Source organism: Peribacillus cavernae (genome assembly GCF_003989135.1).
GTDB lineage: Bacteria > Bacillota > Bacilli > Bacillales > DSM-1321 > Peribacillus > Peribacillus cavernae.
The window spans coordinates 57672-115342 of record NZ_RYZZ01000017.1; the positions used below are offsets into that span (position 1 = coordinate 57672).

The 57671-nt window shown below is 41.2% G+C and carries 49 protein-coding genes, 1 tRNA gene and 4 pseudogenes (2 of these 54 cut by a window edge); 15 read left to right on the forward strand and 39 right to left on the reverse strand.

Annotation, left to right across the window (positions count from 1 at the left end; genetic code table 11):
• From ELQ35_RS13095 to ELQ35_RS13105, 3 genes are all read right to left on the reverse strand, one after another.
• Positions 1-211: the 5' end (the start) of an MBL fold metallo-hydrolase gene (locus ELQ35_RS13095; protein WP_126865277.1), read on the reverse strand. 782 nt of this gene lie to the left of the window's left edge; 211 of the gene's 993 nt are visible here — the first part of the coding sequence; it begins with the start codon at positions 209-211; the stop codon falls past the left edge of the window.
• Between the two features lie 270 nt (positions 212-481).
• Positions 482-1642 carry an acyl-CoA dehydrogenase family protein gene (locus ELQ35_RS13100; RefSeq protein WP_126865278.1) on the reverse strand — a complete coding sequence of 387 codons (1161 nt, stop codon included), beginning with the start codon at positions 1640-1642 and terminating at the stop codon, positions 482-484.
• A gap of 12 nt (positions 1643-1654) precedes the next feature.
• Positions 1655-2839: an acyl-CoA dehydrogenase family protein gene (locus tag ELQ35_RS13105; protein WP_126865279.1), complete on the reverse strand. Its 1185-nt coding sequence runs from the start codon at positions 2837-2839 to the stop codon at positions 1655-1657.
• A 286-nt stretch (positions 2840-3125) separates the two neighbouring features.
• On the opposite strand from ELQ35_RS13105, the gene ELQ35_RS13110 reads away from it, so the two are divergent.
• On the forward strand, positions 3126-4685 hold the full coding sequence (locus tag ELQ35_RS13110) for a class I adenylate-forming enzyme family protein (RefSeq protein WP_126865280.1): 1560 nt from the start codon (positions 3126-3128) through the stop codon (positions 4683-4685).
• A gap of 139 nt (positions 4686-4824) precedes the next feature.
• On the opposite strand, the gene ELQ35_RS13115 is transcribed toward ELQ35_RS13110, so the two are convergent.
• Positions 4825-5682 (reverse strand): pirin family protein, encoded by an 858-nt coding sequence (locus ELQ35_RS13115; protein ID WP_126865281.1) that lies wholly within the window; start codon positions 5680-5682, stop codon positions 4825-4827.
• Between the two features lie 51 nt (positions 5683-5733).
• A pseudogene (locus tag ELQ35_RS13120) lies at positions 5734-5946 on the reverse strand (bile acid:sodium symporter family protein); the annotation flags it as partial.
• A gap of 341 nt (positions 5947-6287) precedes the next feature.
• Between ELQ35_RS13120 and ELQ35_RS13125 the strand changes: the two are divergent.
• Complete coding sequence (locus ELQ35_RS13125; RefSeq protein ID WP_370873405.1) at positions 6288-6983, forward strand: uracil-DNA glycosylase family protein; 696 nt, start codon at positions 6288-6290, stop codon at positions 6981-6983.
• 199 nt (positions 6984-7182) lie between these two features.
• Here ELQ35_RS13125 and ELQ35_RS13130 read toward each other — a convergent pair whose 3' ends face one another.
• From ELQ35_RS13130 to desA, 3 genes and pseudogenes are all read right to left on the reverse strand, one after another.
• Positions 7183-7782, reverse strand: a complete 600-nt coding sequence (locus ELQ35_RS13130; RefSeq protein WP_126865283.1) for a response regulator transcription factor — start codon at positions 7780-7782, stop codon at positions 7183-7185.
• Positions 7779-8915 carry a sensor histidine kinase gene (locus ELQ35_RS13135; RefSeq protein ID WP_126865284.1) on the reverse strand — a complete coding sequence of 379 codons (1137 nt, stop codon included), beginning with the start codon at positions 8913-8915 and terminating at the stop codon, positions 7779-7781. Before ELQ35_RS13135 ends, ELQ35_RS13130 begins: the two co-directional genes overlap by 4 nt.
• A 168-nt stretch (positions 8916-9083) precedes the next feature.
• Positions 9084-9923 (reverse strand): annotated as a pseudogene (gene desA, locus ELQ35_RS13140) (Delta(5) desaturase DesA); the annotation flags it as partial.
• Positions 9924-10153: 230 nt separating this feature from the next.
• Here desA and ELQ35_RS22840 point away from each other — a divergent pair.
• Both ELQ35_RS22840 and ELQ35_RS13145 read left to right on the forward strand, forming a co-directional pair.
• The gene (locus ELQ35_RS22840) at positions 10154-10246 is read left to right on the forward strand and encodes a putative holin-like toxin (RefSeq protein ID WP_221884969.1); all 93 of its coding nucleotides are present in this window, start codon (positions 10154-10156) and stop codon (positions 10244-10246) included.
• A 166-nt stretch (positions 10247-10412) separates the two neighbouring features.
• On the forward strand, positions 10413-11525 hold the full coding sequence (locus ELQ35_RS13145) for a metallophosphoesterase (RefSeq protein WP_126865286.1): 1113 nt from the start codon (positions 10413-10415) through the stop codon (positions 11523-11525).
• Between the two features lie 56 nt (positions 11526-11581).
• Here the strand turns inward: ELQ35_RS13145 and ELQ35_RS13150 are convergent, their stop codons facing one another.
• The 23 genes from ELQ35_RS13150 to ELQ35_RS13255 form a co-directional block, all read right to left on the reverse strand.
• Positions 11582-12424: a nitrilase-related carbon-nitrogen hydrolase gene (locus ELQ35_RS13150; protein ID WP_126865287.1), complete on the reverse strand. Its 843-nt coding sequence runs from the start codon at positions 12422-12424 to the stop codon at positions 11582-11584.
• 594 nt (positions 12425-13018) lie between these two features.
• Positions 13019-13771, reverse strand: coding sequence for an SDR family NAD(P)-dependent oxidoreductase (locus tag ELQ35_RS13155; protein ID WP_126865288.1), 753 nt, complete (start codon positions 13769-13771; stop codon positions 13019-13021).
• Positions 13768-13950 carry a hypothetical protein gene (locus ELQ35_RS13160; RefSeq protein ID WP_126865289.1) on the reverse strand — a complete coding sequence of 61 codons (183 nt, stop codon included), beginning with the start codon at positions 13948-13950 and terminating at the stop codon, positions 13768-13770. The genes ELQ35_RS13155 and ELQ35_RS13160 overlap by 4 nt, the downstream gene beginning before the upstream one ends.
• Positions 13951-13972: 22 nt before the next feature.
• A complete protein-coding gene (locus ELQ35_RS13165) occupies positions 13973-15433 on the reverse strand; it encodes a sodium:solute symporter family protein (RefSeq protein WP_126865290.1) in 1461 nt (486 codons plus the stop codon).
• A 175-nt stretch (positions 15434-15608) separates the two neighbouring features.
• Entirely contained in the window at positions 15609-16997 is a 1389-nt protein-coding gene (locus ELQ35_RS13170; protein WP_126865291.1) for an amidase, read from the reverse strand.
• Positions 16998-17112: 115 nt separating this feature from the next.
• Positions 17113-17721, reverse strand: coding sequence for a zinc-binding dehydrogenase (locus ELQ35_RS13175; protein WP_185861764.1), 609 nt, complete (start codon positions 17719-17721; stop codon positions 17113-17115).
• A gap of 378 nt (positions 17722-18099) precedes the next feature.
• Positions 18100-19092 (reverse strand): ABC transporter permease, encoded by a 993-nt coding sequence (locus ELQ35_RS13180; protein WP_246026075.1) that lies wholly within the window; start codon positions 19090-19092, stop codon positions 18100-18102.
• 2 nt (positions 19093-19094) lie between these two features.
• Complete coding sequence (locus ELQ35_RS13185; RefSeq protein ID WP_126865294.1) at positions 19095-20090, reverse strand: ABC transporter permease; 996 nt, start codon at positions 20088-20090, stop codon at positions 19095-19097.
• Complete coding sequence (locus tag ELQ35_RS13190) at positions 20087-21583, reverse strand: sugar ABC transporter ATP-binding protein (RefSeq protein WP_126865295.1); 1497 nt, start codon at positions 21581-21583, stop codon at positions 20087-20089. Before ELQ35_RS13190 ends, ELQ35_RS13185 begins: the two co-directional genes overlap by 4 nt.
• Before the next feature lie 82 nt (positions 21584-21665).
• Positions 21666-22850, reverse strand: coding sequence for a substrate-binding domain-containing protein (locus ELQ35_RS13195; protein WP_126865296.1), 1185 nt, complete (start codon positions 22848-22850; stop codon positions 21666-21668).
• A 226-nt stretch (positions 22851-23076) separates the two neighbouring features.
• On the reverse strand, positions 23077-24063 hold the full coding sequence (locus ELQ35_RS13200) for an NAD-dependent epimerase/dehydratase family protein (protein WP_126865297.1): 987 nt from the start codon (positions 24061-24063) through the stop codon (positions 23077-23079).
• A 79-nt stretch (positions 24064-24142) separates the two neighbouring features.
• A complete protein-coding gene (locus ELQ35_RS13205) occupies positions 24143-25216 on the reverse strand; it encodes an FCD domain-containing protein (RefSeq protein WP_126865298.1) in 1074 nt (357 codons plus the stop codon).
• 366 nt (positions 25217-25582) lie between these two features.
• On the reverse strand, positions 25583-26296 hold the full coding sequence (locus tag ELQ35_RS13210; protein ID WP_126865299.1) for an ABC transporter ATP-binding protein: 714 nt from the start codon (positions 26294-26296) through the stop codon (positions 25583-25585).
• Positions 26289-28112, reverse strand: a complete 1824-nt coding sequence (locus ELQ35_RS23550; RefSeq protein ID WP_185861765.1) for a branched-chain amino acid ABC transporter ATP-binding protein/permease — start codon at positions 28110-28112, stop codon at positions 26289-26291. Before ELQ35_RS23550 ends, ELQ35_RS13210 begins: the two co-directional genes overlap by 8 nt.
• 17 nt (positions 28113-28129) lie before the next feature.
• Entirely contained in the window at positions 28130-29020 is an 891-nt protein-coding gene (locus ELQ35_RS13220) for a branched-chain amino acid ABC transporter permease (RefSeq protein WP_126865301.1), read from the reverse strand.
• Positions 29021-29097: 77 nt separating this feature from the next.
• Complete coding sequence (locus tag ELQ35_RS13225) at positions 29098-30288, reverse strand: ABC transporter substrate-binding protein (protein ID WP_126865302.1); 1191 nt, start codon at positions 30286-30288, stop codon at positions 29098-29100.
• A gap of 284 nt (positions 30289-30572) precedes the next feature.
• Positions 30573-31310 (reverse strand): amidase family protein, encoded by a 738-nt coding sequence (locus ELQ35_RS22845; RefSeq protein ID WP_221884970.1) that lies wholly within the window; start codon positions 31308-31310, stop codon positions 30573-30575.
• Positions 31237-31965, reverse strand: a complete 729-nt coding sequence (locus tag ELQ35_RS22850; protein WP_221884971.1) for an amidase — start codon at positions 31963-31965, stop codon at positions 31237-31239. Before ELQ35_RS22850 ends, ELQ35_RS22845 begins: the two co-directional genes overlap by 74 nt.
• Before the next feature lie 60 nt (positions 31966-32025).
• The gene (locus ELQ35_RS13235) at positions 32026-32727 is read right to left on the reverse strand and encodes a cyclase family protein (RefSeq protein WP_126865303.1); all 702 of its coding nucleotides are present in this window, start codon (positions 32725-32727) and stop codon (positions 32026-32028) included.
• A gap of 356 nt (positions 32728-33083) precedes the next feature.
• The gene (locus tag ELQ35_RS13240; RefSeq protein ID WP_221884972.1) at positions 33084-34205 is read right to left on the reverse strand and encodes a zinc-binding dehydrogenase; all 1122 of its coding nucleotides are present in this window, start codon (positions 34203-34205) and stop codon (positions 33084-33086) included.
• A 110-nt stretch (positions 34206-34315) separates the two neighbouring features.
• A complete protein-coding gene (locus ELQ35_RS13245; RefSeq protein ID WP_126865304.1) occupies positions 34316-35065 on the reverse strand; it encodes a cyclase family protein in 750 nt (249 codons plus the stop codon).
• Positions 35066-35193: 128 nt separating this feature from the next.
• Positions 35194-35964 (reverse strand): FadR/GntR family transcriptional regulator, encoded by a 771-nt coding sequence (locus ELQ35_RS13250; protein ID WP_126865305.1) that lies wholly within the window; start codon positions 35962-35964, stop codon positions 35194-35196.
• A 769-nt stretch (positions 35965-36733) separates the two neighbouring features.
• A complete protein-coding gene (locus tag ELQ35_RS13255) occupies positions 36734-38014 on the reverse strand; it encodes an ArsB/NhaD family transporter (RefSeq protein ID WP_126865306.1) in 1281 nt (426 codons plus the stop codon).
• 387 nt (positions 38015-38401) lie between these two features.
• Here ELQ35_RS13255 and ELQ35_RS13260 point away from each other — a divergent pair, with 387 nt between their 5' ends.
• Positions 38402-39829: an amino acid permease gene (locus ELQ35_RS13260; RefSeq protein ID WP_126865307.1), complete on the forward strand. Its 1428-nt coding sequence runs from the start codon at positions 38402-38404 to the stop codon at positions 39827-39829.
• 49 nt (positions 39830-39878) lie between these two features.
• Here ELQ35_RS13260 and ELQ35_RS13265 read toward each other — a convergent pair whose 3' ends face one another.
• Positions 39879-40136, reverse strand: a complete 258-nt coding sequence (locus ELQ35_RS13265) for a hypothetical protein (protein WP_126865308.1) — start codon at positions 40134-40136, stop codon at positions 39879-39881.
• Positions 40137-40525: 389 nt separating this feature from the next.
• On the opposite strand from ELQ35_RS13265, the gene ELQ35_RS13270 reads away from it, so the two are divergent.
• A complete protein-coding gene (locus ELQ35_RS13270) occupies positions 40526-41092 on the forward strand; it encodes a DUF2238 domain-containing protein (RefSeq protein ID WP_126865309.1) in 567 nt (188 codons plus the stop codon).
• Positions 41093-41114: 22 nt separating this feature from the next.
• A complete protein-coding gene (locus ELQ35_RS13275) occupies positions 41115-41696 on the forward strand; it encodes a DUF2238 domain-containing protein (RefSeq protein ID WP_126865310.1) in 582 nt (193 codons plus the stop codon).
• A 37-nt stretch (positions 41697-41733) separates the two neighbouring features.
• On the opposite strand, the gene ELQ35_RS13280 is transcribed toward ELQ35_RS13275, so the two are convergent.
• Complete coding sequence (locus tag ELQ35_RS13280; protein ID WP_126865311.1) at positions 41734-43035, reverse strand: acetamidase/formamidase family protein; 1302 nt, start codon at positions 43033-43035, stop codon at positions 41734-41736.
• Positions 43036-43160: 125 nt separating this feature from the next.
• Here ELQ35_RS13280 and ELQ35_RS13285 point away from each other — a divergent pair, with 125 nt between their 5' ends.
• Both ELQ35_RS13285 and ELQ35_RS13290 read left to right on the forward strand, forming a co-directional pair.
• On the forward strand, positions 43161-43355 hold the full coding sequence (locus tag ELQ35_RS13285; protein WP_126865312.1) for a YwbE family protein: 195 nt from the start codon (positions 43161-43163) through the stop codon (positions 43353-43355).
• Between the two features lie 134 nt (positions 43356-43489).
• Positions 43490-44941, forward strand: a complete 1452-nt coding sequence (locus ELQ35_RS13290; protein ID WP_185861766.1) for an aldehyde dehydrogenase family protein — start codon at positions 43490-43492, stop codon at positions 44939-44941.
• 379 nt (positions 44942-45320) lie between these two features.
• On the opposite strand, the gene ELQ35_RS13295 is transcribed toward ELQ35_RS13290, so the two are convergent.
• The 3 genes and pseudogenes from ELQ35_RS13295 to ELQ35_RS13305 all read right to left on the reverse strand — a co-directional run bounded on the left by ELQ35_RS13295 (position 45321) and on the right by ELQ35_RS13305 (position 50435).
• Complete coding sequence (locus ELQ35_RS13295; RefSeq protein ID WP_126865314.1) at positions 45321-46661, reverse strand: aspartate aminotransferase family protein; 1341 nt, start codon at positions 46659-46661, stop codon at positions 45321-45323.
• Positions 46662-46716: 55 nt separating this feature from the next.
• Positions 46717-46833, reverse strand: a pseudogene (locus tag ELQ35_RS13300) (RNA-guided endonuclease TnpB family protein); the annotation flags it as partial.
• A 350-nt stretch (positions 46834-47183) separates the two neighbouring features.
• Entirely contained in the window at positions 47184-50435 is a 3252-nt protein-coding gene (locus tag ELQ35_RS13305) for a DEAD/DEAH box helicase (protein ID WP_126865315.1), read from the reverse strand.
• A 351-nt stretch (positions 50436-50786) separates the two neighbouring features.
• Between ELQ35_RS13305 and ELQ35_RS13310 the strand changes: the two genes are divergently transcribed.
• Positions 50787-51953, forward strand: a complete 1167-nt coding sequence (locus ELQ35_RS13310) for an iron-containing alcohol dehydrogenase (RefSeq protein WP_126865316.1) — start codon at positions 50787-50789, stop codon at positions 51951-51953.
• Between the two features lie 148 nt (positions 51954-52101).
• A tRNA-Leu gene (locus ELQ35_RS13315) sits at positions 52102-52185 on the forward strand.
• 244 nt (positions 52186-52429) lie between these two features.
• Here ELQ35_RS13315 and ELQ35_RS13320 read toward each other — a convergent pair.
• Together ELQ35_RS13320 and ELQ35_RS13325 are read right to left on the reverse strand one after the other, a co-directional pair.
• On the reverse strand, positions 52430-53242 hold the full coding sequence (locus ELQ35_RS13320) for an endonuclease I family protein (protein ID WP_126865317.1): 813 nt from the start codon (positions 53240-53242) through the stop codon (positions 52430-52432).
• Complete coding sequence (locus tag ELQ35_RS13325) at positions 53239-54204, reverse strand: S8 family peptidase (RefSeq protein WP_126865318.1); 966 nt, start codon at positions 54202-54204, stop codon at positions 53239-53241. Before ELQ35_RS13325 ends, ELQ35_RS13320 begins: the two co-directional genes overlap by 4 nt.
• Before the next feature lie 291 nt (positions 54205-54495).
• Between ELQ35_RS13325 and ELQ35_RS13330 the strand changes: the two genes are divergently transcribed.
• The 4 genes and pseudogenes from ELQ35_RS13330 (at position 54496) to ELQ35_RS13340 (ending at position 57081) form a co-directional block, all read left to right on the forward strand.
• Positions 54496-55434, forward strand: coding sequence for a MerR family transcriptional regulator (locus ELQ35_RS13330; protein WP_126865319.1), 939 nt, complete (start codon positions 54496-54498; stop codon positions 55432-55434).
• 270 nt (positions 55435-55704) lie between these two features.
• Positions 55705-55893 (forward strand): annotated as a pseudogene (locus ELQ35_RS22630) (hypothetical protein); the annotation flags it as partial.
• Positions 55856-56806: a hypothetical protein gene (locus ELQ35_RS13335; protein ID WP_126865320.1), complete on the forward strand. Its 951-nt coding sequence runs from the start codon at positions 55856-55858 to the stop codon at positions 56804-56806. The pseudogene ELQ35_RS22630 and the gene ELQ35_RS13335, both read left to right, overlap by 38 nt.
• 32 nt (positions 56807-56838) lie before the next feature.
• Positions 56839-57081, forward strand: a complete 243-nt coding sequence (locus tag ELQ35_RS13340) for a hypothetical protein (protein ID WP_126865321.1) — start codon at positions 56839-56841, stop codon at positions 57079-57081.
• Positions 57082-57444: 363 nt separating this feature from the next.
• On the opposite strand, the gene ELQ35_RS13345 is transcribed toward ELQ35_RS13340, so the two are convergent.
• Positions 57445-57671, reverse strand: partial view of an IclR family transcriptional regulator gene (locus tag ELQ35_RS13345; RefSeq protein WP_126865322.1) — the 3' portion only. The gene runs 541 nt beyond the window's last position; the window shows 227 of its 768 coding nt (coding positions 542-768); the start codon falls outside the window, past its right edge — the gene reads right to left on this strand; its stop codon occupies positions 57445-57447.

Sequence of the window (57671 nt, forward strand, 5' to 3'; positions counted from 1 at the left end):
CGATATCCATAATCGTTAATCCTCGCTGTTTTAAGCTTGCGTTAAATTGACCCCACGCTTTCTCCAATTTCCTGCCGCAATCAACTAATGTCAGTTTCTCTCCATAAATTAAGAATACATTCACAGGACCCACAGGCCATTCTGTCGGCAGCTCGATCATTTCTACCCCTGCTGTTTGATTGAACGTTCTCACTTTAGAACACACACCCATCGTATTTACCTTCTTTATTACATTTTATTTTTATTATACAATAATAATCTATTCAATTTAAAAAAACATTTGCGGTTCAAGCTGTGAATCAGTATAGCCATTCATTCTACTTATCCGATTGATTCCTCCCGACGTATTTTTCAAGAAGGAAATTAGCAAAGGTAGGCAGGTAAGTTCGATCCTTCACAACCAATCAGTGAAATTTGTTCTATAATCAGAGAAAGAGCATTCCCTGTAAGGAATGCCCTGACTGTCGCTTACCTATTTCCATCACACCGGGGCATGTACTACCCTCCTGGCTTCAACTTCAGACTTACACGCTAATTCATCAATGGCCACTTTTGCAATTTTTTCCCGATGCGAGTAGACATCCCCTAGGACGGCTGCGCTTCGCCGTGCCCGTTTAAAATACAAATGCATGTCGTTTTCCCAGGTAAAACCAATTCCTCCGTGCATTTGAATGGCATCACCGCATACCTGGATCCCAGCATCCGATGCATACGATTTTGCAATCGAGACCGCTAGATCTGCTTCTTCATTATTTGTCTCTAAAGCCCAGGCTGCATATTCCACGGCAGCTTTACCGCTTTCTACTTGCAAATACATGTCTGCCGCCATATGTTTAACAGCCTGGAAGCTGCCGATCAATACACCAAACTGTTTGCGCTGTTTCGTATATTCTACCGTTACATATAAAGCCCGCTCTGAGCAGCCGACCAGTTCGGCGGACACAAGCAATGCGCCGATCTGCCGCATTTTCGTCATCAATTCATGGCCTGTTCCCATTCCAAATCCTTTAACGACAGCTTCTTTTCTAAGCGGATAGTTGAAGAGATTTATCTCGTACAATGGATAAGTCTCGTCCAACGAATTAGCGTTATGAATGCTGATGTTGGGACTTTTTGCGTCCAGGACAATAAGCGTTTCTTCTTCTTCCGGAGTGAAGCCCATTCCGGCTGCACGCACATTTGCCAGAATGATATCCGCGCCGCGGGCAAACGGAACTTCGCGCAGAGTCCCGTTTAAGACATATCCGTCCTTTGTTTTCCGAGCTTTTGCATCAACATTAACCCAGGCGATTGTCAGCACCTTTTTGCCATCCTCAACCTCTGAGACCAGCTGAGTTTGTTGGGTACAGGTTTTAAGTGCAGCTAAGCCTGCCATTGCTTCAAGTAGAGGATAAGTCAATAAATGGCGGCCTGCTTCCTGTGCTATCAAAATAGCATTCATCATTCCTTTTCCATCTTCTCCAGAACCGTCTAAATCTATGATTCCTAACAGACCCTGCCCTGCAAGCAGCTTCTTCATATCATTGGAAATAGTAACATTCTCCATGAACGCCCGTACATGCTCTGACGTATTGCGGGCTTTAAACATCTCTCTTACGCTTCGGCGCAGCATTTTTTCTTCATCAGTAAATCCGAAAAACATCTTCTGAGCACCTCACTTTGGCATGCCGAGAATTCTCTCAGCAATAATATTTTTTTGTATTTGTGTTGTCCCTGCATATATAATTGCCCCGCGCGAGCCCAAATCAATATCCTGCAAAGCGCCTCGGGCTATGCTTTCCTCTCCTATATATGGTGCATGCTCACCTAATACTTCGAGGCCTAATTTACCCATATTCACATGCATCGTTGACCAGAATAACTTTTGTAAGGAAGCTTCCGGTCCTAATTTCCCTTCATTTAATAACTGGCTGATTGTTTTCAATCCGTGATAGCGAAGGATCCGGATTTCTGCGAACAATTCTGCCATCTTTTGACGATAATAGCTGCTTTCACTTACTGTTTCACCCGACTTTGAAAGTGATGAGCTGATCCTTGCCAGGTTATTAAACTCGTTTTGGAACCTCACCTGGCGTCCAAGCGCCAAAGTTCCACGTTCAAACCCGAGCGTGCCCATCGCTACCTTCCAGCCGTTATTGACTCCTCCAACCACGTTTTCCGCCTGTATGTAAACATTATCAAAAAAGACTTCGTTAAAATCTTTATTCCCATTGATTTGAACGAGAGGACGGACGGTAATCCCTTCAGTATCCATCGGAACTAAGAAAAAGGTAATTCCTTTATGTTTTGGCCCTTCATGATCGGTCCTTGCTAATACAAAACACCAATCCGCATGGTGTGCAAAACTGGTCCAGACCTTTTGCCCATTTATCATCCATCTATCACCTTGTAATTCTGCGCGCGTTTGGATGGCAGCCAGGTCAGAGCCTGCATTTGGTTCAGAAAAACCCTGGCACCACACTTCATCCCCGCGAAGCAACGGCGGAAGGAAACGTTGTTTTTGTTCTTCTGTGCCAAATAGCAGCAAGGTCGGTCCCAATAATAACTTACCCAATACATTAACGCCGCTCGGTGCATTAAGCTTCCCGGCTTCTTCGTCAAAAATGATCTCTTCAACATGTGTTAATCCCTGGCCTCCGTATTGCTTGGGCCACGAAATCCCGGCAAAACCGCCTTGATAAAGCTTGCGGTCCCATTCTCTTAAAATCTTGCCTCGTTCCGCTTCATCATCGGGCCAATTGAATTCAGGTGTTCCCCATCCTTCTGGAATATTGTCGAGCAGCCATTCCCGGACATGCTGCCGGTATTCTTCTTGCTGCGGACTAAATGATAAATCCATATTCCTCATCTCTCCTAACCTATTCATTTTTGAAGTATACTTCAGGCGGGTCTGCAAGATTTGAATCCCTCCATACTTAACAAGGGCAATCATCGGTATTCACAATATTTCTATTATTTCGGATAATCATATCATAGTTGTTTTTTCCAGTAAAAACATTTTTCAATCATTTATCTTTATGACAGTTTATAAAAAGAAAACGCTTTCATAATTCATATTAATCTGGTACAATCCAGTTATAAATTCAAATGTTTTCCATTAATTTTTCTAAAAAGGGAGGGCTTTTATGCTTTTAACCAATTTAATCGACCATACGAAAGAACATTATGGGGAATATCCTTTTCTCTATTATAAGGATAAAACATATACCAACCTTGAAGTCGAAAAAATGGCGAAAAAATTCTCGATTTTATTACGAAATCACGATATTGCCGATGGTGAAAGAGTGGTTGTCAGTATCCCCAATTGCCCTGAAGTCATTTTCGCGTATCAAGGGATCCTTCGTTCACGAAGTATAGTGATTCCTGTTATGCACCTGCTCCACCCAAGAGAAATCCACTTTATCCTGAATGATTCTAAAGCAAAAGCGATCATCACATCTTCTCAAGTCCTTCCCAATATGATTGAAGCCTCCAAAGACCTTGCATATAAGCCAATATTCATTGTTGTCGATCAGCTAGAAAACAAAGATGTCTTTGATGGTTATGAAATTATTGAACTATATAAAGAAATCGAAACGATAGAAAACTCCCACGAGCTGTTAACAGATGCACAGGAAAGTGATACCGCTGTCATCCTTTATACATCAGGTACGACTGGAAGGCCTAAGGGGGTCATGCTTACTCATAAGAACCTTTACAGCAGTGCGATGTCTGCGTACGAATTATTAAACGACCGGGAAGACGCAGGCCGGGGCACAACTTTAGGGGTTTTGCCATTAGCGCATGTATACGGCTTTACAATGATGAACTCATGCTTTCTTTTAGGCAGTTCTGTGGTTATTTTTCCTAAATTTGACGTCGATCGGGTATTTGCATGCATTGAAAAATATAACGTCAGGGCCTTCTCTGCGGTCCCAGCTATGCTGTATGCCATGGTTTCCTCCCCTAATGTTGACCAATATGATCTCTCAAGTTTAGAATCGGTAGGCAGTGGATCCGCAGCCTTACCGGTTGCTGTGATCCATGCTTTCAAGCAGAAATTCAATGCTGAAATCCGGGAAGGCTACGGGCTTTCTGAAGCAGCCCCTACAGTAGCAGCCCATAGGGAAGGCATGCCTATTAAACCTGGATCCGTAGGTGTCGCCATCCCGGGGGTTCAAGTACGAGTTGTTGATGAAAATGTAACTGACGTGCCAAAGGGTGAAATTGGCGAACTGATTGTCAAAGGCGATAATATTACGACTGGATATTACGGCTTGGAAGAAGCAACGAAGAAAGCAATCAAAGATGGTTGGTTGTTCACCGGAGATCTGGCAACCATGGACAACGATGAATATCTATATATCGTGGATCGGAAAAATGATTTAATTATCCGCGGCGGTTTTAATATCTACCCGAGAGACCTTGAAGAAGTAATTATGTCCCATGAAGCTGTTGCAGAAGTGGCCGTCATTGGCATTCCCGATGAAAGAATTGGTGAGGAAATCGTCGCCTGTGTCGTCAAAAACCCAGGGTCGATTGTTTCCGAAGTAGAAATCATCGCCTATAGCCAACAAAAACTGGCAAAATACAAAACTCCTAAACGTGTTGTCTTTCTCCAACAGCTGCCAAGAAACGGAGTAGGCAAAATACTCAAAAGGAAATTAAGGGAAATGTATGAAACCACCGATTTTAGCTTCTCATAATTTTTATACTTCAAAACCGTTGATCGGTAAATGTTGCTAGACCATAATATAGTGTTTTGATCTCTCCATGCCCATCAGTGTTCAAGAAGTCCTGATGGGCATTTGAAAAGACATTTTCGCAATCCCGGGACCTCTAACCTTAATCAAACAGCCCATCCTGATAATCCTTGTAAGCCTGGATGAGTTCTTCCTCTGTGTTCATGACGAACGGTCCGCGATGGGCTATCGGTTCATTAAGAGGTTCACCGTTAAGAACCAAAATAATCGCATTTTCACTGGTGGCTTTCAATAAAATATCTTCGCCTTCATTTTTAAAAAGGACAAATTGCTGGGCTGATACATTTCTTTCCTCATTGATTTCTACTGAGCCCTTCAAGATAAAAATGCCTGTATTGTAGTCGCTCCGAAGAGACATGGTCGCTTTTCCATTACGATTAAGGCGAACGTCATACATGTTCATAGGAGTAAAAGTAGATGCAGGTCCGATTATCCCGTTGTATTCTCCTGCGATCACCCTTACTGTTCCCTCTTGATCTTGAAGGGAGACATTTGGAATTTTATCAATAGAAAGGGATTGATATTTCGGGCCAGTCAGTTTGTGTACTTTCGGGAGATTAATCCAGAGTTGAACGAAATCGACCGCTCCGCCTTCAGGAAGTTCCGGAAACTCCATATGTTGAATCCCGGACCCGGCTGTCATCCATTGCACCTCATCCTTATTTATAGTGCCGCCATTCCCTTTAGTATCAAAATGGGTAATACTCCCTTCAAATACAATCGAAACCGTTTCAATCCCCCTATGCGGGTGCAAGCCATCTGTTCTGCCCTTGCCGGAAATAGCCGCAAATGTCATGGACGGGCCATGATCCATTAAAAAGAACGGACTCATCCTTTGGGGATCGCTGTATTTGGGAAGGTAATTTTTCACTTGAAAATCGCCGACTTGAAAAGGCTCTGAACCGCCAAAAATTTGCTCAATTTGTTTATAATTTTCCATTATATATTTCCTCTCTTTTTTCGTCTAATCAGCATTTTTCGTGACCTCAGGCTATTCGGTCTTTTCGATTTTTTCATCTTTCATCCGGCTGAAAATAAAAGCAAGAATCGAGCCTGAAATGTTATGCCAGACGCTGAAAATGGCGCTTGGTACAGCGGCCAAAGGTGAAAAATGTGCCGTCGCTATCGCCACACCAACACCGGAATTCTGCATCCCGACCGCCATTGCGACTGCTTTGTGTTTAGCTAAGTCCATCCCACCCAAAAAGTAAATGTTTTGCCAGCAAATGTGCTGACTCTCTCTATAAATCCCATGACAACCTCCTTAATGATGTTAAAATAAATGATTAAATATTTTAAATACCGATATTTTACTATAAATTATGAAGTCATGAAAGCATATTTTAAACTTTTTAACTATTTTAAAAAGCAAGAAGGAAACACCTTTTTAAAACGCCTCCATTCTATCGTTTTATTACAATAATATTTCCATATAGAGCTATACTAATGAAAGGAATTATTTTATGGAGGATACTTACTTTGTCTTATCGGAATAGACGTCTAGAAGAATTTCTGGAGGCAATCACTCAATTACCCCAGAAGAGTATGCTTAGCAAAGACGATTTGCTGACAAAACAGTTTTTGATAGAAGAACACGAAGATTTAGAGATCTACTATTCGCCCCATAACGATTACATCAATCAAGATGCAAGCATCGTCATTGTTGGCATCACTCCGGGGTGGACACAGATGAGAACAGCTTTTCGACAAGCTATTGAAAGCATCAAAAAAGGTGATTCTCCGGAACAGCTTGTAAAAAAAGCGAAAATAGCCGCAAGCTTTTCCGGCACGATGAGGGCTAACTTAATTGAAATGTTGGATGAATGCGGTATTGCAAAAGCGGTACATACAGCCAGTTCAGCGTCGCTGTTTACCGAAAAAAGACATCTATTGCACACTACATCGGTTATTCGATATCCTGTCTTTTACCAAAAGAAAAATTACACAGGGTATCGTCCAAAAATAGATCGCTCAGCTATGCTATCCAGGTATGCCTATGAGGAATTTCCAGAAGAAATTGCAGAGCTTAATAACCCCTCGCTGATTATTCCTCTTGGTAAATCCGTTGAACAAGTTGTTCGCACGCTTATTACTGATAAAAAGTTTCCTGGAGATACTTGCCTATTTGGCTTTCCGCACCCATCCGGCGCAAATGTGCATCGAAAAAAGCAATTTCAAGAGCACGTTGATTCATTCAAGGGGATCGTTGAAAGATGGGCGGAAAAAAGCTCGAAAATTTAATCTGTAATGTATCCTTAAAGAGGTGTGAACATTGATTCAAGCAGAAAAACGCTTTTTATAAGCGAAAAAACGGATAATTAAGCGATAACACCTGTGATTTAAGCGAAAACTGTTCTCTTTTAAGCCAAAAGGTAACTTAACTTAAAAAAATATCCCATATCATGAGGTCTCGATAGGGATATTTCGATATCATTCAACTTTATTTAAACCAGCCTTTTTCTTTGGATTGGGTAATTGCTTCGATCCGATTCTTCACTTCAAGTTTATCCAATATCGTCGAAATATAGTTTCGGACCGTTCCCGTTTTTAATTTAAGCTCATCAGCGATTTCTTTTGTGTTTTTTCCATCGGCAACGAGTTCCAATACCTCCTTTTCGCGTTCGGTAAGAGGATTCTCTTCACTGTAAACATCATCCATTAGTTCCGGGGCATAAATCCGCCTGCCTGCCATGATGCTGCGGATGGAACTGGCCAGCTCTTCGCTCGGGCTGTCTTTCAATAGGTAGCCGCTTACCCCTGCTTTTAAAGCTCTTTGAAAGTAACCGGAACGGGCGAAAGTTGTTAAAATAATCACTTTGCAGCCCAGCCCTTTGAGCACTTCTGCTGCCTCGAGTCCGTTCTTTCCCGGCATTTCGATATCCATGATACAAACATCCGGTTGAAATTGCTTCACGAGAGCAATCGCTTCTTCTCCGTTCCATGCTTTGCCGACGACTTCCATATCCTCTTCCAAATTGAGCAGAGAACCCAAGGCTCCCAACAGCATTCGCTGGTCTTCAGCAATTACTACTCGAATCATTTAAGTTCCTCCATATCTGTCAGTTTTACGTCATTCGGTACCTTAATGAATAAGGTTGTTCCTTCCTGCGTGTTAATCTCCAGGCTTCCGTTGACGAATTCCAGACGTTCTTTCATTCCAATTAGCCCGTTACCTTTCGCAAAGTCACCTTCTGTCACATTGATGTTTCCGTTATCCCGGACGATAATCACGATTTCATTCCATGTTTGCTCAACAGAGATATAACAGGAAGTAGCGCCGCTATGCTTAACGACATTGGTCACAGCTTCTTTCAAACACATACTCAAAATATTTTCAGTCAGCAGCGAAACATTCGTTAAATGGATCTCCTCTTCACCCACAAAATCAATTTGCGCTGCTTTGAGTATTTGTTTAACGAGGAGGATTTCTTCATTCAAGCGAATCCCGCGCATTTGCGAGACTATCTTCCTTACTTCATTTAATGCCGTTCGCGCTGTCTGTTGAACGTCTTTCAATTCATTACGGGCCTGTTCGGGATCTTTGTGAATTAATTTCCGTGCCAAATCGCTTTTTAGTCCAATGAGGGAAAGCTTTTGTCCCAGTGTATCATGAAGATCGCGGGCAATGCGCTGGCGTTCCTCCAATTTCACAAGCTCGGAAATCCGTTTGTTGGCATCTTCCAGCTTTTCTTCGAGTTGACCCCGCTCTTTGCGATTACGGATGCTGAATGGGAGGAGAATGACGCTAATCCAAATGATGACCACAAATGGCAATTGTATTAAAAAAAATTCTTCCTGCAGCGCAATGTTAAAGTTGATCGACACTGTCGTGCTGACCAAGTGAACTATATATAACGTCAAAAAAGCGACACGATCTTTTATGTTGCCGTTAAAATAGGCAATAAAAAAGGCAAAATAAATATAGCTGAAAAGGATTGTTGATGTAACCGAAATGCCAATGAGGATACACGTCCACAGATAAATCGGCCATCCTATCGAAATAAATGCAATCCGGTAGAAAATAAAGAATAAGATTGTCAGCAATATGCCGACAGCTATTTCGATCACTGAGGAGGATTGAAAAATAAAATAAAACGGTAAAATGCTAAGAATAGTCCATATATAAGGAGAAATCCCTGTACTTTTCAGGAATATCAGATACCTTTTTAACATGATCGAAACCTCTTTTACGGTTTTAGATATTTGTTATCTTATCACAACAAGGAACCATCTACTAATAACCTGTGTGATCATTCTTATACCCCTCCCTGTTTCTTATCAGAGCATTAACGCTATAGGTTATGAAAAAAGGAGGGAGAAAGAATTTTATTCGCATATCTATCAGGATTGTGCTTTAGACACTCTTTCTTTCGAAAAAGATTTGAGATCTCTATACATGACAAACTTTTTGCTTTGCTCGTCCCACAGACGGAATTGGAGTGAGCGCAAACTCGTCGCCAAAGTAATCGTTGGTACATTCTGTAGAGGGAGCGTGTTGTTGTGTACGGCTTCAAGTTTATAGTTAGGTACACTTGGACTTAGATGGTGAACATGGTGATAGCCGATATTGCCTGTAAGCCATTGGAGGAGTTTGGGAAGCTTATAGAAAGAACTCCCTTCCACGGCTGCCTTTACGTAGTCCCAATCTTCATTTTCTTCAAAATAAGAATCTTCAAACGTGTGCTGTACGTAAAAAAGCCAGATTCCGATAGAGCCAGAAATAAAAAAGATCGGTCCTTGTACTAAAAGGAAGGATTCCCAACCGATTGCCCAGCAAAGCAATCCAGCCAGAGCAACAATCGAAATGTTCGTTGTATACGTGTTCATGCGTTCCTTCAACCTGGCACCTTTCCTGTTAAATCTATTAGATAAAAGGAAAGCGTATATTGGCCCCAAGCCAAACAAAACAAACGGATTCCGATAGATCCGATATGCCATCCGGCGCCAGAGAGGTGCTGACAAATATTCCTCGATCGTAAGGACCCATATATCTCCTGTACCTCGTTTATCTAAATTGCTGCTAGTCGCGTGATGAATGGAATGGCTATGTTTCCATTGGCTATAGGGGAACAGAGTTAAAATACCGGTTATTGTACCAACAATATTATTTAAGCGCCGGTTTTTAAAGAAAGATTGATGACAACAATCATGAAAAATAATGAAAATCCGTGTCAAAAATCCATATGATTTTGTTTGTTCATAGTGGGTTGATTCCCTTCTACATTTGGTAAATCAAATTATAACGAAAAAAAATGAATCTTTGCAGTCATACCTGTCATGTACACAATGTGATAAATGTCATATTCAGTCCATCAAAAAACCCTATAGATATCTGTTCAACTTTTCCTCTATAACCTCGTATAGGACAAACTTGGATCGGGGCAGGCTGTATGTAAGGAGGCGAATTATAAATGAGCACTTTCGAAGTTCTGTCCCTGATGCTTAGCTTTGGCATGTTTGTAGTCGCTGTTCTAAAATTTAACGACCATGATAAAAATTCTTAAACACGCTGAAAAGGCGTGTTATTTTTTTAAAAAATTGTCCATCATATTTTATTAATCTACTATACATTGCTCTATACAGAATAGCAAAAACTCTCCCAGTTGGTACGAAATTGATCTATTGTGATAAAATCGAGTTGTAGGTTTTTGATAAAAGGGAGAATCATAGATGAATCAATTAAAAAGAATTGCCCAGTTTGGATTCATATTTGTGCTGTTCAACAGTGTGTTGTTTTATATAGGGTGGAACGGCTGGGAATGGCTAAGAGTTGCCTTTGATGTTCAAAATCCGTTGCTTTATAGCATTGTTTTTGTATTGCTCTCTTATTCTTTTGTGCTTGGCCGATTATCCAAATATGTAGCGGTATTGCGAAGCGTCGGCTATGTTTGGATGGCGGTCATTCAATATGGCTTGATTCTTTTACCGATCGCGGACTTGGCTGTATTGCTTTTAAAATGGTCTCCTGTACAGGTATCATCGGCCATATACTTTGTCGGAATTTCTGTAATCGTTTTGTTTGCGATTATTTTTGCATATGGGCTATTCAATGCATACATTCCTGTAGTAAGGAAATATCAGATCCAGGTCCCGAAAAAGAAAGGCAGCAGAACTTCTCTTCGCCTCGCTGTGGCCTCTGATATGCATTTTGGAAGGTTGTCGGGAATATCGCACTTGAGGAGATTAGTAGAAAAAATTACAGCGATTAAACCTGACTTAATTCTGTTGCCGGGGGATATCATTGATGATGAGCCTGAACCATTCATTGAAAAGAACATGGGGTCCATCATGAGTCAATTAAAAGCCCCATTGGGCGTCTTTGGGGTTTTGGGCAACCACGAGTACTATGGCGGAAAAATTCCTGAATTTATTGAACAAATGAACAAAATCAATATTACGATTATGACCGATGACAGGCTGACCATCGGGAATAGCTTTCAGCTCATTGGAAGAAAAGACAAAACGGATAAAGAAAGAAAGACATTTAAAGAACTGCTAACAGACATTGACAGGTCTTATCCGATTATTGCAATGGACCATCAGCCTTTCGAATTGAAACAAGCACAGGAGAATGGAGTGGACATTCTATTCTCAGGTCATACTCATCGCGGACAAATGGCACCTAACCATCTCATCACCAAGAAAATGTACGAATTGGATTGGGGCTATTTAAAAAAAGAACAGCTTCATGCATTTGTTTCTTCTGGTTTTGGATTCTGGGGGCCGCCGCTGCGAATCGGCGGCAGATCGGAAATTTTGCAAATTGACGTAATTTTTATCTAGATTATTGTAACTTAAAAGCCGCCTTACTAGGCGGCTTTATTTGCTATATCCATATCCTAGTCAAAATCGGGATTGGAAATTTCTTTATAATGCTGCATCGTTAAATGGATATCTTCGTCTCGCATGATAGGCAATATCGTTCGGATCTCTTTCACCGCTTTATAATCGATTTCACAGATTTGAACGAATTCCTCTCCATAAGGACATTGGGCGATAATTTCTCCGTATGGATCTATCATCATTGAGTTTCCATAAAATTTAAGTCCTTTTTCAGTCCCAACACGATTCACTAAGACTACATAACACCCATAGATCCCTGCATAAAATTGTCCAACACGTGCCCAGCCGACAGAGCTGGAATATTTACTGCCAAGGCCGCCTTCCGGACTATTAATCAAACCAATCAGCAGCGAAGCGTGATGATGAGCTGCAATATGCGGCAATGATGGGTGCCATAAATCATTGCAAATCAACATGCTGGAAGTAAAAGAACCTATTTGTTCGACTTTTACTTTTTTTCCTTTTGTGAAATATTTACCCTCTTCAAAAACACCGTAATTTGTAGGATAAATCTTTCTCTGAACAATACTAACCTGGCCATCCTTGATCATCATCGCTGAGTTGTATATTTTTTCAGATTTTCCTTTTTCGACAAATCCAAAAACGGCGTTCATCCCTGTTTCTAACGATGCCTCACAAACCCGAGCAATTTCTTGCGAATCCGTTGTTAACGCTACATCATATAGTCGATCTTTAAGGTCATATCCTGTTAGTGAAAGCTCCGGAAAAACAAGCATATCCGCTTTCCCTTTGTTCGTTCGCATAATCTCGATCATTTTTGTCAAATTGGCATCTACATCGCCAATTACAGGTGCAACCTGAGCTATCCCTAATCTCATCGTAATTCCCCTCGTATATTCATCTCTTTATAAGGCACTCAGATCAAGAAATTAACCGCTATTTCCAACCAGGGGAATTCATTACATTTCCGCAAATCATCTCTAATGCATTCCAGGATTTGACCGGTTTAACGATTTCTTTCGATCCCAGTCCAGCGGCTATTGGAAATCTATTTTTCACGGGTATTACCGCATTCAATGGCAGCCCAAGACGATTAACTTCAAAATGCCCTACTATGCATTATCTATTATTTCAATAGCCGCTGACAAGATGCTGGAAGAAAAAATTTTTTATAGCAAATAAGCCCAATCAAATAGCCAGCTGAGGGTCGTTAAAAACGATATTTTTTGGAATTTAAAAATGTCAATCAAGGGATGTTCAAGCATGAAAAACTCCCTCAGCGGATCAACAGTCTGAGGGAGTTTTTTGAAAACTCGGTTTTAAAACAACGTTTTTTTCAGTACGATAAAGCTTCATTACGAGAGACTTCTTGCTGGAAAACTTTGTTTATGAAGGTTGTGAAACGAAAGAAATCAATATTCCTTCAGAAAACCTGGTTCATACTAAGCAATCGCACCGTCGCCAAATGATTTTCACAACATGACATCCCCACTGTTAGGTCCTAAGGTTTGACCTGTATAAACATTACCCTCTGGATCAGAAGCCAAAAATACGGCAGTCGGTGCAACTTCATCCACTCTGGCAAAACGCGGTATCACCAGTTCCGCCTTTTTACTCGTCCTAAAACTTTCACTTAGCCCCGCAAAAAGTTCTGTATCCGTCGGTCCCGGGGCGATACAGTTGGCCGTAATGCCGTATTGTCCAAGCTCAAGAGCGATAGACTTTGTAAATCCTATTACCCCTGCCTTTGCGGCTGCGTAATGGCTCATTTTAACTGCGCCTTTTTGACCCAATTGAGAAGAAGTACTAATAATTCTTCCTGATTTTTGCTCTATCATATGTGGCACAGCATACTTCGTCATTAAAAACACACTTTTCAAATCAATGTCGATCATTTGGTCCCACATCTCAACTGGCATGTCATGAACCAGACTCTCAGTTATAATGCCTGCATTATTGACTAAAATATCGATTCTGCCATACCGTTCTATGGTTTTATCTACCATTTCTTTAACTGTGGACTCTTTCGTAATATCTTCTTCTGAGACGATGACATCGACATTATAATTTTTAAGCTCGGTTATGATGGAATCAACTTCTTCTGGATTTTTCCCATAAATATTTAGTGATAGGTTTGCTCCTTCCTCAGCATATGCTCTAGCAATACCCAAACCGATTCCCTGTCCCGCTCCTGTGATAATCGCTGCTTTTCCTTTTAATTTCATAAGAAAGATTTCTCCCTGTCTTCTAGATTTTGATTATATTCTGATTTTTTGGTACCATCCTCATCTGCACTTCCAGTTTTTCCAATTCCATGTTTAAAAATCTGATACGTGAGGACTGCACAAGTGAAAGCCAGGCTTGCAAAAGAGAAGTAGGAGAAAAAGATGAAAAATTCCCTCATTTTTGGATCCTCCTATAAATTTTCAAGTATTTTGATTCAGATCTTCTTTTAACTGATTGAAATCAAAATTATCCGGTTTAATTATCGATAACAATATGGTAAGAACTAAGGATGTAAGGATACAAATTAAATAGGCTAACCATTGTGGGATTATATTAGTAAGCAAAAATATCGATACCAAAACAACCGATACACTGATTGCAGTGACAACCGCAAAGGAGCTGGTTTTCTTCCACCAGAGTCCGAGCACGATTGGGAAAAACGGTGCGCCTACGAAGGCACCAACCGTTAACATCGCGGTAAGCAAAGAAACCTTCTGCAATAATATAGTTGCAATGACAATCAGTATGGCAATGACAACAGAAGAAAGTCTAATAAATGTAAGAGATTGTTGAGGTGACGCCTTTTTATTTATATATTGTTCATAAATGTCGCTGGTGACAAGTGAACTTATAGCACCAAGATAAGCGGATCCGGTAGAATAAATGGCAAACAATACCGCGACCGCCAAAAATACACTAAACGGTGTAGACAAAACTTCTGAAATCACTCGCGGGAACACATCGCTAGGATAATCCAGTTTTAAACCGAGTGCTAAACCGACTACACCCACTAATGTACTAACCATAGCCAGTGGCGCCCAACTCCAACCACCCCAAATTAATCCTTTCTTTACGCCGCTCTCTTCAACCGCGAAGGCTCTTTGCCAGGCGTAGTTTGAAAGGGTTGCAATGGCGCCGAAAGAGAAAAATTGGACTAATAAATAGTTTGTAATAGCGTCCAAGCGGAACAAATTGAGTTTTTCCGGTTCAGCATTTCCGAGATTGGCGACCATCATATCATAAATATTTCCGGCTCCGCCAAGTTTGATATATACGGCCGGAACCATCACTAGCAATATGAGTACAACGATAAAATATTGGATGTAGCTTGTAATAAGTGTAGACCAAAGTCCGGCTATTAAATAAAAGCCGAGAAAAATGGCTGCTAGCACAATTGCCGTTGTCGTGTAGCCGATATCAAACATGCCGCTAAAAAATGCTGCTCCTCCAATGATCTGCAGCATTGTAAATAAGGCCATAATCCAAATGGCAATTAAGGTAAAGATAATGTGACCTGATTTACCAAATCTTTGCTTTGCAAAAGAACCAATGGTTACACCATCAGGAGTTAACTTTCTTACTCGAGTAGCAATAAATGCAAAAATGGTAAAGCTGATTGGGGTAGGCAGCCAATAAATATATAAACCGGCGACCCCCCAAGTATAAGCACCTTCTGCCGCAGCAAGCAACGAACCCGCCCAGAGCTCTGTGGCGGCAACAGAAGCTGCTATTAATCCCCATTTTACGCCTCTGCTTGCAACCATGAATGTTTCGGCATCATTGACCTTTGACTTTTTGTAAATCCACCACGAACTGCCAAACATCAAAATTCCTGAAACAATGATGATGATCCATGCCCATGAGCTGGGTAGTAACTCCATCAAAAATCCCCCTGTCTTAACGCATAATTAAGGATATATTTGTCGAGAAATTAGTGCGTCTGTCGAATTCTAAGACGTCTCTATTCTTAAAAAATTGATAGCTTTTTAAGATTTGATGAGGGAGTGGTTCATGAAATGAAGAGTCTCTTTTTGAATCTGTTCATTTCAAATGCTATCAAGCAAGTATTGGCATTTTATTCTCCCACGGGTAGGAAGCCTCAAAACATGCTGCGGCCTGCAGGATATCAACCTCACGATTAAATCCAGCCACCATTTGAAGGCCAACAGGCATCCCTTCCTCATCAATGCCACAAGGAATCGAGGCTGCAGGATTCCCTGTCAGATTGAAAGGATAGGTATAGTAAGACCAGGATACCATATTACGATCTAACAGATTTGGAGGCACATTTACTCCTGCATTTATCGACGATACCGGAAGAGTTGGGGTAAGCAGTAAATCATAATCTTGAAAAAATTGCCGCACCTTCTCATGCAGGCTGTACCTTTTGAAAACCTTCGAATAATATGATTCCATGGATTCATCAAGAGCATATTGCAATACCCCGGCAAGGGCGGGATCCAGGAGATCACTATTTTCATCTTTCAAAGTCACACCAATGCCAGCGTAAAAATCGGCCATCCATAAATCAATTGGATCATCAAATACTTTCTCCACTAGTTCTACCGAGCAACCCATGTCCTCAAAACGGCGTACTGCGTTCTCAGTGATCATCCGCACCTCTGGAGTAGGTTTGGCATAACCCAATGTTGGGCTCCAGGCAATCCGCAACCCTTTTATAGGAAGGTCGCATGCCTCGATAAAGTTAGGCACCGATTCAGAAACACTGGCTGGATCACGAGATTCATAGCCTGAAATAACTTGCATTAGTAAAGCAGCATCCCGAACCGTTCTTGATAAAACACCTACGTGAGCTAGAGTTGGAGTTGCACTAGTAGGAAACACAGGAACGCGGCCAAATTGCGCTTTAATACCAAAGAGCCCACAAAGGGCCGACGGAATGCGGACAGATCCCCCTCCATCAGTACCAAGTGCAAACGGAGTTATCCCAGCTGCTACCGAAGCTGCCGCACCAGCACTAGATCCTCCAGTTGTTTTTTCAAGGTTCCATGGATTAGAGGTAACACCCGTAAGTGGGCTATCGCTGCTTCCAGCCTTACTGCCAAACTCAGTCGTAGTTGTTTTACCTATGATGCCAGCACCAGCATTACGTACTCGTTCAACAGAAGGAGCATCAGCAGCAGCGAGATTGTTAACCCTTGTACGTGAACCAAATGTAGTTTTGATGCCGCCGACATTGATTAAATCTTTTACTGAAATTGGAATCCCCTGCAGCAATCCTAACGGTTTTCCTGACATTATCGCCTTATCAGTTGCCTTGGCAGCCTCCATCGCGAGGTCGGGTGTCGTTGTTACAAACGCGTTCAACGCCGGTTCTAAAGCATTCATTCTGGTAAGGGTGTCAGACATCACTTCGACTGCAGATATTTCTTTTTCAGCTATGACATTTCGTATTTCCAAAGCCGTCATGTTAGCGATGTTCATGGTGCACTCCCTCCTTTCTATCAAAGAATATCCAATCCTATCAGAAGTGAATCCAGGAAGGATGAAAAAGAAATAAATACCAATGCTATCCTTGTATTATCTTTCTTTAGTAAACTTAAAAATTAATCATCGTTTTTATGACTCCATCTTTCTGATGTTCAAAAATATCGTATGCCTCAAGAATATCATCGAAATGATATCTATGAGTAACCATTGATTCAAGAGTAATACGATGGGTTTTTACCAATTGAATGAGTTGGAGCATACGCTCTCTTCCACCAGGGCATAGAGTCGTGACAATTTTATGATCTCCCATTCCTCCGGCAAATGTCTCAATCGGAATATGCAAGTGACCGGAATAGATTCCTACACTCGACACTGTACCGCCTCTGCGAATCGACCTTAAACAGTTTTCAAACGTTTCTTGTTTGCCAAGGGCTTCAATAGCAACATCAGCACCGCGCCCGTCTGTCAATCGAAAGATTTCCTCTATGACATTTATAGTCTTGAAATTCAGTACGATGTCGGCTCCCATTTTTTTTGCGATTTCCATTCTTGCAGGATCGGCGTCTACCCCAATGATCAAACCGGCACCCTTCAACCGCGCACCGGCTATGGCGCATAATCCTACGGGGCCACAGGCATAAACTACAACTACATCACCGATTTGGATATTGGCTTTTTCCGCTGCTGCGATACCCGTAGAACCAATATCGCAAATCATTAATACTTCCTCATCTGATACATCATCAGGAATTTTAGTCAAATTGTAATTGGGATACGGCATTTTAAAATATTCAGCGTGAGTTCCTTCTATTTCTTTAGAGCCCTTAAAACACTGGTAGAGAATTAATTATTCATTGATGCAAAGCCTTAACAGCACCACTATCCTTCTCTTATTAGGAGGACATATTTTAGAATAAAAATAGGGATCTAATCCTTAGACATAAAATGTCTCGATTATTGTTCCTGATAACATCACCCCTTTCAATGAATTCCTTCCAGCGAAATATAGATTAAGAGTTTCGCTTAACCGTAGGTTTTTTCTTACTAAATGTAAATATTCGGAAGTGGGCTACTTTGTAATCGTAATTACCTTTTTTTATTGACGCAGTTTAGGTTCTCTGGAATAGATAAGCAGGATTAACAGTAGAATGAGCCCCTGCAAGAGAACCCTCACACCAGGGGGCATGCCCACCGCGACCAACACGCTGGTCAAAAGCACAAGTACCACTGAACCTAGCGCCGATCCCAGATAAGTTCCCTGTCCACCTGTTAGTGAGGTTCCACCAATTACTACAGCTGCAATGGACAGGAGGGCATAATCCTTACCCATTTCCAACTGAGCACTGCCAACATATCCTAGAAGAACAAGTCCACCGAGAGTTCCGGCTACACTGGCAATTACGTATGTCAGCAGAACGGTTTTGTTTACGCTAATCCCTGAAATGATCGCCGCCATCCTGTTGCTGCCTACCAGATACAGTGTTTTGCCATAACGCGTTTTGCGCAGCACCAACTCTAGAGCAATGATAAGAACAATGCCAAGAATTAACATCCAGCGAATCGGACCCAGGTGACCAATCCCCAATTTCACCAGGATTTCCGGCGCTCCGCCACTAGGAAGCCCTTTCGTATAAGCAAGGGCGAAACCGTTGACAACTGATGTCATGCCCAAGGTCATGACCAGCGGAGGTATGTTGATGAACTGTATCGCAATACCGTTGATTAGGCCAATAATAATGCCGATTCCAATCAGTATCAAAACTGTGTACCAGATTTCGGTGTTCATGCCTTTGCTGAGAACTGCCCCAAGCAGAGCCCCCATCGACATGACAGCACCAATGGAAAGGTCAATGCCTTCGTTCCCTGAAATAATGATTAGCGTCTGCGCGATGGCGGCAATGGCAAGCACGGTTGAAATAGATACGATAGTTCCGATGTTACCGAGCGAAGCGAATCCAGGACTTAATATTTGTCCGAGAATGAGCAGAAGAACGATTATGGACAAAGACGGAATATATGGTTTCAATTTGTTGCGAATCATCTTGGTTGATGATGGTTTCGGAGCACTTTTTTCTATATTCATTTCCATACTCACGGCTGGTTTCCTCCTATCGGCTTTATGTGGCTAGGCTTGAAGGAAAACGTGCGTTTCCTTTTCTTCATCAGAGACGCACCGATAATTCCTAGAAGCACGATAACTCCGGAAGTCAAATCCTGGTAGGTGGATGGAATTTGAATAGCATATATAAGAGAAAATGCCAATCCGAGAAAAACGGCCCCGAATATCGCCCCGAATATATCACCACTCCCCCCCATTAAAGAAACGCTCCCGATAACGGCAGCTGCCACCGCAAAAAGGGTGTATGTGTTGCCAACCAGCGGATCTCCCGCTCCAGTATTACCAGTAAGGGCTATGGCCGCAATAGCAGAAATAAAGCCTGAAGACACGTACGTATAAAATTGGATCCAAACAACAGGAACGCCCGATACATACGTTTTCTGGATGTCGCGACCCATTGAGTATAGCTGTAGTCCGGCAGGTGTCGCCTTCCAAATAAACCAAATTAGAATAGATATAATGATGAAAAGCAGTGGAGTAGGAAGGAATCCGATTACATTCGATTGGTACCACATCACGTATTCAATCGGAACGGATCCGCCGGGAAAAGGCATGATCCATAAAGCCGCACCAGCTGCGACAGATGTTGTGGCAAGCGTGGCAAGCAATGGAGTCACCCTTAGAAATCCGATTACTATGCCGTTCAAAACTCCAATGATAATACCCGCAAGGATACCGACTGCAATGGCGGAAGGGAAACTCCAACCTTGTCCGAATAAAGTCACGACGATGACGTTTACGAGAGAAATGATCCCTCCGACTGAAAGGTCAATCCCTCTTCCCAACAAAACAAAGGTTTGTGCCATGGCTACTATTATCAACGGTGTATAGGATGTCAAAAAACTTGAGATATAGGACATACTGAAAAAATGAGGAATTAAAAATGAATTGATCACCGATAGGGCTATGATAAGAACTAATGAAGGAAAAGATGACCAATTCAGCAGTTTTCGCTTAAACGTGTTCATTTGCCAACCACACCTTCCCTAGGTAATGAAGCAGATATGATATTGTGAACGGTAATATCTTCCCCCATCAAAGTTTTGACGAACTTGCCATCGTACATGACCATGATTCTTGAATTTTTCAGAGGTTTAGTTAAGTGGACAAGTTCCTCGTCGTCACTGGAAACCATAATGACAACAGAGCCTGACGCGGCAAGATCGCCGAATATTTCATGCACGTCCCCGCGGGCCTGAACGTCGATACCTTTGGTCGGATCATCTGCAATGAGCACCTTTGGATTAGTTCCAGTCCAGCGTGCGATGACAACTTTTTGCTGGTTTCCTCCACTAAGGTTGCGGATTTGCTGTGAAGCGTTATCGTATTTTACACCGTAGGAGTCAAGCAACCGTTTCTGGTTTAGAGCTTTACGGCTTAAAGCGCTCGAATTGACAGCTTCAAGATTTTCTGCAATCGATCTTACAGAGAAAGTGCCTTCACGCTCCCGATCCCCCGAAAGAAATGCCAATCCCTCCTGAACGGATTTGTGAACGGAATCGATTTGGAGTTCCTTGTCGTCAAGACGAATATGAACATGTCCGTTTAAACCGTAAAGTGTTCGGACAAAATCAGATTGTCCTTGACCCTGAAGCCCGGCGATACCTATCACTTCCCCTTGTTTTGCATCTAGGCTTACTCTAGTACCGAAACGCTTCAAAGTCATATCCTTAACCGAGAGCAGGACACGGTCAGACTGCTCAATGGCGCGATTCTCTTTCGTTTGGCCACCGATATTTTCTTTGTACGCCGTGAGCATGCCGACTAGCATATCTTCATTTACCTCGGAAATAGGGAACGTATCAATGACGGAACCGTTTCGCATGACGGTAACTGAATCGCATATGGAAAAAATCTCAGACATTCGGTGTGAAATGAATAGTATTCCGCAACCTTTCGCGCTTAGTTCCCGTACTATATTTTTAAATATTTCCACCTCTTGGCGGAACAGGGCCGAGGTAATTTCATCGATGACCAGAATCTCAGGTTCCTGCAGCAACGATTTGGCGAATTCCACCATGAACTGCTTATTGGCAGGTAAATCTTCTACTAGGACGCCGAGCTCGCTGCTTAAACCTATTTTCTCTAAAATTGCAGACGCTTTTGCTTTCATAGCATTTTTATCTATAAAAAGACGGCCTTTTCTTGGGATCGAAGGAAGCACTAGGTTCTCTTCAACTGTCAGATTAGTAAGAAGGCTGAGTTCTTGAGAGGTAATGATTACCTTTAGTTTTTTCGCCTGTGAAGGAGAATTCACCTCAAAAGGCTTTCCCTTAAAATACAATTCACCTGCATCCGGTTTAACGGCTCCACCGATGATTTTGGCTAGCGTGCTTTTTCCCGAGCCATTTCCTCCAAGAACTGCTCGAATTTCGCCTTTTTCCAATGAGAAAGAAGCTTCTTGTATGGCAACAACCGACCCGTACGTTTTTGAAATGTGTTTACATTCGAAAAGTGGCATGATTTCCCCCCTTTAGTAATCACTTAGAAAAATGCACTCGGCATCTTTCTAAGTTTTATGGAATATAAAAAGATTAGGAATATTAATTTGCAGGTTTATTGAACATTTGGTCCACTTCTTCTTCAGTCCAAATAGATTCGACCGCAATGCTCTCTCCTTTTCCTTCACCCATCTTCACTGCTTCGTCCAGGCCTATGGCTTTAATCTTTGAATCTTCTCCTTCCATCCAAGGGGCGTCAGGTTGAGCTTCCTTTGTTATGACGTAAGGAACGGTGGAGATGATTGTATTTTTGAGTTCCTTTTTAAGCGGATTCGGTGACAGGGATTCCGGTTTCAATTTATTCCCTTGCAAAAGCTTTACCGCCACTCTGATTGAGTTTGCGCCGATACCGGTATTATAAGGAATGGTCATTGTGTTCAGATCCGGATATTTATCTTTCCACATACGCAGAAAACCGTAAGTAAAGTCTCCAGTCATAACCGGCAACGGCCGTTTTGCAGCTTCAAATGCTTGAATGACTCCACCAGCCATTTGGTCTTGTACAAGTACGCCGTCAATTTTACTGTGTGTAGAGAGGAAGTTGGACATAGCTTGTTGACCTTTAGTTGGATCCCAACCGCCGGGAGCGCTGCCTAACACCTTTATATCAGGATACTTTTTGAGAATATCCTTTGACTCTCTGGTGCGTAGTTCATCCGAGACATTCCCTGCGATACCGTTAATTTCAACAATGTCACCTTTGCCCTTCAACTGCTCCGCAAGCCATTTTGTTTGGATTCGCCAGAATCCAGCATTGTCCCCGCCTACAACGACCGTATTCGGATAATCGGCCCCACTTTCACTAACAACTACCAAAATCCCCTTGCTGATTGCTTTTGCGACAACCGGTGCTAATGAACTTGAAGAAACCGGATTTATTACAATTGCGTCTACGCCGGAGTTGATAAAGCTTTCAACAGCCGCAATCTGTGCAGGTACGCCGTTTGTATTTTGAACATTGACTTCCTTGACGATGCCTTCTTTTTTGAGTTCAGCCGTTACTCTTTTGACCCCATCTACATACTGGCTTCTCCAGGTATTGCCGAAGTAACCGTTGCTGAATCCGATGATAAAGCCATCTTTCTTTTTAGACTTGTATTCAAGCGCAAAATTACCTGATTGCCCGTTGCTTTGCGAGCCAGTGGTTGATTTGTTGGAAGAACAAGCGGAAAGCAATAGTGTGAGAATAACCAATAAGCTTAAAAATACGGTAATCTTTCGTTTCATGCAAAACCCCCCCTAATAAAATGATAAATTGATTAAAACGGCACAAAAGCTTTCATGTCACCTCCTTACCTATAAAATGAAACTCTGTCATTTTTTTCAGAGCAAAAAAATTAGTAGTAATGGACCAAAAGAATCCATAAAAACTGTTGGTGCGCACGTAGCTCATCTCAACGAATCATATGCATTGCTTTACGAATGTACTCAAAGTCCTATGTTCAATAATCGTTCATTTTGCAGAGACGAAGTCCAAATTTTTCTCCATCCATTCCGTATAATCTTCGAACGATTTTTTCAAATCAAAGAAAGGGACATATCCGGTGTCATCCACAAATCGATCAATTTGTTGGGGAGCATGGTCAGCACGGTAAATGACATTCTCCTCCCTGATATTATTAACGATTTCATAACTGAAAGTAGGATACTTTTCCTCCAACAACTTACACCATTCTTCAACCGACCAATAATACCTTGAGCTTACGTTGTAAACATCATGATTTAACGAATCCGTCTTTAACAAAGCTAATAGTGATGCAGCAATATCCCTGCTGTATACCCAGTTTTTATATCCTGCTCTAGGGAGCAGAGCCTTCTCCCCCGAGATTGCCAATTGTGCTGCTTGGAAAGGAGCGCTCATTACATCTCTAACACCCGAATAATATTCCCACGGGCCAAATATGTTGCCCATTCGGGCAACGACAATATTCATCCCCAACAACTGTTTGTATCGAATTGCTATTCGTTCAGCTGCAAATTTAGTAATATCATAAAGTTCCTCTGGCTTAAGGGTACTGCTGTCTTCGATTAAGATTTTATCTTCAACCGCCGTCTTTCCATAAACCGCTATGGTGCTTAGATGGATAAACTTCTCAATATTGTTTTTTCTTGCGGCTTCAAGCGCTTCAACAGTTCCCATACAATTCACATTAACAATGGTTCTGCCATCTTTTATTTCCCGCTCCACGTCCGGTGTTATGGCCGCTCCATGGATAACCGCTGTGAGATTATATTTTTTTATGGTTGAATCAAGTAGATTTTGATCTACAATATCCCCTTTCACAAAAACATGATTACCTCTAAGTTTTTGAAAAGCCCTCTCAACTTCTCCAGGCAATGGGTGCAGCCCGTAGATAACAACATCTATTCCTTCATCCAATAATTTTTCAGCGATATTTATGCCGACAAATCCAGTTCCGCCTGTAAGTAAGACTTTCATGGTATTCCCTCCCTCTAAATAAATAATAATTCTTCCACCCTTCTTGACCTGGCTATCTCAAGCAAATTAGGATCGGAACTTACTTTTCCTGATAAAAAAACGATCGAGTTTTTACCCGTTCTTCGAGGGCTGCTATGATGGCGTCCATATGTATCCTCATCTGATTTTCCTCCTCAACAGCATCACCATTTTTAATCGCGTCGGCTATCAATTTGTGATGCAACGCATATTCGGCAGCCCGTTCCCTCGTTACCTCCAGAAATCGAGGTTCCAATTTCAATTCCTCATTCATCAAAATATCAAGTGAAGCAATGAGAAACCTGATATTTGACGCTTCGGCAACCTTTCCATGAAAGTCCAAAGCTGGAGCAGTCGAATCATCGCAGTTGTCCAAGCACATTGCATGCATTTCTACCGTTTGTTCCAATGCTTTTATATTTGCAGGTTTTGCCCGGATTGCTGCCAATCGTGCCATTTCGCACTCTAGCACTTTTCTTGCGCTCATTATATCCAGCAGTTCTTGAGGATTTTGCGGTTGAGCAGCTTTCATCATTCTCTTTTGAAGTTTCTCTCTCCGCAGCTTCTCCGAAAGCTCGTTGACATACTGAACTCCCCGGTTTGTTATCACTCTAACCTGCGCTCCAACAAGCTCGGTATAACCTTTTGCATCCAGACTTTTGAGAAAGCGTCCGATTGTCGCTGTACTGACTGTGACATTTTTATGCTCAAGCATGCCCTGAAGCACCCAGGATCCAACTGGCTCTTTCATTTTTAACAGATATCTTAAAAGCAAATAATTAACAATATCTGCCTTGGAAGAAAAAAGATCCATCTCTATTAGGTCAGCATTCTCCAAGTCATCATTTTGTATCAAAACAAACACTCCCTTTTCACCAAGTGGCCCATCGTGGGCAAGTCCTGTCGACTCCATGACTTTCAGGGGCATTCCGGTTTCAGGTGTACAACTAACATGTAGTTTCACCCCATATCGTTCACCATGATAGACGGCCCAGGGAAGCCGAGTTTCCCCGACAGTGATCGTAGTGGAATCCACAATAAGGAGTTCCTTAGGAATCTTCAAGGTTCGCCGGGTAGCACGATTGCATTTTGAAACAACCAGTTCAAATATTTGCTTAAGTACCTTGTAATCCACGTGAGCTTCCTTTTTTGATAGCGTCGAGTGGTCAACTTGAGGAAGGCCATAGTCTAGACCGACATCTGCACTTTCGCTGTAGTTTTTCCATTCGTTCGCTGCTGCCGTTAAAAAGTAGTTAACAAGGCAGAAAACAGTTAATTTTGGGCGGAATCATGATAACCAAGGGCTTCACTTATGATATGGACTTCATCTTCTAAAACAATTTTTTGGGTTACATTCGAGAATGTGGTATTCTTATTCATAAGGACACCTCTTTCTTGAGTTTGGTTGGTGGTACATCCATTCTACAGGAAAAGGGTCTTTTTTTGTACTATTTTACTGTATAAATTTGGTTAATCAACACACCTGATAAATGATATAACTTTACACTCCTAAGTAAGCTTTAGCGATATCCTTATTTTCTTTTAATTCAGAAGCGGAACCACTCATTACAATTTTGCCATTCTCAATGACATATGCTTTATCAGCTACACTTAAAGCCTTGTTAGCAATTTGCTCAACTAGTACAATCGTGATGCCTTCCTTTTTTAAGGTCTTAATGATTTCAAAAATTTCATTAACAATGATTGGAGCCAAACCTAAAGATGGTTCATCTAATAGCAGGAGTTTAGGATTACTAATCAATGCCCTGGAAATAACAAGCATTTGTTGTTCCCCGCCACTTAAAGTTCCTGCTTGTTGATTAATGCGTTCTTTCAATCTAGGAAACGTGTCAAATAAATGGACTAACCTATCTTCCAATTCCTGTTGCTTCACTTTCCCAATTTCTTTTTTTAAGCCCATTCTTAAGTTTTCCTTAACAGTTAAACTGTAGAAAACTTCCCTTGCTTCCGGGACGACTGAAATACCCAGATTGGTTGTTTTATGTGCAGGTATGTTCGTGATATCCTGTCCTTCAAAAATAACAGTGCCTTTATGAGGTTTAACAAAGCCAAGAATCGAATTGATCAAAGTGGTTTTCCCAGCACCATTAGAGCCAATAACTGCAACGATTTCTCCCGACTGGACTTCTATACTGATTCCTTTAAGTGCTGCTACACTACCATAATTCGCAAATAATTCTGAACATTTAAGCAACGACGTGGTCCTCCTTTCCTAGATAGGCTTCAATCACTTTTGGATCACTTTGTACTTCATGAGGAAGACCTTCCGCAATTTTTTCTCCATGGTCGATCACGGTAATTTCATCAGAGATTCTAGTTACAAAATCCATATGGTGTTCAATGAGAATCATGGTTAATCCTGTTTCTTCCTTAAGTTTCCTTATAACAATCTCTAATTCTTCTATCTCTCTCGTTGTTAATCCCGCAGCAGGCTCATCTAACAACAAGAGTTTAGGATTTGTAGCTAATGCTCTAGCTATTTCAACCAGTCTTTGATGACCATACGGTAAACTTGATGCAACCACATTACGGGGACCTTTGTATCCAACAATATCTAGATACTGGTGAGCCTTATCGAGTATTCCTTTTTCCCGGTTTTTCACACTTGGTACTTTTAATAATGTTGTAAAAACGTTTTGTTTAATAGATTGCGCGACGCCAACCATTACATTTTCAATAACGGTTAAATCACTGAATAATCGTGAGTGCTGAAATGTTCTTGCAATGCCTTTATTGGGCATTTCATAAGAAGCTAATCCACTAACAATTTCATCGTCCAAAAGAATTTCTCCTTCGTCCGGCTTGTAAAATCCCGAGATCATATTGATGACTGTTGTTTTTCCTGCACCATTTGGACCTATTAGTGAATGAATAGTTGACGCCTTAACATCCATAGATAAATTTTTGATTACATGCAAGCCTCCAAAGTGCTTATCCAAGTTTTTTATTGTCAGGATATTGCCTGATGGACTATTTGTCTTAAAAAGGCTTTTTATGTCTGCATTTTTTTCGTTATAAACATAATCTTCATGTACCGGTCTGATTTTTATTACAAAGTTATTAAATGTTCCTGCAATCCCTTTTGGAAGTACATACAAAACCATCAGCATGATGACTCCGTAAACTGCAAGCCGTAAATTCTCCAAACCATTCAATAATTCGGGTAATGTCACTAAGATGGCAGAACCGATTACCGGTCCCCAAATTGTCCCGGCACCACCTAAAATAACAATTAATACAAGCTGTATGGACAGCATAAAACCAAATGTATCAGGACTAACATAATTATTTGTATGGGCATAAAGCGCTCCGGCTAGACCGGCAAAAACAGAACTGATGGCAAAGCCTACATAACGTGTAGTGAATGATTTAATGCCCAGCGATTCTGCTGCTATACTATTTTCTTTTACTGCTAATAAACTTCTCCCCCATATGGAGGTTCGGAGATTGAATGTTAACCACATCGTAATAGCACCGATCACCAATACGAAATAATATATTTCACTTAATCCCAGCTCGTAACCGAATATTGTAGGACTACTAATACCAGATATGCCTAAAGGGCCACCTGTTACAGATGTCCATCTTAATAGGATCTCTTCTATCACTATACCAAAGGCAATCGTAATCATTGATAAATACAGCCCACCTACACGTAATACTGGTATGGCTAAAATACTGCCGATTATAAAGCATATAATCGTACCCATCAGTGCTGTAATCCAAAAGGATAACCCAAGTTGAGTACTAAAATACGCAGAAGCATAGGCACCAACGGCCATCAATCCTGCATGGCCAATGGAAGCAATGCCTGAGTAGCCAATTAAAATATTTAGCCCCATACTGATGATTACATATATACTGATTAAATATATAAGATTGATATAATAAGAGTTTAGAAAGACGGGAGCTAAACATAATAATATTGCGATCATTAAATAGACCGGGTATTTTAGTTTAAGGGAGCTACTAATTTTGGCCTGTTTATTAAGAGCTAAATCAGTTTTCATTTTGCAGGTCATCCTTTCTAAACTTTTATTGTTTCTTTTGTGCCAAATAGACCATTTGGTTTAATAAATAGAATTAGAATTACTACAATGTATACAATCATTTCTCTAAAACCAGGTGAGATATACATTGCTACCAAAACTTCCACAATCCCTAATCCTAACCCACAAATTACAATGCCTTTGGCATTGTTCAAACCTGCAACTATGGCAACTGCAATAGCTTTTAATCCAAGAGATAGTCCCATTGAGGCAAAAACCGCATAGATAGGGGTGATTAATCCACCTGCTAAACCAGCCAATAAGGCACTTAGTCCAAATGCAATCGCAACCGTATAATTACTATTCACACCATTTAAATTAGTCGCCACTTTATTATCAGCTGTCGCTCTTAACCATAACCCCCAGTGAGATTTCAAGTAAAAAAGCATCAGCAGCAATAAAAATACACCAACGGCAGGAATCATCATCAATTCCTTCCAGTAGATTCCTGCCCCCAAAAACTCAAACATACCTTCTCCTACCGGTGAAACCAATCTTGTTTCTTCCGGTCCCCAAATAAACAAAGCTAAATCTTGCAGAATAATCCCTACAGCTAAAGTACTTAGCACCCAGTTCACCGATGTCTTATCCTGGACGAACTTACGTACACTTATGACTTCCAATAAGATACCTAATATACCAAGTATTAAGCCTACTAAAATTAAGGCGATAAAAAAGGGAAGATCTAAAAAGGTGGTAAAGGTAACCATTAGCATCGCACCGATCATTACCAATTGCCCTTGCCCCATATTTACTGTACCGTTTACAACATAAGTCAAATTGTAACCCAAAGCTATAAGTGTATATAAACATCCGATAGCTAATCCGCTTAAAATTGCCTGTACTAGTGATGCTAAGGCTTCTTCCATTGTATATCACCACTCCCCTCAGATTTTATAGAAAGGGGCAGTGCCTGCTCCCTTTCCTTTATTATTTGCAGGATTCTTTATTGCTTCTCAGAACGGACTAATACCCCTTCTTTCCACATATTCATTACATACGAGCTTTTATCAATCGTGTCGTGATTATCTGGGGTGAAGGCTTGTTCATAATCTTTAATAACACCTTCATAAGAAAGCTTTTCATTACTAAGCACTTCTTTTAAAGCCATTCTGTCTTTCTTGATATCGCCAGTTAATTCAATTTTTTCGATCGCTTTAAATAAAAGCATTGCACCATCAAATCCTTGGGCAGAAGGAGCTGCCATCGTAGGAACTTTCCCGAATTGTTTTTTGGCTCTATCTAAAAATTCTTGTGCCATTTTTCTCTCTTGAGAGCCGTTATAATTTGCTGTCTGGATTACATAAGTCCCCTCAGCCGCTGCTCCTGCTATCTCAGGAACAGAAGTTTGGATCATACCCATTTCTCCTATTACAGGCACCTTCCATCCAATTTTATCCATTGACGTTAATACATACCCATTAGATGCACCAATTCCGAATAAATAGACCGCTTCTGCACCTGACTTGCGTGCACGGCTGACCTGGGCAGTCATGTCTTGATCATCCAGGCTAAAGTGTTCAATAGCCACTGGCTTTAACCCATTTTCTTTAAGTGCTTTTTTCATTGCATCAGCTGCACCTGTTCCATATCCGCCATCTTCATGCAGAATAGCAATCTTATTGGTTTTGAAATTTCTTTCAATAAAATCTAATGCGTATTCTGCTGTAATATTAGCATTCATTCGAACACCAAAGGTCCAAGGTAAACCTTTTTCAACCGAAGCCGGCACGTTGGAGGTTGCTACAACGAAAGGTAGCTCTTCGCTCTTAATAATAGGGGTTTGTGCCAGCATAACAGTACTAAGATAACCACCTATACCAGCTATCGTTTCTTCTTTTTGTGCAAATTCACGTATAATGTTAATACCTTTGGATGGGTCACCTTCATCATCCCTGGCCACTAGTTCAATTTTGCGGCCATTTATACCATCTTGTTCATTGATGATATCCGTAGCGATTTTTACTCCTTGATAAATATTTTCTCCACCTTCAGCACTTCCGCCGGTTCTTACTGCTGAAACACCAATTTTTATAGTGTCGTCACTAGAACCTTGGACTCCCGCAGATTTACCACAGCCACCTAGAATTAATAACCCACAGAATAGTAATGCAAATAATTTGTATGATGATTTCATAGAGACCCCCTAATAATTTTCTCGCATTTTTTTAACATTACCTAGAGTTACATGAAAATTAAATGGATATTAAGAGATTCAAATTTAAAGCAACAGGATCACCAGATTTAAAGTTTTATTGCCACTCTGATGATCTGCTGATTTTTTTAGTTGTCGAATTCATGAGGAGTCAGTGCTGAATTAAAGAGTTGGATAGAAACATTAATAAGGATTGGGAGGAGATTGAATTTCATGTTTGTATCGTCCATTTACTCCACTATTTCAATCCTGTTCATTTCTAAATGCTATAGAGTTAGCATAGGAAGTTTATTTGCCAAAGGGTATGATGCTTCAAAAATTGCAGCGGCCTTCAGGATATCTACTTCATGATTGAATCCAGCCACCATTTGGAGACCTACCGGCATGCCGTCCACATCAAAACCACAAGGAATGGAAGCTGCAGGATTACCTGTCAAATTAAAAGGGTAGGTATAGTAAGACCAAGAAACAATATTACGGTCAGACAATTCCGGTGGCACGTTAACTCCAGCGTTTAACGAAGATATCGGAAGAGTAGGTGTAAGGAGTAAATCATAGTTTTGAAAAAACTTCCTTATCTGCTCATGGAGTCTGTACCTTCTGAAAACCTTAGAGTAGTAGGAATCAATGGGCTCGTTAAGGGCGTATTTTAACACTTCAGCCAAGGCTGGATCGAGTAGATCCCTATTTTCATCCCTAAGAGTCACACCGATGCCTGCGTAAAAATCAGCCATCCACAGATCAATTGGATCTTCAATTACTTTCTCTACCAGATCTACCGAACAGCCCAAGCTTTCAAAATGCCTAACTGCACTTTCAGTTACTTTAAGTACATCCCGATTTGGTTTGGCATAGCCTAGTGTCGGACTCCAAGCAATACGTAAACCTTCTATAGGTTTCTCGCATGCATCTATATAATTTGGAACTGTTTCAGATACACTTGCAGGGTCTCTGCCATCGTACCCTGAGATAACTTGCAACAGTAAAGCTGTTATCCCGGACATTTCTTGATAAAACACCTACATGAGCTAGAGTTGGGGTTGCACTTGTAGGAAAAACTGGAACTCTGCCAAATTGTGCTTTTATACCGAAAAGTCCGCAAAGGGATGAAGGTATTCGAACGGAACCTCCCCCGTCTGTTCCAAGTGCAAACGGGGTGATCCCTGCGGCAACGGATGCTGCAGCACCAGAACTTGATCCACCTGGCGTCTTTTCCAGATTCCACGGATTATAGGTAACGCCACTGACCGGACTGTCCCCGCCCCCAGCCTTGCTTCCGAATTCTGTTGTTGTAGTTTTGCCTATTATTCCTGCTCCTGCAGCCCGGACCCGTTCAACAGACGGAGCATCATCCTCGGGGATATTGTTAACCCTGGTTCGAGAACCAAATGTGGTTGTAACCCCACGTACATTAATTAAATCCTTCACCGAAATAGGGATGCCCTGGAGTAGTCCTAACTCTTTTCCGGACATAACCGCCTTATCAGTTACCTTGGCGGCTTCCATCGCGAGTTCGGGTGTAGTTGTCACAAACGCATTCAATTTAGGTTCCAGGGCATTCATCCTATCAAGTGTGTCAGTCATCACTTCTACTGCCGATATTTCTTTATTAGTAATGGCAACCCTGATTTCCAAGGCGGTCATTTTAGCAATGTTCATGTATTACACCCTCCTTACTATCAACTATGAGAAGGAGAACCACTTTCCGGCTCCATACATCTACTCATTAATTACAGCGTAAGCCCGCACTGGAGATCCACTTCCACCTTTAAATTTAAGCGGGAGACCATAAAACATAAATTCCCCTTTTCCAACGAGTTCTTCTAAATTCACAAGCCACTCATAATGGGACATGCCCCGATCACGACACACGCGATGGCTTGGGAACAGGTTATCGCTTGGACGGTCTGTAGAAGGCCCTTCAACGCCATGAAGCTTAGAACCACGATCAGCCAGCCAATGTGTTGCAGCTGCCGTCAATCCGGGATTAGTCCAACAAACTTTACGATCAGGGTAATGACGCTTATGCAGTCCTGTATTTAAAAGGACGATGTGCCCATCTACCCTAATTCCTGCCTTTGCTTCAGCTTCTTCAAGATCGGCGACATCAATCTCACCAAGATCCGGGATATGTGTCATATCAAAACACACCGCTTTTCCGATAAACATATCAATAGGCATATCTTCTATCGTATCTCCACCTGGATTAACGTGGGCAAATGCATCAACATGAGTGCCTATATGGTCAAGAATCCCTATGTAGCTAGTAGCGAAAGTCATGGGATCTTCAGGAGTCCCCAAACCCAAATTTAAAGAACCTTCATGTGTCATATGAGGGGTAACGATCGGGCTTTGGAATAACTTATGAGCTGGAATATTATCCTCAATTAAAAGCGTAAGATCAACAATTCGTTCTTCCATAATAAAACCTCCTAGTTTTCTATAAATTTATTTTTCTTGCTCATTTCTAAAATATTAATTTTCATCAATTTTTATAGGCCCTCCACATCACCTCCTTAAAATTTGCAACTTTTCTCAAGCTATTAATAATAGTCCTATAATTTATACTTCTAACTAAAAATAAAAAGTATTTTGAATTTAATTCCCGTAACTTTTCCACCCATCATTAACATTCTATTAATTCTTCTAAGTAGAGATCATGACGTCAATTGGTATTCTCGGTTTTTTTCCCTCTTTGGCAAAATGGTGTGTTTTCAATAGATCAATTTTGCCAAAAAGGTGGAATCCTCTCATGATGCTCCTCTTTTCTATAGATACTAAAAATTAATCATCGTTTTGATTACCCCATCTTTTTGGTGTTCAAATGTATCGTATGCCTCAAGAATATCATCGAAATGATATCTATGAGTAACCATCGATTCAAGAGTAATACGATGGGTTTTTACCAATTGAATGAGTTGGAGCATACGCTCTCTTCCACCAGGGCATAGAGTCGTGACAATTTTATGATCTCCCATTCCTCCGGCAAATGTCTCAATCGGAATATGCAAGTGACCGGAATAGATTCCTACACTCGACACTGTGCCGCCTCTGCGAATCGACCTTAAACAGTTTTCAAACGTTTCTTGTTTGCCAAGGGCTTCAATAGCAACATCAGCACCGCGCCCGTCTGTCAATCGAAAGATTTCCTCTATGACATTTATAGTCTTGAAATTCAGTACGATGTCGGCTCCCATTTTTTTTGCGATTTCCATTCTTGCAGGATCGGCGTCTACCCCAATGATCAAACCGGCACCCTTCAACCGCGCACCGGCTATGGCGCATAATCCTACGGGGCCACAGGCATAAACTACAACTACATCACCGATTTGAATATTGGCTTTTTCCGCTGCTGCGATACCCGTAGAACCAATATCGCAAATCATTAATACTTCCTCATCTGATACATCATCAGGAATTTTAGTCAAATTGTAATTGGGATACGGCATTTTAAAATATTCAGCGTGAGTTCCTTCTATTGTATTACCAAGTATCCACCCGCCAGGGCCCTGCTTCCCATCCGGTCCCACACATTGTGCAGCCATCCCCTTTTGACAATAAAAGCAAGTTCCGCATGGAGTATTTGAACTGCACATTACGCGGTCTCCAACCGTAATTCCTTCTAGCCCTTCGCCAACCTCATGAACAATTCCTACATGTTCATGACCCATAATGCGTCCATCTTCAACCCAATGTTCACCATGCAGGATATGAATATCCGTACCGCAAACGGTTGTCGAGGTAGTCCGAATTACCACCTCATTAAGACCAGCTTTTGGAATTGGTTTATATTCCATTGAAAGTTTTCCGACTCCGCGGTAAACCGCTGATTTCATCATGCTTTCAGGTGCCTGCTCGCCTTTTCTTACATCTGAAGAATATACAGTCGCTATTGCCATCCCAGATACCTCCTTCAATAAAATTGAAAAATCTTAATATAAAGGGTACAAGAGTAAAAGAACATCATGATAAACCTCAACTATCGATACACAAGCTGGCGCCAAAACGTCTATTCATTAAGTACAGCGTATGCCCGAACCGGAGAGCCGCTGCCACCTTTAAATTTAAGCGGGAGGCCGTAGAACATAAACTCCCCCTTGCCAACCAGTTCTTCTAAATTTACAAGCCACTCATAATGGGAAATCCCGCGATCACGACATACGCGATGGCTCGGGAAGAGATTATCACTAGGACGGTCGGTGGAAGGTCCTTCAACACCATGAAGTTTGGAACCGCGATCAGCCAGCCAATGAGTTGCAGCAGCTGTCAAGCCAGGGTTGGTCCAACAAATTTTTCGATCAGGATAATGGCGTTTATGAAGGCCTGTATTCAACAGGACGATATGGCCATTGACCTGAATCCCTGTCTTTTCCTCCGCTTCTTCAAGATCGGAGACATCGATTTCCCCAAGATCCGGAATATGTGTCATGTCGAAACACACAGCCTTGCCCATAAACATGTCGATTGGCATATTGTCTATTGTTTCTCCGTCTGGCTTTACATGTGCAAAGGCATCAACATGTGTGCCAATATGGTCAAGAGTGCCGAGATAGCTTGTAGCGAACGTCATCGGATCTTCTGGAGTACCCATACCCAAAGAAAGTGATCCTTCATGTGTCATATGAGGAGTTAATATAGGGCTTTGAAATAATTTATGTGAGGGAATATTGTCCTCAATTAAAAGGGTAAGATCAACCATTCGTCCTGTCTTGCTAATATCTTCAACGTTTCCCTTAACATCAACTGTCCGTTCTGTCATGTTAAAACCTCCTAAGTTTTCCCTTAATATGATTTCTGTGGCTGCTTACCAAAAGCAAGATTTATATCTCTTGAAATTTCCTGGTTCCTGACAGCATCACCCCTTTCAATTTTGTTGCAAATTAAAAGTCAATCACTTGTCAATTCTTCTAAAGCAGCTATCATCGCGTCCATATGTATTCGCATTTGCTTTTCCGCCTCATCCGCATCACCCTTTTTTATCGCCTCGGCTATCAATCTATGATGTAGCGCATACTCAGAGGCCCGCTCCCTCGTAATCTCCAAAAATCGCGATTCAAGTTTCAATTCCTCATTCATCAAAATATCCAGGGAAGCAATAAGAAACCTGATATTGGAGGCTTCGGCAACCTTCCCGTGAAAGTCCAAAGCCGGGGCAGTTGGATCACTGCTATTGTCCAGGGACATTTCATGCATGATCACAGTGCGTTCCAGCTCATTAATATTGGCTGAATTCGCCCGGATCGCCGCCAATCGAGCCATTTCGCACTCCAACGCTTTTCTCGCGCTCATTAAGTCAAGTAATTCTTGAAGATTCTGCGGTTGGGCAGCTTTCATCATTTTCTTTTGAAGCTTCTCTCTTCTAACCTTTGCTGAAAGCTCGTTGACATAGCGGACGCCCTGGGCAGTAATCATCCTCCCCAGCCCTCCAACCAGCTCGGTATAACCTTTGACATCCAGGCTTTTGAGAGTTCTGCCGATTGTCGCCGTACTAACGGTGATATGTTTCATCTCAAGCATGCTCTTGAGCACCCATGATCCGACAGGCTCATTCGTTTTAAGCAAATACTTTAAAATTAAATAATTAGACATCTCTGCTCTTGAAGAAAAGAGGTCCAATCCCTCCAAACTGTTATATTCCAAATCATTATCTTGTATCAAAAACAAACACTCCCTGTGAAAGTATGTTGCTCATCATTGATGAGTAGGAGAAGATGCACATGCATATTCATTATTAGGTAGAAATAAGTTAAAATGGCATCTACCCTCTTACTGATGTAGAAGGAATAGCTAAAAATATTCGTTGCTCACCTCTGATGAGCAGGAAAGAAAAAAATGAAATCAAGTCATTGGAAACGATGTGTCTTGTTATGAAGTATGTCTAGTTTGTATGCGGCAGGTCTGTGGTGTATGCTCATCAATGATGAGGAGGGCGTATTCCAAAAAATAAAGGTAAAATAGAAATTGATGATGTCACTATTTCTAATACATGAAGCTATTTACTAAGAATAACTTCATGTTAGCATAGCATCTAATAATAGTATTCGCTTATGTAAGATTTCCTCACATCGTTTTTTTAGAAAAAAAATGTATTAACTTCTTGTCAAAATATCACTTTTTATCACCCTAAATATTGTATAGAAAGCAATGAAAGCCCTTTCAATATATTTTGGTTCATCATAGCATCTAAAACAGAACAACACAATATAAAAATTGAATTTTCTTTTTATTTAGAAATCAGTGTCGAAAAAAAGAGCCTGAATTAAGGTTTACGATATCAAACACTTATTGCATTTACAAAAATGGGCATGAGTAAATAAGGTTTCTTATATAAACATTTGAATTTACATTCATGTGTAAGAAACCTTCATTCATCAATGCCAACAGTTTTCTGATCTAAAAAGTTATTTTGTATGTTATTCTTGGAATACTATAAAAGGTATCTTAACCAAACATAGACCGACGAAATGATGATTGAAATCAGCATAATCGGAAATCCAATGAATAAATATCGCTTAAACGATATGTGATGCCCTTCTTTCGAAGCAATCCCTGCAACCACAAGATTCGCACTTGCCCCGATCAATGTACCGTTTCCACCTAAACACGCTCCCAGAGATAAGCTCCACCAGAGAGGCTCCAAATTATCAATACCGTTATTCCCCATCTCCTGAATCAGGGGAATCATAGTCGCAACAAACGGAATATTATCTATGAATGCTGACGCAATAGCACTAATCCAAAGAACTAACATGGTGGTAGGAACTAATTCCCCGCCAGTTAAAGAAATAGCTTGTTTGGCCAACGCTGAAATGACTCCTGTTTCAACAAGCCCTCCTACAACCACAAACAAGCCGATAAAGAAAAAGAGCGTGGTCCATTCGACTTTCTCCAGTGCGTGATCCAAATATTTCTCCCCTGTAAGGAATAATAAAATAAAAGCGCCAATCAAGGCAATGGTAGCCGTTTCGATATGTATAAATTGGTGAAGAAAAAAACCGCCAATCGTTATCGCTAATGCAAACAGACATTTCTTAAGAAGGTTAACATCTTTCATTTCTTCTCTTGCATTCTTCTTCAATAGTGCCTGCTTTAATTCATCTGTTGTTTTAAGATCATTCTTGTACCAGAGAGCCAATATGGCAACAGTTACAAATAAAATAAAAAAACTAATCAAAAACAAATTATCAATAAAGGATAAAAAGGTTAATTCTTTAACTGCGCTTCCCATCATGATATTGGGGGGATCACCGATCATTGTTGAAGTTCCCCCTATATTCGAAGAAAAAATTTCTGTAATGAGATACGGGATCGGATTTACTCCTAATTGCCGGGTAATCGTAAAGGTTACCGGAACGATTAGTAAGACGGTTGTGACATTATCTAAAAAAGCGGAACCAAACGCAGTGATAATTCCTAACATAACCAACACTTTGATTGGGCTTGCCTTGGCGATTTGGGCGGCCTTTACAGCAATATAATCAAAAATTCCTGTTTGTCCAGTAATCGAGACCATAATCATCATGCCAATCAGCAGTCCTATCGTATTAAAATCAATATGATGCAGCGCACTTTCCTGGTTTAAAATTCCTACTGCGACCATGAGAAGGCCACTCGCCATCGCGATAACGGTTCGATGTACTTTTTCCGCAATAATCAGTGCATACGTTATTACAAAAATACCAATTGCAATCAAAGCTTGTTGATCCATTAGAACACCCCTCACATACGTAACATTAGCTAGAAAATCGGATTACTTTGGCAGTTCCGGTAATGTAAACTTTTTTTCATTCGTTTTCATTTTAACAGAACTTAACCCTTTCGATTACATATTTTTCTCAAAAAATCTATGATTATCCTTACTTTATTTTACCCTTCTATGCTTCATCACTCTACCAGACTAAAATATTCCATTGACTTCCTATTCAGATGATCGTATATTATTATAGATAAATGGATTGTTAAGAGCTAAATTGAACGCTCATTTTTTGGTACGTACACACAGGTTTTGCGTGTGTTTTTTTATGTTTTTTGCAAGAATTTGATAGTCTCCTATTTTAAACAACATGAAGACATCCAGAAAGGGGATCATACTTACATGAATAACAGCAAGAAATTCAGTTTGTGGATTTTAACCGCGCTAGTGGTTGGGAATATGGTCGGGTCAGGGATTTTTATGCTGCCCAGGTCTTTAAGTGAAGCAGCTAGTCCGGCTGGAGTCCTTTCGGCATGGCTCATAACAGGTTTTGGCGTACTGATGACTGCACTGGTATTTGGGAATTTGGCCTTAAGAAAGCCGAAATTAACCGGAGGGCCGCAAATTTATGCAAAAGAATTATTCAAGCCTGGCAGTAACGCTTCGACTTTGTCGGGATTTATGGCTTCCTGGGGATATTGGATCGGGAACTTAGCGGGGAATATTGCCATTATCACGACTTTTGCCGGGTACTTGACTACCTTTTTCCCGGTGTTAGTAAACCAGGCTGATCTATTTTCTATCGGCAGCTTTACGTTAAAAGTAGGGAATGCACTCACCTTTGTGGTTTGTACGATTCTGTTATGGGGAACCCATTTCATTATTTTAAAAGGCCTTGAAGGTGCGGGAAAGTTGAATTTCCTGGCTACCGCTGCCAAGGTGATTGGTTTCTTCTTATTTATTTTAGTCGGTTTATTTGCTTTCCAAAAAGCAAATATGCTTCCATTTGTCGCACCAAGATTCGATGAGGCCGGCCATACAATCGGTTTATTCGGACAAATTAATAACGCGGCGATTACAACGCTCTGGGCGTTTATCGGTGTGGAATCTGCTGTGGTATTTGCTTCGCGTGCCAAAAAACAAATCGATGTTAAACGTGCGACAATGCTCGGATTGCTGATAGCCCTTGCCATCTATGTCGGAATCAGCACGCTTGTTATGGGGATGCTGAACCATGATGTGCTTGTTACATCAGATAAGCCGCTTATAGATGCTATCTCAGGAGTATTGGGTCCAGTAGCTGGCAAAGTGCTTGCAGGCGTGGGCTTGATCAGTTTATTTGGCTCGACAATTGGCTGGGTGATGCTGAGTGCGGAAGTTCCCTTTCAAGCGGCCAAGCAAGGAATGTTTCTGCCTGCATTTTTGAAAGTAAATAAAAAAGGAATTCCTGTGTTTTCATTGACGGTCACCAATATTCTCGGCCAGCTGTTTATTTTTTCTACCATATCTAACACTATATCTTCTGCATTTGATTTTATTATTGTTATCGCAACACTGTCTTATCTTGTTCCTTATTTTATTTCATCAGTCTTCCAGTTAAAGCTGGTCATAACCGGTGAGACGTATACAACTGTTAAAAGCCGGGTCATCGATGGAATCATTGCCGTTCTTTCCACGGTTTATTCCATCTGGGTGATTATTGCCGGTACAGCAGATATGAAAACATTCACATTGGGAATGGTTTTGCTTTCGAGCGGTATTTTATTCTACAAATGGGTCAAACCTTCAACAAAACAAGCAAAGGCAGACAAGCTTTCTTCACAGCACTGATGCAAAATATATTAATCCGGAAATGCTGATACAAAGAAACCACTGAAAATTAATTCAGTGGTTTTGCTAATGGTACGGACCTGTCGATATTATATATCGCCTTATCTATCGCTACTGCAGCGGAGCCGGGATCATTATACAGTTCTGTTATTTGACTCTCAACAAACATGACTTGATAGATATTTGAATCTTCTAAATAATTTAAAATGACAACTGGTTCATTGTTGCGAGTAAATATGTGCGCTATCTCACAATCCATATAGATGGTAAAATCCGATAGCATTTTCTCTAGCTTATCCAGGTTCATTTTATCTTCCCCTTTCTATTATCGAGGGGGACTCCGAGAAACAAGAAGCCCTAAATATCTATATCTAATATTACTATTATAACAGTAATTTACAGAAATATATCAAGATTTTTAAAAATACACACTAAAAAACCCGCTCTTCGAAGAGGAGAAAACCAATTTTTTCAATTCTAATTTTCGACAAGGTAAGTATGGCGGTATCTCCACGTTCACTGTTGAGGCAGGATACCTTCACCCCTTCCGTTTCTGATAGCAAGCCTCTCCAGGCAATAACCTATTCTATTTTTATTCTAACCGACTTTCCTGGTAATCGATTCAAGCGCCGCCTCAGTTTTCATTTAGATGATATTGGACATAATTGTAATGACTCTTATGGATGGGGTGATGTTTTGAAACGCAAACTAATCATAATACTCAGTATCGTTTTTATACTCTTTATGGCTGCTTTATTTTGCTTTTACCTCATTAAAGGTGATTCATCACGCTGGCAGGTAGCACTTGGAGGAATCTTTGTAAGTGCATTGCCGCTTTGCTTATTATTTCTAAAAAACAATCCCTTTAACATTCCGACGATCCTGGGGTATTATGTGTTCGTTTTCTGTACCACATATTTAGGATCGATCGCAAATTTTTATCTGGATCACAAGTGGTGGGATACTACCCTTCATTTTTACAAGGGCGTCTTCATCGGTTCTGTCGCGATTACTCTTTATAAATCATTCATACCACAGCAGGTACGAAAGAATGTTTCACGTTGGATCGTCTTTCTTTTTGTTGTATCACTTGCAGCCGTTGCCAGTGTTCTTTGGGAGATTTATGAGTTTGTAGGAGATCTCTATTTTACCCACACGATGCAATTAGGCGGCAATAAAGATACGATGATTGACCTTATCACTGGTACTGCTGGCGGACTTCTTGTCGGCGTTTATGCGGTTATCCGGAAAGAAAAAGTCTGAATTCGATTGAAAGGGTGAAAAAATGAATCGTAAGCTAGTAATCATCTGCAGTTTGCTTTATGTTCTTTTCATGGCGGTTTTAGCTGTCTTTTACTATACAAATGATGAATCTTTTCAATTCCTGATTGCAATTGGAGGCGTTGTTTGCGGAGCGGTTCCTCTCCTGCTGGCCCTATTTACTAAGCTCCATTTCAACCTGCCGCTCGTCATATCCTATTTACTATTCTTATTTGGCTCCCAATACTTAGGATCGATTTTAGGCTGGTATGGAAATGGGTGGTGGGACACGTTCTTGCATGTAATAAGCGGCGCGATTCTCGCCTTTGCCGGGATTGCCTTATACGAACGCTTAATACATAGAGATGCGGGTCGTGAAATATCACCCTGGTTTGTCTTTTTATTTACCTTCTCTTTCGCTGTGTTTGGCGGCGTCATATGGGAGATCTATGAATTTAGTTCCGATCAATTATTTGGAATGACCTTGCAGGGCGGGGGAAATAAAGACACGATGACCGATTTGATTGCGGATGCAATCGGAGGGCTTCTTATTGCCGTTTGGTCTGGTATACGGACAAAGATTAACAAGCATAAACAGGCAGTGTGACTGCCTGTTTCTTTCATTATTAGAGAGATCCACGGTATTAGAGAGATCCACGGTAATGATTTCTAATAAGTTCCGTCAGTCCAATTTGTTCCAGATATTTTGTTGGCGCTAAAAATGTGACAGTAACTATACCAGGATGCCGGCCTATCTCGATAGAACCTGTTATCGTAGCCCGATTCATTACTTCCGGAACCGTGATATCCAAGACATCGGCAGCACGCTGTAAACCATTTTCTGTTGCTTCATTTAAATTGGCGCCCGATCCGATAAAAGAAATCGGCAATGATTCTTCTAACTTCTGAACTCCCCATTGTCTGGCTACATCCTGTGCCGCTTCTTTTTCTTTTTTGGTAATCGGTTTAGCTAAATATGGCAGATCATCCACAACCGGAAGAAGTAGCGGACCATCCATAGTCAGCCCTTTTATGACCTTGACTTGAAGGTTCACAATCCCTGAAACATCTGTGGTATGTCCGGCAATCTCGCCGTCCCCTTGCATTGCATGCATATCACCAATATACACACCTCCACCCGGTACCTTAACAGGACAAATAAGAATAGCACCCTCACGGACGCGATTTATATCCATATGTCCATCGGTACGATCTTCTAATTCCTCTTTCGTAACAGCATAATCATGCGGCGCTTCAAGTAAGAATTGTCCGAAATCTCCGGCATTATGTGAATCTGGCAGCGGACGCGACGGTGTCGTACCAAGTTGGCCTAAGAAGGGACGCAATCTGGCGACTGTTCCAACTATGTCATGAGGAGCGAAGGTAACGATTGGGTTTTGAACGGAATTTTCTGGAGTAGCCATATACAATCGACCATCTTGGGCTACCTCTTCAGCTGCCTTCTTATGTAAGGTAATTCCGACTTTTCGATTCGAGTCAAACGCCATCGTATATCCGTTGGTGAACACAAAAGGGGTTACATCTTCGCCGCAAGTTGCACAACGGATTGCCTCGGGGCCTGTTCCCTCAATTATTGTCTCGGGATATAATTCGCCGCAATTCGGGCACTTCACCGCAACAAATGGATCACCAACAAATCGTCCCTCGACAGGCTGATCATTTCCTGATGATGTAGCAATCGAAGTCACCTGGACAGATTTGATCCGGATCGCAATCGCGTCACCGACTTCAGCTCCTTCCACATAAACAGGCTTCGTAACTTCATGCCCGCCCCGGATTCTCGGGGTGATCATCGGACCCCAGCACCCTGGTGTCGTATTAGCGATAATATGCCCGCCGTCTTTAACCGGGCCAAGCATCTCTTTTTCCGGATCAAGAATCCCATTTGTGAACTCATTTACATATACCGTTTGTTTGGCACCCATTTTATTCTCCCCCTAGCTCTGTTAATTTTACTTTTCAAAAGATTCACATTACTATTATACAGGGGCAGATTGAAGTATACTAAGAATTTGCTTCACAAATAATAATGAAAAAGGATGGATGTAAAATGAACGGTCAGAATCGAAAAGACATTACACCGGGAATCGAGGTTGATATTGTCCTTAAAGCTGATCAACGAACCGGAAAATTAACCAACGGGATCGTAAAAGATATCTTAACCAACTCAAGCTCCCATCCCCATGGCATCAAAGTAAGATTAACGGATGGACAAGTGGGCAGAGTCCAGAAAATACGGAAATAATTTAAATGATAAATATAGACTTCTAGGCTAGGAACAGAAAAATTTAGCTATTGTATATAATTGTCTGCTTGACAGCAAATAGGTTTGGGTATGTTAAATAATGTTTATTTGCAAATCAGGAGGGACTTACCATTATGGAACAGTACACAAACCAATTCATCAACGGTCAATGGAAAACTGGCTCAAGTGATAAAACAATTGAAGACTATAATCCCTTTAGCGGTGAATCGATCGTAACCATACAGTCTGCTGACAAGGAAGATTTAGAGGAAGCTTTTCAGGCTGCAAAAAAAGCACAGATAAAATGGCGCGATACAACTCCTGCTGAAAAACAAATACTGTTCGATAAGCTTATTAACGTTATGCAGCAGCAGCGAGATGATATTGTTGATTGGCTTATCAAAGAATCTGGGAGTACCAGATTGAAAGCAAACGCTGAGTTTGATGCTTCTGTAGGAATTATTAAGGAGTCTGCTTCATTTCCTACACGCATGGCAGGAGCGATCTTACCTTCTAATTTCCCTAACAAAGAAAATCGGGTTTATCGCCTCCCCAAAGGAGTCATTGGAGTAATTGGCCCATGGAATTTTCCGTTGCATTTAACGATGCGTTCAGTGGCTCCCGCCCTCGCTACAGGCAACAGCGTGGTGATAAAACCGGCCTCTGATACTCCAGTTACTTCCGGCCTGTTGATCGGTAAGTTATTCCAGGATGCTGGTTTCCCGGACGGGCTCGTAAATGTCGTTGTCGGCCGCGGCTCTGAAATTGGCGATGAATTTGTGATTCATCCAATTCCGAAACTGATTTCTTTTACCGGGTCCACTGAAGTTGGCCAAAGAATTGGCGAACAGGCAGGGAAACATTTAAAAGACGTTGCTCTTGAGCTCGGCGGAAATAATGCGATGGTCGTTTTAAAGGATGCCAATATTGAACGTGCCGCGAAAGCAGCAGTGTTCGGTAAATTTTTTCACCAAGGGCAAATTTGTATGGCGTTAAATCGAATGATCGTTGAGAAAGAAGTATATGATGCTTTTGTCGAGGAATTTGTTAGACTTGTACGCGGCTTAAAAGTAGGAGATCCATCTGATGAAGCAACGCTTGTTGGCCCGGTCATTAATAAAGCCCAGGTCGAGCGAATTCAAAAAGACTTGCAGGAAAGTGTGGAACAAGGCGCAGAAATTCTGGTTGGCGGAGAAGCCGACGGCTGTTTGATGCAGCCTGTTGTTTTGGCACATGTGACAAATGGAATGCCGATCGCTAAAAATGAAATCTTTGGTCCTGTCGCTTCGATTATAAAAGCAGAGAATGAAGAAGATGCACTTCAGATCGCCAATGACTCACCCTATGGCTTGAGTGGTTCTATCTTTACGGAAGACCGCCACCATGGCGTAGAATTAGCGTTGAAAATAGAAACCGGAATGATTCACATAAACGATCAATCCGTCAACGATGAACCGCATGTCCCTTTTGGAGGAGAAAAAGAATCTGGAATTGGCCGTTTTAACGGAGAATGGGCGATCGAAAAATTCACAACCGTGAAATGGATCGGCATCCAAAGCGGCTACCGGGAATATCCGTTTTTTTAAAATAAGGCTGTGTTAAATAACAATGTTGCTATTTGTGTAAAAAATTATGGAACTTCCAGTTTAAGGGAGGTTCCATTACTTCACTTTAGCAATCCTCTTTAACGCCTTTGCACGATGAACAATAAACTGTTGCATATATCTTTCTAAGAATAATTTATCAGCTTCGGATATCCTCAAACGTGGGCGTATAGCCTTCCGGGTAAACAGGCAAAAGATTCTCTAAGAAATATTTCATTTTTGGATGTACAGCCTTTATCATTTCTCCCTTTATCAAATTTTAGTTTTCCTGCTTTTATCTGCGTTTTGTCGGCAGGATCCCTAACTAAAAAAGATGAGGCAAAAACCCCCTCATCTTAAGACACTTATTATATTCTTACCTTTACACATGCAAAAAGCTTTCCTTAAGGGTTTTTACTATAAAAGAGAAATCATCGTCGGTAATACTGAGCGGCGGGGCAAGCTGCAAGATATTATTGAATCCAGCTACGGTGTCAGCATTCTTCCCGATAATCAGTCCCTTTTCTTTACAATTAGTAATTATCCCGGTCACTATCTCCGCTTCCAGAGGTTCTTTTGTATGCTTATCTCTAACTAATTCGATTCCTAAAAGCAGGCCTTTTCCACGTACATCACCTACATAGGGATGCTCCTTTAATTCTTGTAGCTCAACCAGCAACTTTTCTCCTAAATCTCTGGAGCGTTGAATTAGGTTTTCATTTTCATAGATTTCAAGATTCTTTAAGGCAAGAGCGCATGCCGCAGGGTTTCCGCCGAAGGTATTCACATGGCGGAAACGGTCATACGTATCTTCCCCTGCATAAGCTTCATAAATTTCTTTTTTGACAGCTGTAGCTGATAAAGGAAGGTACCCACTGGTTATCCCTTTGGCCATTGTGATAATATCCGGTTTGACATCATAGTTCATAAACCCGAATGGTTTTCCGGTTCTTCCAAATCCGCAAATGACTTCATCACAGATAAGTAAGGCCCCATGTTTTTCACAAATTTCTTTGACTCTTGCCATATATCCCTGAGGAGGCATTAAAATTCCGCCCCCTGTAATAATCGGTTCCATAATCACACCGGCAATCGTTTCGCTAAGTTCCCAAGTCATCACCCTGTCAATTTCCTCGGCGGATGACAACGTTGAAACGTCATCTGGATTTCGGTAAATATCAGGAGGCGCTACATGCAAAAATCCCTGACTCAGCGGTTCGTACTTGAATTTTCTTTGAGACTGGCCTGTTGCCGCTAAAGCTCCCATCGTATTACCATGGTAGGAACGATATCTTGATACGAATTTATAGCGATTATGCCCGCCTGTCTGCTGATGGTACTGGCCGGCGATTTTAAATGCTGCTTCGTTGGCTTCGGAGCCACTATTAGAAAAGAAAATGACATATTCATCGTTCAGCCACTCATTCAATTTTTCAGCAAGTTTAATGGCAGGGATATGGCTCTGAGTGAGCGGAACATAAGCGAGTTCCTGCAGTTGCTTATAGGCTGCTTCTGCAAGTTCCTGCCGTCCATATCCGACATTTACACACCATAAACCGGACATGGCGTCGAGGTAGCGGTTTCCGTCACTATCCGTGACCCAGGCGCCGTCGCCTTTTGTAAATACTACATTTGCTTGCCCTGGTGCAGAGCCTTTCATGGAATGCCAAAGATACTTTTCGTCTGCTTCTTGCAGGGTTAGCGTTTTTTGAAGGTCTTGCATGATATCAACTCCATTATCTGAAAAGTAGGTAGAGATCAATACCTTGCCTTTGCCAAAAGAAGAGAACCTTATCATCATCTGTGACAGCAACAGCAGGAACTTTTAAACCTAAATCAACACCCATCACACTCACCCCTATTTTTTCAACAGTGGGTATGGTGACAGAGATTTTCGTCTGTATTTATTCATACAAACATTATATCAGTTTTTATTTATAAACTGATACAGTTGGCCAACAAAAAGAGTAGAACTTTCATCCCATCTCTAAGAACCGGAATGGGCTTTCTCGTTCGGTAAAATCTTTAACAATTCCATTTTGTTCAATATGCGTTTTCATCAAAAGCCTCCTCTAAACCTAATGGTTTGTATATCTCGGAAAACAAAAGATTGGCTTATCTATAATTATAAATAAGAAATAATCTTGTTCATTGAACAAAATGTAAAATTGTTTAAGCTATCTTTTATATGTTATGTCTAAGTAACAACCAAAAAACCCGGCCCTATAAAAGAGCCAGGTCATATTCAAATACTTAACAATTCCCGGATTTCTGTTTCTGAAAGGCTTGAAAGCATCGTTTCTCCTGGTTGGATCACTTGTTCAATCAATTCTTTTTTCTTCTGCTGCAGCTCGTAGATTTTTTCCTCAATGGTTCCGCGGGCAATCAAACGCAATACTTGCACGACATTTTTCTGGCCGATGCGGTGGGCCCTTCCTGCAGCTTGCTCTTCTACCGCCGGGTTCCACCATAAATCATAAAGGACAACGGTATCGGCACCGGTCAGATTCAACCCGGTTCCTCCTGCTTTCAACGAGATCAAGAACAGTTCTCCTTCTCCCTGGTTGAAGGTTTCAGCCATTTCGATCCGTTCCTTCGACGGGGTTTTCCCATCCAGATAAAAATAGGATAACCCTTCTTTGTCCAGTTGTTCACGTATAACCTTCAGCATACTTGTGAATTGAGAAAAGACAAGAAGGCGTCTGCCATTCTCAATTGCGTTTTTCGCCATCTCAAGGAATTGGTCGAGTTTTCCTGAGCCGCCGTTATAGTTCTCCAAAAAGAGAGAAGGGTGGCAGCATAACTGGCGCAATCTCGTCAGGCCTGCAAGGATTTTAATCCTGCTTTTTTGGAATCCTTCTGTTGCAATGGCATCCCTTGTATCTTGCTGGATTTTTTCCAGGTAGCCGACATATAATTCTTTCTGTTTTTGTGTCATTTCCGACAAATGATTGGTTTCAATCTTGTCAGGCAATTCTTTTAAGACATCTTTTTTAACCCTGCGAAGTATAAATGGCCGTACCATGTGGGATATTTTTTCATTAGAAAGTCCTCGAAATGCTTGCTGATTCGAGAATAGCCCTGGCATGATGGCATCAAATATCGACCACAGCTCATCAATTGAATTTTCGATTGGCGTGCCGCTCAGTGCAAAACGTTTACTCGCCTTTATCTTACGGACGGCTATTGATGTTTTAGCTGCATGATTTTTAATCACTTGCGCTTCATCGAGAATAAGCGAGTCAAACTCTTGCTCGCTATACCAGTCAATATCCTGTCGGAGCGTTGGATAGGACGTGAGCACTATATCAGGCAGGGGTGAATGTTCAAGAAGTTCTTTTCGTTCTTTCGCTGTCCCGATCGCGACTTCCGCACTCAACTCGGGTGCAAATTTGTCTATCTCACTTTTCCAATTGTAAACGAGCGAAGCGGGTGCAACAACGAGCGATGTCCCCGGTGTTTTTGCCTCTTTCTTCTCAGATAACAGATAGGCAATGCTCTGCAGGGTTTTCCCGAGTCCCATATCATCTGCCAGTATGCCGCCGAGCCGGTAATGTGACATCATTTTCAACCATTGATAACCAGTCTGCTGGTAATCACGAAGCGATGCATCTAGCGTTTCCGGCACCTCGATGTCCAATTCATCGGGATTCTTCAACGCTTTTAGAAAACGTCGAAATGACTTTCCGAATGTAGCGGAGGAATTCTTGATACTTTCCTCGACTGCGAATCCTCGGTATACTGGAAGTTTTATCGAACCGGATTGAAGTTCCTCCTTGCGAACGTTCAACTCTCCGAAAAGCTGGCCGATTGTTTGAAATTCGTCATTTTCGAGCGAGACGAACGCCCCATCAGGAAGTCGGTAATACTTTTTCTTCTCCGCAACCGATTGGAGGATTTGCTGAATGTTTTTTTCATCAATTCCCTCCATGTCAAAATTGGCCTCAAGCCAATTCCCGCTTGAATCGATATCAATGGATACCGAAGGCGCCTGCCTTTCTGGTAGCATTAATGATTTCACGTTAGAGCTCGTATAGATCTCCACTTTATTTTCCAGTTCCGGGAGCACACGGTATAAAAAGTCGTACAAAGTATCCTCTCCGCCCTCAAGGTATAAGCGGCTTTCTTTAACTTTGAAAGGGGCACTCTCAATCGTTCCCATAATGTCCCGTTCCTTTTCGGCATCCCTCATTAAAATGATTCCATTATCATGATTAGGATCCTGCTGGCCAGAGAAAGGATTAATGATAGATTCACCGTAATGGTATTCAACTTTTGATATAAAGCGCCCTGCCTCTTCCTCTACAAACATTTTCGCCTTTAGAGGGGGACTGACAATTTTCCCCGAGACACTATCCGCAATTTCCGTGTTTCCGATGCGTTTCAATACGGGAGTCACATGAGTCAAAAAAGAGCCGATTTGGTCTTTTCCGATTGGCAATGCACTGCCACGCAGCGATTTCGTATAGAATGACAATTCCTTTAGTACCGCCTGCTGCTTATCTGAAAGCTTGTACAAATTCCCCTTCGAAAAAAGCAGACCGTACCGGCTAAAAAATGAAGCGGCAAGAAGCTCGTCCATTTCCAATTTATAATTCTCCTCAGAACTTTTTTCCAGTTGAAACGAAAACGGCAAAGTATTTTCACGAAAACCAATGGACTGATAAGGAATACCTTCATGCTCAAACGAAAAGTTCCTTTCCCTCATCTTCGCTAAAAGATTACCCGACATATGGGGCGGAATCATCAATTCACGGTCATTGCTGCTGGAACCGTACCCATATGGAGACAAAGTTTTTCGATAATCTTCCTCTTGTCTGCATAGATCGGCAAGCAGATGGATGATCTCTTGATCTTCGTCTGAAAACGTGTGTTCAAAAGGATCAAAACTAAACTTTTTTGTTACATAATAAGTAGACCCCTGTTCCACTGCCTTCAGGAACTCCTTGATTTTCTTGATTACATAAAGCCGCTTCTCCCCCGCTTTTATTTCGAGAGTCAGCATGGTATCCCGATTTGAAGAAAATGACAGCGGCTTTGTTTTTACAATATACTCAAGCATTACTTCTTGACGGGAAAGTGCTGACACATTTTCTTCTGGATCATTAAAGGCAGATAAAAGTTCGATGAAACGCTCAGCCGCCCCGAATTCATTGGCCTGACCTTTTCTTAGAGTTCCTATTCTGGGCGCAGCTTTTTTTTGATTCGGGACTGCTTCAAGATCAGAAATCTCAAGTAAAACGGCAACAATATGCTTGCATTCCCAATAGTTATCGAATGCTGGACAATCGCATTCCGAACTTACAGAGCCATACTCATCTATTTCAATATTCACATCATAATATTCAGTTCCGGCCACTGTTGCATTCCAAACCTGGTTGGCGAAATCAAACTCGAGATCGCTGACACGGCCGGCTTTATAATAGGTAAGACCCCGCCGGAAAATTGTGTCTGAAAACATATCTTTGACAAAATCTTTCGTTAACAAATGATTCATTTATAATCCCTTTCCTTATTCAAGTACGGTTTTAATGAAACTATTATAACATGATTTGTGAAAAGTAGTCGGAAGAGCTTCTAGGCATGGCATAAAATGATCAGTTTCTTTTTTTCCTTGATAGTGTTATTTCTTTTTCACAATGGACGTCCTTCTATTTATCTTCTTAGCTTAGTATACTTTATGACACTATGATAGAAAAAAGTGCCTACTTACATAATATTGATTTAACATCTAAAATGGTTAACATGGCTTACTCCTGCAGATTAATAAATACAAATAAATTTTGTTGGGTAGCCTATTAAAGAATTTTTTTTAAAAAAATCTTTTGCAGCAAAGGAGATCTTGCAGATGAACCGTTTTACAATTCCTAGAGACATATATTATGGAGAAGAATCCTTAGAGGTATTGAAGACTATTCAAGGAAAAAAAGCAACGATCGTTATTGGCGGTCAGTCGATTAAAAAATCGGGATACCTTGATAAAATCGACTCCTATTTACGAGAAGCCGGTTTTGAAACGCAACTTATTGAGGGTGTTGAAAATGATCCATCCTTCAAAACCGCTCAAAACGGTGCCAAAAAGATGGAGGAATTCCAACCTGATTGGATTATTGCGGCCGGTGGTGGTTCCCCCATTGACGCCGCCAAGTTAATGTGGATTTTTTATGAGCATCCAGAGCTATCATTTGAAGAGATTAAAGCTCCGAATGAACTGCCCAATTTGCGAAAAAAAGCACGCTTTGCCGCTATTTCTACTACTAGCGGGACAGGAACAGATGTTTCACCTTTCTCTGTCATCACCGATTATGAAACACTGGTTAAGTACCCGGTTTTTGGTTTCGAAATCACGCCAGACATCGCGATTATCGATCCCGCGCTGACTTATTCAATGCCCTCAGATATTGTGGCGTATACCGGAATGGATGCCTTAACTCATGGTATTGAAGCATATGTATCTACATTGCACAGCCCGTTTACCGACCCTTTAGCTATGCAATCCATAAAAATGGCTGTGGACAACATTGAAAAGTCAGTCACTGGTGATAAAAAAGCAAGAGGAGAGATGCACTATGCCCAGGCGATAGCGGGTATGGCCTTCTCAAATGGATTTTTGGGAATTGTACACAGCTTATCGCATAAGAGCGGGGCTATTTTTAAAATCCCGCACGGTCTTGCTAATGCCCTTTATCTCCCCTATGTTATTGATTTCAATAAAAAAGAAGACGGTTCACGGTATGCAGATATATCAAGGATGCTGGGATTAAACGGAAGCACAGAAAACGAGCTGATCGACTCTTTAACAGGTCTGCTTCGCCATTTGAACAAAACATTGAACCTTCCGCTCACACTGCAAGAATTTGGCGTTTCTGAAAGCGATTTTGAAAAACATTTGGATCAGATGGCAGCTGGAGCTATCGATGATGCTTGTACACCATCGAATCCTCGTGAAGTAACCGTAGAACAATTAAAACAACTTTACATCGCTGCGTTTAAGGGCGAAAAAGTAAACTTCTAACAAGTAAATATATCTTCTGTTCGGGTGCAAATGTTTGGATTCATTTGCACCAGGACTTTTACATTTTTCGTTTTTGAGCATTAACAATTAAAAAGCCAAAATATATGTTATACTATAGTTGTAGATGAATAAGTGATGTTTCAAAAATGCGGTTGTGGCGGAATCGGCAGACGCGCTAGATTCAGGTTCTAGTGGTAGAAATACCGTGGGGGTTCAAGTCCCTTCATCCGCATCAATTTGAATTAGCAAAAAAAGGATTCAACATTTGTGTTGAATCCTTTTTTTTGTGTCCAAAATATTTTACCTTCTTATCGTTTGTAAAATCTTAAAGCATATGTGTTGCTTAAAGGGACTAAAGGCAGACTATATAAAACGGGCTAAATCAGTTTATTTCAAATTTATGTCTTGACTTAGATAAATAAAAACAAATAAAAACAGTGCCGGAAATCTCCCAGCACTGTTCAACTATCTTATTCTTAGAGACCCATGATCTCCTCCGCTTTATCCGGAACATCAATAAACGGATTGCGGTTGCCCTGCATTTCATAGATCGCAAGATTGCGGTGTTTTTCATATGTGGATATCGGGAAGCTTCGATGCCACTCCAGTAATAGCGGCACATCTACCGAATCCTTGTTGATGATCTCCTTGTATCGAATTAAGAAATACAACGTTGCCCGGGCAACAATTCCTTTACCGTATTCCGGTTCGAATTTGCCTCCGTCGGCTTTCCCGCATCCATCCTTGATGACTGAGGCTCGGGCCTCAGGAGCGTAATCGGAAAAGTCAGTATAAGGATAGTTGCTGCGGCTGCTGTTGCATTCAGGCTCGCAGGCAAATAGATGATGCAAATCTCCTCTCATTGGCTCTTTTTTATCAAACCAGGATTGAGGAACGACATGCTCACAGTTTAATAGATTATCTCCCGAAAAGGCATTGACTAATCCTTTTGCCTGGAATTCATGAAGCCTAATATCATGCTCAATCGCTGCCAGCGGCTCCATCCCTTTTCCTGAATAAAGGCTCTTTAACTCACCGTTTTCCTGTAGATCTACCCAGGGATACAGATATCGGTGCGGGGTGTAATTAAGCTCGTTTGTATGCGTTTCTTCAAGCAGATTATGAATGCTATCCTTTAGATTGCTATCAGTAAATGAAATACTCTGATAATATGTGTTCTTGATTTCCGTATCTGCCTGTTCATCATAATAGTTCCGGTTTTCTCTGTTTTCTATCAACTCAGCCTTTGCAGCTTCAAACTCTTTTGGAAGGATTTCCGGATTTTTCATTTCACTTTCAACACTTCAGCGGCTACTTTTTGGCTGAATACCCCAGATAGGTAGTCAGCCGCTGTCAAATATAATAATCCATTTCCTTCAAGCTTTGGCGGGTTCCCCAGGGGCACGGTTCTCTTTATTAATTGGGCGTACAGTTCAGGAACTGTCAGATTTCTCTCAAAGCTTTTGTTCGAAATGTCTTTGATAAGAGCCAATGCACCTGCTACGTGTGGAGTTGCCATCGAAGTCCCGCTAAGCTTGGCATATTTTCCGCCTATATAAGTTGAAAGTATTTCTTCACCAGGAGCGACTAAGTCGATCTCATTGTTGGAATTTGTAAATTCCGAGGAGCGGCGTTCCAGGTCAATCGCCCCTACACTGATGACTTCGTTGTAAGAGCCCGGGTAAGCAAATTCATCCGTTGAATCTTGTCCGTCTCCTTCATTGCCCGCAGCACATACGACAAGAATCTTGTTGTCAACCGCCTTTTGAATGGCCTCATGCAATTCCGGAACATCCTCAGGTCCACCCAGGCTCATTGAGATAATATCCGCCTTTTGTTCAATTGCATAGTTGATTCCATTGATGATCCATTCATATTGTCCCGAACCGTTTTTATCGAGAACCTTAATAATCAACAAATTCGCTTCAGGAGCAACCCCTACTACTCCATTATCATTTTGGACAGCTGCCATCGTGCCTGCCACATGGGTTCCATGTCCATTGTAATCCCGATAAACATCCTGGTTACCCTGGTCATCACCGGTAAAGTTCCGTCCGCCGCTAATCCGTTCTCTCAAGTCAGGGTGGTCGATTTCACAACCTGTATCCAAAATGGCGATCGTAATCCCTTTCCCCTTCGTTTTCTCCCAGACCTTAGGAGCCTGGACCAGCTCAATACCTCTTGGCACCTCGGATACCACTTCGACCTCTCCAACCACCTGGTACGGAATTAAACGTACTTTTCGCTCCATTTGCATTCCCTCCTGACAGAATTAAATTGAAGTCAACCTATGATGTCTCTTATATTTTAACAATTCAGAATGCAGATAAACAGCTACCTTTGGAGCAATTTATTGGATAAAAATCTTTCTATTCCTTATAAAATAGGAAATTTTGCGGTTTTTTGAATGGATTTGAAGAATTCCATCTTCTTTTGATAGCTTTTGTCATGTGGCAGGAAAAAGACAAATCCTTTGCAGAATATACACTTCAAACGACTCCAATTTTCTTTAAAATAAAAGCATGAAGAAAGGAATGGCAAAATGACTACTAATAACCAAATTTTGCGTGCATATTCGATTAAGGATGTTTCAAAGAAAATAAGTACCCCTACCGGAACAATCAGGCAATGGGAAAAAGACTTAAATGGACTGATCCATATTCCCCGTTCAAAGCAGGGTGCCAGATTTTACACAGAAAAAGAAATAAGCTTGCTTGAAAAAGTGAAGGAAATGCGGGCAAATAACCTTAGCAAAGACATGATCAGGATGCTATTGGATAAACATATACACGAAGGTTCAGACTCACCTTCCGAATCATTTGAAACCCCTGCACCCAGCGCGTCAGAAAATACAATCGTACCTACTAGGAACGCTGCTCCCTCTGTACAAACACCGAATATAAATGACTTACACGCTGCTATGGAAACTTACAAGCAGAATATGTTGAGTGAAATAAAAGATGTGATTCAAACAAGCCAAAAAGAAATGATAGAGGAAGTAAAGAGCGAGATATCTCAGGGTACTTTGCAAACGGTACAAGGCCTGTCCAAGTCTATCCAAAGGTCAAATGAAAAAAGGATATCTGAAGTTGAGGATCTGACAAATGCGATTACACATGCTTCGGAACTTACTTCCGAAACGTTCGAAACCCTTGCGATGGACATTACGAAAGCTTCGGAAGATACTTTCGAAAAGATCTCAAAACGGATCAGCGACTCATCTAGGACAACCTCAAAAGATTATAAAAATCTAATGACGAAAGTTTCCCAAAATGTAAATGAGGCACAAAAAGAATTTAGAACTGCATCTAAATCACTGCATAAAGATCAGGAACACTTTGTCGATTCAATGAATCAAAACATGAAAGATCTAACCGAGGTAATCCGCGAAAGGGAAGACGCTTTTCACGACATGGTAGCGAGCTTCAGGGAAGCTGCAGCCGCAAAGAAAGATAAGAAGTGGTGGAAGGTATGGTCTTGAGGACAGTCCATGGTTTGAAACTGGTGCTTAAGGTCACCTAAGCCTCCCTTTACATGAGGTGAAGCGGAGACTCAAGGTTGTTTTAACCATTTGAGTCTCCGTTTCATTTACAAAATCACTGTTATCAAATGAGTTAAACAGCTGTTCCTCTATCATCCTATTACTGTATTCTGCCTTCCCCCTTTTTTCTTTCTGTGTAGTAGCAGCACTACGGCTCTTTTCTTAAACTTTTCTGGTTCTTTTTACATTGTTAACCATGCGTTTTTATTTGAATTTCAGCCATTCTATGTTATTTTGGCGATAACTAATATGCTCAAAGATAAGTATGGAATCGAACATTCAACTATTCAAATTGAACATCCGGCCATCCATGATCATGGAGATTACGGAAAACAATTTTTGCTACAGAGGAGTGCAGTAGATGGAGAAAATGGAAATAAAGGATTTGCCTCAGGTTGATGATTGGCGAAGGAAGTGGTCTTTCAGGGTTTACGTTTGGGGAATTGTCGGAATCATTATCCTTGGTTTATGGAATTTAGTTACAATAGCCGAAGATGGAGCAAATCGGCAAGAGAAAATGGAAAATACACCTGCTTCCAATGAAACAGAGCTTGTTCCCTCAAAAAGCAAGTCCAAATCCAGCCCTACTTTGACTGAACTGGTTATCCAGCCTATCGCACAATCTCCAAAGTTTCAGGTTATTTTTGAGTACCTTTTCTATCTCTTGTTATGGTTGTTATTGTGGCTTTTGATTCCTTCTGCTTTTCAAAGGTTAACAAGGTTTAAACTGTTTAATCTGGAATTTGAATTAGACAGGAATCAGCATGAAGTGATTCATGTGATTGATCAACAAATGAGGAAATTCAAGTTCCTTACATATTTGATGAAGGATGAAAATAAAGATGTTTTGAAGACCAGTTTCGATCCCTATCTTCCGCGATTTAAAGAGGCTTTGGAATTTACGTTGTCTAAAATGCAAAGCTTTTACCTGTCGGAATGGGATCAGCACCTATCTTTCGACGTAATGACCGTCGAGGAATTTGAGACTAAAAACTTCCCGGCTGCTGTTCGGAAATCAATCGATCTGGTGGATAAATATCAAATAGGGGTGCCGATCAATAAAGAAAATCCCGAGGTTGTCCACCATAAGAACTACTTAGTTTATACGGCCAGTGAAGAGGAAAATATATATACTAACAGGGCAGAAGTGATAAAATACGTCATTATTATTTCCAGTTACCGAACCGAATTCAATGAAAATGACGGATATCTCTTAGCAGGGATCACATCGTTGGTCTCAGAGCTGCATAAAAGAGCCTGGGAAAATCTAGGACTGACAAAACTTCAACAGAAATTGATTTCTGAAGAATAGTTGGTTACAATAAAATCAGAGGTGATTAAAAAATGTCAAGCCCAAAAAAACAGGGAATCCCGAAAAAAAATGAAGCTGAACAAAAGAAAGTAAAACGAACAGCGACAGCAAAAGAATCTGACATTTTTAATTTTGAACGGTTATTTAAAGATGCAGCTTCATTTACGAAACCTAAAGCACAAGGAAACGATATTCAATATCCAAGAGGTTCTTCCCTATCTAAAGCAAGCCCGATTGTTAAAGACTTATTCGCGAATTCCCATTACCGACTGTAACTCAACGCTTCTGCAGCGCGAGTTATTTTTTCATGCTAAAATGCTTTGTTATCAGTTCTTGCATGAAAAGAACATTCCCGATTATTGATCTCGAACGGTAGAAATGATTCAAATTGCTTCCTTTAGGATATTTAATATCCTTAGAAGGATCCTTCAAGAAAAAACTCTCTGCATTACGGAACAGCTTTTCAAAATTAAAATCATTTGAGGACACAAAAAACACCTCCGAATACTGGTTAGATTAGTTTATTCAAGCTTTATGATTCTTATGTATCAGATAGTTCCGGAATTGAGGATGACGATCATTTGAGAAGGAATAAATCTGAAGTAATGTGTAACTGAATCTAACTGTTAAACTATCATTTAAAAATTGGTATTGTAGCCTAGTGCATTTGATATTGACCTTGAAGTTTCTAAAATCTTTGCTTTGAGCTCTTTTTCTATCCTTTCTGTCGTGACTTTATCCGCCACACCGGAAATACTGATGGCTGCAATTACTTCCCCTTGATAATCGCAGACAGGAGCTGCCATACAGCGGATTCCCTCCTCATGCTCGATCTCGTCGATTGCACATCCGTAATTTCTGATGC

Excerpts from the sequence above, each read along its gene's own strand:
- ELQ35_RS13165 (WP_126865290.1), bottom strand. The coding sequence starts at position 15,433 with ATGGAGTTACTACCCAGCTCATGGGCATGGATCATCATCATTGTTTCA.
- ELQ35_RS23550 (WP_185861765.1), bottom strand. The coding sequence starts at position 28,112 with ATGAAAACTGATTTAGCTCTTAATAAACAGGCCAAAATTAGTAGCTCC.
- ELQ35_RS13245 (WP_126865304.1), bottom strand. The coding sequence starts at position 35,065 with ATGACAGAACGGACAGTTGATGTTAAGGGAAACGTTGAAGATATTAGC.
- ELQ35_RS13190 (WP_126865295.1), bottom strand. The coding sequence starts at position 21,583 with ATGCCACTTTTCGAATGTAAACACATTTCAAAAACGTACGGGTCGGTT.
- ELQ35_RS13235 (WP_126865303.1), bottom strand. The coding sequence starts at position 32,727 with ATGGAAGAACGAATTGTTGATCTTACGCTTTTAATTGAGGATAATATT.
- ELQ35_RS13265 (WP_126865308.1), bottom strand. The coding sequence starts at position 40,136 with ATGAACCTGGATAAGCTAGAGAAAATGCTATCGGATTTTACCATCTAT.
- ELQ35_RS13115 (WP_126865281.1), bottom strand. The coding sequence starts at position 5,682 with ATGGAAAATTATAAACAAATTGAGCAAATTTTTGGCGGTTCAGAGCCT.
- ELQ35_RS13105 (WP_126865279.1), bottom strand. The coding sequence starts at position 2,839 with ATGGATTTATCATTTAGTCCGCAGCAAGAAGAATACCGGCAGCATGTC.
- ELQ35_RS13100 (WP_126865278.1), bottom strand. The coding sequence starts at position 1,642 with ATGTTTTTCGGATTTACTGATGAAGAAAAAATGCTGCGCCGAAGCGTA.
- ELQ35_RS13340 (WP_126865321.1), top strand. The coding sequence starts at position 56,839 with ATGTCAAGCCCAAAAAAACAGGGAATCCCGAAAAAAAATGAAGCTGAA.
- ELQ35_RS13155 (WP_126865288.1), bottom strand. The coding sequence starts at position 13,771 with ATGAAATTAAAAGGAAAAGCAGCGATTATCACAGGAGCGGGACAGGGA.
- ELQ35_RS13180 (WP_246026075.1), bottom strand. The coding sequence starts at position 19,092 with ATGGAAATGAATATAGAAAAAAGTGCTCCGAAACCATCATCAACCAAG.
- ELQ35_RS13225 (WP_126865302.1), bottom strand. The coding sequence starts at position 30,288 with ATGAAATCATCATACAAATTATTTGCATTACTATTCTGTGGGTTATTA.
- ELQ35_RS13170 (WP_126865291.1), bottom strand. The coding sequence starts at position 16,997 with ATGAACATCGCTAACATGACGGCTTTGGAAATACGAAATGTCATAGCT.
- ELQ35_RS13160 (WP_126865289.1), bottom strand. The coding sequence starts at position 13,950 with ATGAGGGAATTTTTCATCTTTTTCTCCTACTTCTCTTTTGCAAGCCTG.
- ELQ35_RS22840 (WP_221884969.1), top strand. The coding sequence starts at position 10,154 with ATGAGCACTTTCGAAGTTCTGTCCCTGATGCTTAGCTTTGGCATGTTT.
- ELQ35_RS13195 (WP_126865296.1), bottom strand. The coding sequence starts at position 22,850 with ATGAAACGAAAGATTACCGTATTTTTAAGCTTATTGGTTATTCTCACA.
- ELQ35_RS13335 (WP_126865320.1), top strand. The coding sequence starts at position 55,856 with ATGGAGAAAATGGAAATAAAGGATTTGCCTCAGGTTGATGATTGGCGA.
- ELQ35_RS13200 (WP_126865297.1), bottom strand. The coding sequence starts at position 24,063 with ATGAAAGTCTTACTTACAGGCGGAACTGGATTTGTCGGCATAAATATC.
- ELQ35_RS13305 (WP_126865315.1), bottom strand. The coding sequence starts at position 50,435 with ATGAATCATTTGTTAACGAAAGATTTTGTCAAAGATATGTTTTCAGAC.
- ELQ35_RS22845 (WP_221884970.1), bottom strand. The coding sequence starts at position 31,310 with ATGTCCGGGATAACAGCTTTACTGTTGCAAGTTATCTCAGGGTACGAT.
- ELQ35_RS22850 (WP_221884971.1), bottom strand. The coding sequence starts at position 31,965 with ATGAACATTGCTAAAATGACCGCCTTGGAAATCAGGGTTGCCATTACT.
- ELQ35_RS13280 (WP_126865311.1), bottom strand. The coding sequence starts at position 43,035 with ATGGGTGCCAAACAAACGGTATATGTAAATGAGTTCACAAATGGGATT.
- ELQ35_RS13325 (WP_126865318.1), bottom strand. The coding sequence starts at position 54,204 with ATGGAGCGAAAAGTACGTTTAATTCCGTACCAGGTGGTTGGAGAGGTC.
- ELQ35_RS13240 (WP_221884972.1), bottom strand. The coding sequence starts at position 34,205 with ATGGCAATAGCGACTGTATATTCTTCAGATGTAAGAAAAGGCGAGCAG.
- ELQ35_RS13320 (WP_126865317.1), bottom strand. The coding sequence starts at position 53,242 with ATGAAAAATCCGGAAATCCTTCCAAAAGAGTTTGAAGCTGCAAAGGCT.
- ELQ35_RS13275 (WP_126865310.1), top strand. The coding sequence starts at position 41,115 with ATGAATCGTAAGCTAGTAATCATCTGCAGTTTGCTTTATGTTCTTTTC.
- ELQ35_RS13310 (WP_126865316.1), top strand. The coding sequence starts at position 50,787 with ATGAACCGTTTTACAATTCCTAGAGACATATATTATGGAGAAGAATCC.
- ELQ35_RS13290 (WP_185861766.1), top strand. The coding sequence starts at position 43,490 with ATGGAACAGTACACAAACCAATTCATCAACGGTCAATGGAAAACTGGC.
- ELQ35_RS13295 (WP_126865314.1), bottom strand. The coding sequence starts at position 46,661 with ATGCAAGACCTTCAAAAAACGCTAACCCTGCAAGAAGCAGACGAAAAG.
- ELQ35_RS13220 (WP_126865301.1), bottom strand. The coding sequence starts at position 29,020 with ATGGAAGAAGCCTTAGCATCACTAGTACAGGCAATTTTAAGCGGATTA.
- ELQ35_RS13130 (WP_126865283.1), bottom strand. The coding sequence starts at position 7,782 with ATGATTCGAGTAGTAATTGCTGAAGACCAGCGAATGCTGTTGGGAGCC.
- ELQ35_RS13135 (WP_126865284.1), bottom strand. The coding sequence starts at position 8,915 with ATGTTAAAAAGGTATCTGATATTCCTGAAAAGTACAGGGATTTCTCCT.
- ELQ35_RS13330 (WP_126865319.1), top strand. The coding sequence starts at position 54,496 with ATGACTACTAATAACCAAATTTTGCGTGCATATTCGATTAAGGATGTT.
- ELQ35_RS13260 (WP_126865307.1), top strand. The coding sequence starts at position 38,402 with ATGAATAACAGCAAGAAATTCAGTTTGTGGATTTTAACCGCGCTAGTG.
- ELQ35_RS13150 (WP_126865287.1), bottom strand. The coding sequence starts at position 12,424 with ATGAGATTAGGGATAGCTCAGGTTGCACCTGTAATTGGCGATGTAGAT.
- ELQ35_RS13125 (WP_370873405.1), top strand. The coding sequence starts at position 6,288 with ATGCTTAGCAAAGACGATTTGCTGACAAAACAGTTTTTGATAGAAGAA.
- ELQ35_RS13110 (WP_126865280.1), top strand. The coding sequence starts at position 3,126 with ATGCTTTTAACCAATTTAATCGACCATACGAAAGAACATTATGGGGAA.
- ELQ35_RS13145 (WP_126865286.1), top strand. The coding sequence starts at position 10,413 with ATGAATCAATTAAAAAGAATTGCCCAGTTTGGATTCATATTTGTGCTG.
- ELQ35_RS13175 (WP_185861764.1), bottom strand. The coding sequence starts at position 17,721 with ATGATTTGCGATATTGGTTCTACGGGTATCGCAGCAGCGGAAAAAGCC.
- ELQ35_RS13255 (WP_126865306.1), bottom strand. The coding sequence starts at position 38,014 with ATGGATCAACAAGCTTTGATTGCAATTGGTATTTTTGTAATAACGTAT.
- ELQ35_RS13285 (WP_126865312.1), top strand. The coding sequence starts at position 43,161 with ATGAACGGTCAGAATCGAAAAGACATTACACCGGGAATCGAGGTTGAT.
- ELQ35_RS13185 (WP_126865294.1), bottom strand. The coding sequence starts at position 20,090 with ATGAACACGTTTAAGCGAAAACTGCTGAATTGGTCATCTTTTCCTTCA.